58 protein-coding genes are annotated in these 54121 nt (G+C 66.2%); 26 read left to right on the top strand and 32 right to left on the bottom strand.

What is annotated here, in order from left to right; translation table 11 throughout:
• From WBB14_RS30905 to WBB14_RS30925, 5 genes are all read right to left on the bottom strand, one after another.
• Positions 1 to 277, bottom strand: a 277-nt coding sequence (locus tag WBB14_RS30905) for an acyl-CoA dehydrogenase family protein (protein ID WP_424243152.1), incomplete at its 3' end; no start/stop codon positions are given.
• Between the two features lie 13 nt (positions 278 to 290).
• Entirely contained in the window at positions 291 to 1475 is a 1185-nt protein-coding gene (locus tag WBB14_RS30910) for an acyl-CoA dehydrogenase family protein (protein WP_424243153.1), read from the bottom strand.
• Between the two features lie 26 nt (positions 1476 to 1501).
• Positions 1502 to 2365, bottom strand: a complete 864-nt coding sequence (locus WBB14_RS30915; RefSeq protein WP_424243154.1) for an IclR family transcriptional regulator — start codon at positions 2363 to 2365, stop codon at positions 1502 to 1504.
• 14 nt (positions 2366 to 2379) lie between these two features.
• Positions 2380 to 3369: a Bug family tripartite tricarboxylate transporter substrate binding protein gene (locus WBB14_RS30920; protein ID WP_424243155.1), complete on the bottom strand. Its 990-nt coding sequence runs from the start codon at positions 3367 to 3369 to the stop codon at positions 2380 to 2382.
• A 37-nt stretch (positions 3370 to 3406) separates the two neighbouring features.
• Positions 3407 to 4936 carry a class I adenylate-forming enzyme family protein gene (locus tag WBB14_RS30925; RefSeq protein WP_424243156.1) on the bottom strand — a complete coding sequence of 510 codons (1530 nt, stop codon included), beginning with the start codon at positions 4934 to 4936 and terminating at the stop codon, positions 3407 to 3409.
• Between the two features lie 204 nt (positions 4937 to 5140).
• Here WBB14_RS30925 and WBB14_RS30930 point away from each other — a divergent pair, with 204 nt between their 5' ends.
• Entirely contained in the window at positions 5141 to 5902 is a 762-nt protein-coding gene (locus tag WBB14_RS30930; RefSeq protein WP_424243157.1) for a class II aldolase/adducin family protein, read from the top strand.
• 39 nt (positions 5903 to 5941) lie between these two features.
• On the opposite strand, the gene WBB14_RS30935 is transcribed toward WBB14_RS30930, so the two are convergent.
• Complete coding sequence (locus WBB14_RS30935; RefSeq protein WP_424243158.1) at positions 5942 to 6451, bottom strand: DUF1993 domain-containing protein; 510 nt, start codon at positions 6449 to 6451, stop codon at positions 5942 to 5944.
• Positions 6452 to 6587: 136 nt separating this feature from the next.
• Here WBB14_RS30935 and WBB14_RS30940 point away from each other — a divergent pair, with 136 nt between their 5' ends.
• The 5 genes from WBB14_RS30940 (at position 6588) to WBB14_RS30960 (ending at position 10472) form a co-directional block, all read left to right on the top strand.
• Entirely contained in the window at positions 6588 to 7331 is a 744-nt protein-coding gene (locus tag WBB14_RS30940; RefSeq protein ID WP_424243159.1) for a GntR family transcriptional regulator, read from the top strand.
• A gap of 10 nt (positions 7332 to 7341) precedes the next feature.
• The gene (locus WBB14_RS30945; RefSeq protein ID WP_424243160.1) at positions 7342 to 8199 is read left to right on the top strand and encodes a sulfite exporter TauE/SafE family protein; all 858 of its coding nucleotides are present in this window, start codon (positions 7342 to 7344) and stop codon (positions 8197 to 8199) included.
• Entirely contained in the window at positions 8196 to 8504 is a 309-nt protein-coding gene (locus WBB14_RS30950) for a DUF1634 domain-containing protein (protein WP_424243161.1), read from the top strand. The genes WBB14_RS30945 and WBB14_RS30950 overlap by 4 nt, the downstream gene beginning before the upstream one ends.
• Before the next feature lie 71 nt (positions 8505 to 8575).
• On the top strand, positions 8576 to 9364 hold the full coding sequence (locus tag WBB14_RS30955; protein ID WP_424243162.1) for an alpha/beta fold hydrolase: 789 nt from the start codon (positions 8576 to 8578) through the stop codon (positions 9362 to 9364).
• A 91-nt stretch (positions 9365 to 9455) separates the two neighbouring features.
• Positions 9456 to 10472, top strand: a complete 1017-nt coding sequence (locus WBB14_RS30960; RefSeq protein ID WP_424243163.1) for a Dyp-type peroxidase — start codon at positions 9456 to 9458, stop codon at positions 10470 to 10472.
• A gap of 73 nt (positions 10473 to 10545) precedes the next feature.
• Here WBB14_RS30960 and WBB14_RS30965 read toward each other — a convergent pair whose 3' ends face one another.
• The gene (locus tag WBB14_RS30965; RefSeq protein WP_424243164.1) at positions 10546 to 11322 is read right to left on the bottom strand and encodes a hypothetical protein; all 777 of its coding nucleotides are present in this window, start codon (positions 11320 to 11322) and stop codon (positions 10546 to 10548) included.
• A gap of 159 nt (positions 11323 to 11481) precedes the next feature.
• On the opposite strand from WBB14_RS30965, the gene WBB14_RS30970 reads away from it, so the two are divergent.
• Both WBB14_RS30970 and WBB14_RS30975 read left to right on the top strand, forming a co-directional pair.
• Complete coding sequence (locus WBB14_RS30970) at positions 11482 to 12531, top strand: NADP(H)-dependent aldo-keto reductase (protein ID WP_424243165.1); 1050 nt, start codon at positions 11482 to 11484, stop codon at positions 12529 to 12531.
• A gap of 196 nt (positions 12532 to 12727) precedes the next feature.
• Positions 12728 to 13159 (top strand): YciI family protein, encoded by a 432-nt coding sequence (locus tag WBB14_RS30975; protein WP_332012771.1) that lies wholly within the window; start codon positions 12728 to 12730, stop codon positions 13157 to 13159.
• Positions 13160 to 13172: 13 nt separating this feature from the next.
• On the opposite strand, the gene WBB14_RS30980 is transcribed toward WBB14_RS30975, so the two are convergent.
• Positions 13173 to 13991: a metallophosphoesterase gene (locus WBB14_RS30980; protein ID WP_424243166.1), complete on the bottom strand. Its 819-nt coding sequence runs from the start codon at positions 13989 to 13991 to the stop codon at positions 13173 to 13175.
• Between the two features lie 100 nt (positions 13992 to 14091).
• Between WBB14_RS30980 and WBB14_RS30985 the strand changes: the two genes are divergently transcribed.
• The 3 genes from WBB14_RS30985 (at position 14092) to WBB14_RS30995 (ending at position 16248) form a co-directional block, all read left to right on the top strand.
• Positions 14092 to 14502 carry a lysozyme inhibitor LprI family protein gene (locus tag WBB14_RS30985; RefSeq protein ID WP_424243167.1) on the top strand — a complete coding sequence of 137 codons (411 nt, stop codon included), beginning with the start codon at positions 14092 to 14094 and terminating at the stop codon, positions 14500 to 14502.
• A gap of 6 nt (positions 14503 to 14508) precedes the next feature.
• Positions 14509 to 15153, top strand: coding sequence for a DNA-3-methyladenine glycosylase I (locus tag WBB14_RS30990; protein WP_424243168.1), 645 nt, complete (start codon positions 14509 to 14511; stop codon positions 15151 to 15153).
• A gap of 87 nt (positions 15154 to 15240) precedes the next feature.
• Complete coding sequence (locus WBB14_RS30995) at positions 15241 to 16248, top strand: bifunctional helix-turn-helix transcriptional regulator/GNAT family N-acetyltransferase (RefSeq protein ID WP_424243169.1); 1008 nt, start codon at positions 15241 to 15243, stop codon at positions 16246 to 16248.
• Here the strand turns inward: WBB14_RS30995 and WBB14_RS31000 are convergent.
• The 4 genes from WBB14_RS31000 to WBB14_RS31015 form a co-directional block, all read right to left on the bottom strand.
• Entirely contained in the window at positions 16216 to 16911 is a 696-nt protein-coding gene (locus tag WBB14_RS31000) for a pentapeptide repeat-containing protein (protein ID WP_424243170.1), read from the bottom strand. The two genes, WBB14_RS30995 and WBB14_RS31000, sit on opposite strands and share 33 nt — an antisense overlap.
• Positions 16912 to 16952: 41 nt before the next feature.
• Positions 16953 to 17603 (bottom strand): response regulator, encoded by a 651-nt coding sequence (locus tag WBB14_RS31005; protein WP_424243171.1) that lies wholly within the window; start codon positions 17601 to 17603, stop codon positions 16953 to 16955.
• A gap of 170 nt (positions 17604 to 17773) precedes the next feature.
• The gene (gene gvpU / locus WBB14_RS31010; protein ID WP_424243172.1) at positions 17774 to 18220 is read right to left on the bottom strand and encodes a gas vesicle accessory protein GvpU; all 447 of its coding nucleotides are present in this window, start codon (positions 18218 to 18220) and stop codon (positions 17774 to 17776) included.
• Between the two features lie 99 nt (positions 18221 to 18319).
• Positions 18320 to 19303, bottom strand: coding sequence for a helix-turn-helix transcriptional regulator (locus WBB14_RS31015; protein ID WP_424243173.1), 984 nt, complete (start codon positions 19301 to 19303; stop codon positions 18320 to 18322).
• Between the two features lie 118 nt (positions 19304 to 19421).
• Between WBB14_RS31015 and WBB14_RS31020 the strand changes: the two genes are divergently transcribed.
• Positions 19422 to 20027 carry a glutathione S-transferase family protein gene (locus WBB14_RS31020; RefSeq protein WP_424243174.1) on the top strand — a complete coding sequence of 202 codons (606 nt, stop codon included), beginning with the start codon at positions 19422 to 19424 and terminating at the stop codon, positions 20025 to 20027.
• A 22-nt stretch (positions 20028 to 20049) separates the two neighbouring features.
• Here WBB14_RS31020 and WBB14_RS31025 read toward each other — a convergent pair whose 3' ends face one another.
• The 8 genes from WBB14_RS31025 to cyoA all read right to left on the bottom strand — a co-directional run bounded on the left by WBB14_RS31025 (position 20050) and on the right by cyoA (position 28078).
• Positions 20050 to 21372, bottom strand: a complete 1323-nt coding sequence (locus WBB14_RS31025) for a ParB/Srx family N-terminal domain-containing protein (RefSeq protein WP_424243175.1) — start codon at positions 21370 to 21372, stop codon at positions 20050 to 20052.
• Positions 21373 to 21406: 34 nt separating this feature from the next.
• A complete protein-coding gene (locus WBB14_RS31030; protein ID WP_424243176.1) occupies positions 21407 to 21790 on the bottom strand; it encodes a hypothetical protein in 384 nt (127 codons plus the stop codon).
• A 134-nt stretch (positions 21791 to 21924) separates the two neighbouring features.
• Positions 21925 to 23031 (bottom strand): porin, encoded by a 1107-nt coding sequence (locus WBB14_RS31035; RefSeq protein ID WP_424243177.1) that lies wholly within the window; start codon positions 23029 to 23031, stop codon positions 21925 to 21927.
• 112 nt (positions 23032 to 23143) lie between these two features.
• The gene (locus tag WBB14_RS31040) at positions 23144 to 23923 is read right to left on the bottom strand and encodes an SURF1 family protein (RefSeq protein WP_424243178.1); all 780 of its coding nucleotides are present in this window, start codon (positions 23921 to 23923) and stop codon (positions 23144 to 23146) included.
• A complete protein-coding gene (cyoD, locus tag WBB14_RS31045; protein ID WP_424243179.1) occupies positions 23923 to 24327 on the bottom strand; it encodes a cytochrome o ubiquinol oxidase subunit IV in 405 nt (134 codons plus the stop codon). Before cyoD ends, WBB14_RS31040 begins: the two co-directional genes overlap by 1 nt.
• Complete coding sequence (cyoC, locus tag WBB14_RS31050) at positions 24324 to 24965, bottom strand: cytochrome o ubiquinol oxidase subunit III (RefSeq protein ID WP_424243180.1); 642 nt, start codon at positions 24963 to 24965, stop codon at positions 24324 to 24326. Before cyoC ends, cyoD begins: the two co-directional genes overlap by 4 nt.
• Positions 24958 to 26961 (bottom strand): cytochrome o ubiquinol oxidase subunit I, encoded by a 2004-nt coding sequence (gene cyoB / locus WBB14_RS31055; protein ID WP_424243181.1) that lies wholly within the window; start codon positions 26959 to 26961, stop codon positions 24958 to 24960. Before cyoB ends, cyoC begins: the two co-directional genes overlap by 8 nt.
• Before the next feature lie 73 nt (positions 26962 to 27034).
• Positions 27035 to 28078: a ubiquinol oxidase subunit II gene (gene cyoA, locus WBB14_RS31060; RefSeq protein ID WP_424243182.1), complete on the bottom strand. Its 1044-nt coding sequence runs from the start codon at positions 28076 to 28078 to the stop codon at positions 27035 to 27037.
• Between the two features lie 223 nt (positions 28079 to 28301).
• Between cyoA and WBB14_RS31065 the strand changes: the two genes are divergently transcribed.
• Positions 28302 to 29636: an MFS transporter gene (locus WBB14_RS31065; protein ID WP_424243183.1), complete on the top strand. Its 1335-nt coding sequence runs from the start codon at positions 28302 to 28304 to the stop codon at positions 29634 to 29636.
• Between the two features lie 104 nt (positions 29637 to 29740).
• Here the strand turns inward: WBB14_RS31065 and WBB14_RS31070 are convergent, their stop codons facing one another.
• Together WBB14_RS31070 and WBB14_RS31075 are read right to left on the bottom strand one after the other, a co-directional pair.
• Positions 29741 to 30784, bottom strand: coding sequence for a histone deacetylase family protein (locus WBB14_RS31070; protein WP_424243184.1), 1044 nt, complete (start codon positions 30782 to 30784; stop codon positions 29741 to 29743).
• A 46-nt stretch (positions 30785 to 30830) separates the two neighbouring features.
• A complete protein-coding gene (locus WBB14_RS31075; RefSeq protein ID WP_424243185.1) occupies positions 30831 to 31409 on the bottom strand; it encodes an XAC2610-related protein in 579 nt (192 codons plus the stop codon).
• Positions 31410 to 31554: 145 nt separating this feature from the next.
• Between WBB14_RS31075 and WBB14_RS31080 the strand changes: the two genes are divergently transcribed.
• On the top strand, positions 31555 to 31956 hold the full coding sequence (locus WBB14_RS31080; RefSeq protein ID WP_424243186.1) for a hypothetical protein: 402 nt from the start codon (positions 31555 to 31557) through the stop codon (positions 31954 to 31956).
• Between the two features lie 6 nt (positions 31957 to 31962).
• Here WBB14_RS31080 and WBB14_RS31085 read toward each other — a convergent pair whose 3' ends face one another.
• The 3 genes from WBB14_RS31085 to WBB14_RS31095 all read right to left on the bottom strand — a co-directional run bounded on the left by WBB14_RS31085 (position 31963) and on the right by WBB14_RS31095 (position 34018).
• Positions 31963 to 32589: a hypothetical protein gene (locus tag WBB14_RS31085; protein ID WP_424243187.1), complete on the bottom strand. Its 627-nt coding sequence runs from the start codon at positions 32587 to 32589 to the stop codon at positions 31963 to 31965.
• A 52-nt stretch (positions 32590 to 32641) separates the two neighbouring features.
• Positions 32642 to 33040: a hypothetical protein gene (locus WBB14_RS31090; protein WP_054451706.1), complete on the bottom strand. Its 399-nt coding sequence runs from the start codon at positions 33038 to 33040 to the stop codon at positions 32642 to 32644.
• A gap of 84 nt (positions 33041 to 33124) precedes the next feature.
• Positions 33125 to 34018, bottom strand: a complete 894-nt coding sequence (locus tag WBB14_RS31095) for a LysR family transcriptional regulator (protein ID WP_424243188.1) — start codon at positions 34016 to 34018, stop codon at positions 33125 to 33127.
• Between the two features lie 107 nt (positions 34019 to 34125).
• On the opposite strand from WBB14_RS31095, the gene WBB14_RS31100 reads away from it, so the two are divergent.
• The gene (locus WBB14_RS31100) at positions 34126 to 35124 is read left to right on the top strand and encodes a TerC family protein (protein WP_424243189.1); all 999 of its coding nucleotides are present in this window, start codon (positions 34126 to 34128) and stop codon (positions 35122 to 35124) included.
• Positions 35125 to 35250: 126 nt separating this feature from the next.
• A complete protein-coding gene (tam, locus tag WBB14_RS31105) occupies positions 35251 to 36024 on the top strand; it encodes a trans-aconitate 2-methyltransferase (protein WP_424243190.1) in 774 nt (257 codons plus the stop codon).
• Here the strand turns inward: tam and WBB14_RS31110 are convergent.
• The 3 genes from WBB14_RS31110 to WBB14_RS31120 all read right to left on the bottom strand — a co-directional run bounded on the left by WBB14_RS31110 (position 35996) and on the right by WBB14_RS31120 (position 40047).
• Complete coding sequence (locus WBB14_RS31110) at positions 35996 to 37465, bottom strand: efflux transporter outer membrane subunit (protein ID WP_424243191.1); 1470 nt, start codon at positions 37463 to 37465, stop codon at positions 35996 to 35998. The two genes, tam and WBB14_RS31110, sit on opposite strands and share 29 nt — an antisense overlap.
• Complete coding sequence (locus WBB14_RS31115; RefSeq protein WP_424243192.1) at positions 37462 to 38454, bottom strand: HlyD family secretion protein; 993 nt, start codon at positions 38452 to 38454, stop codon at positions 37462 to 37464. The genes WBB14_RS31110 and WBB14_RS31115 overlap by 4 nt, the downstream gene beginning before the upstream one ends.
• Positions 38455 to 38529: 75 nt before the next feature.
• Positions 38530 to 40047, bottom strand: coding sequence for an MFS transporter (locus WBB14_RS31120; RefSeq protein WP_424243193.1), 1518 nt, complete (start codon positions 40045 to 40047; stop codon positions 38530 to 38532).
• Positions 40048 to 40317: 270 nt separating this feature from the next.
• Between WBB14_RS31120 and WBB14_RS31125 the strand changes: the two genes are divergently transcribed.
• Positions 40318 to 40695 carry a DUF4148 domain-containing protein gene (locus WBB14_RS31125; protein WP_424243194.1) on the top strand — a complete coding sequence of 126 codons (378 nt, stop codon included), beginning with the start codon at positions 40318 to 40320 and terminating at the stop codon, positions 40693 to 40695.
• Here the strand turns inward: WBB14_RS31125 and WBB14_RS31130 are convergent.
• Positions 40688 to 41050: a helix-turn-helix domain-containing protein gene (locus tag WBB14_RS31130; protein WP_424243195.1), complete on the bottom strand. Its 363-nt coding sequence runs from the start codon at positions 41048 to 41050 to the stop codon at positions 40688 to 40690. The genes WBB14_RS31125 and WBB14_RS31130 overlap by 8 nt on opposite strands.
• Between WBB14_RS31130 and WBB14_RS31135 the strand changes: the two genes are divergently transcribed.
• Both WBB14_RS31135 and WBB14_RS31140 read left to right on the top strand, forming a co-directional pair.
• Entirely contained in the window at positions 41012 to 41503 is a 492-nt protein-coding gene (locus WBB14_RS31135; RefSeq protein WP_424243196.1) for a hypothetical protein, read from the top strand. The genes WBB14_RS31130 and WBB14_RS31135 overlap by 39 nt on opposite strands.
• A gap of 63 nt (positions 41504 to 41566) precedes the next feature.
• A complete protein-coding gene (locus WBB14_RS31140; protein ID WP_424243197.1) occupies positions 41567 to 42853 on the top strand; it encodes an MFS transporter in 1287 nt (428 codons plus the stop codon).
• Here the strand turns inward: WBB14_RS31140 and WBB14_RS31145 are convergent.
• Both WBB14_RS31145 and WBB14_RS31150 read right to left on the bottom strand, forming a co-directional pair.
• A complete protein-coding gene (locus WBB14_RS31145) occupies positions 42777 to 43106 on the bottom strand; it encodes a protealysin inhibitor emfourin (protein WP_424243198.1) in 330 nt (109 codons plus the stop codon). The two genes, WBB14_RS31140 and WBB14_RS31145, sit on opposite strands and share 77 nt — an antisense overlap.
• Positions 43103 to 44167 carry a M4 family metallopeptidase gene (locus tag WBB14_RS31150; RefSeq protein ID WP_424243199.1) on the bottom strand — a complete coding sequence of 355 codons (1065 nt, stop codon included), beginning with the start codon at positions 44165 to 44167 and terminating at the stop codon, positions 43103 to 43105. Before WBB14_RS31150 ends, WBB14_RS31145 begins: the two co-directional genes overlap by 4 nt.
• A gap of 403 nt (positions 44168 to 44570) precedes the next feature.
• Here WBB14_RS31150 and WBB14_RS31155 point away from each other — a divergent pair, with 403 nt between their 5' ends.
• Positions 44571 to 45452, top strand: coding sequence for a prohibitin family protein (locus tag WBB14_RS31155; protein WP_424243207.1), 882 nt, complete (start codon positions 44571 to 44573; stop codon positions 45450 to 45452).
• Here the strand turns inward: WBB14_RS31155 and WBB14_RS31160 are convergent.
• On the bottom strand, positions 45445 to 47550 hold the full coding sequence (locus WBB14_RS31160; protein WP_424243200.1) for a PTS sugar transporter subunit IIC/EAL domain-containing protein: 2106 nt from the start codon (positions 47548 to 47550) through the stop codon (positions 45445 to 45447). The genes WBB14_RS31155 and WBB14_RS31160 overlap by 8 nt on opposite strands.
• Before the next feature lie 245 nt (positions 47551 to 47795).
• Between WBB14_RS31160 and WBB14_RS31165 the strand changes: the two genes are divergently transcribed.
• The 6 genes from WBB14_RS31165 (at position 47796) to WBB14_RS31190 (ending at position 53884) form a co-directional block, all read left to right on the top strand.
• Positions 47796 to 48038: a hypothetical protein gene (locus WBB14_RS31165; RefSeq protein WP_424243201.1), complete on the top strand. Its 243-nt coding sequence runs from the start codon at positions 47796 to 47798 to the stop codon at positions 48036 to 48038.
• A gap of 105 nt (positions 48039 to 48143) precedes the next feature.
• On the top strand, positions 48144 to 48647 hold the full coding sequence (locus WBB14_RS31170; protein ID WP_424243202.1) for an RNA polymerase sigma factor: 504 nt from the start codon (positions 48144 to 48146) through the stop codon (positions 48645 to 48647).
• Positions 48644 to 49642: a FecR family protein gene (locus WBB14_RS31175; protein ID WP_424243203.1), complete on the top strand. Its 999-nt coding sequence runs from the start codon at positions 48644 to 48646 to the stop codon at positions 49640 to 49642. The genes WBB14_RS31170 and WBB14_RS31175 overlap by 4 nt, the downstream gene beginning before the upstream one ends.
• A 211-nt stretch (positions 49643 to 49853) precedes the next feature.
• Positions 49854 to 52205 carry a ferric-rhodotorulic acid/ferric-coprogen receptor FhuE gene (gene fhuE / locus WBB14_RS31180; RefSeq protein WP_424243204.1) on the top strand — a complete coding sequence of 784 codons (2352 nt, stop codon included), beginning with the start codon at positions 49854 to 49856 and terminating at the stop codon, positions 52203 to 52205.
• A 156-nt stretch (positions 52206 to 52361) separates the two neighbouring features.
• Positions 52362 to 52871 (top strand): sigma-70 family RNA polymerase sigma factor, encoded by a 510-nt coding sequence (locus WBB14_RS31185; protein WP_424243205.1) that lies wholly within the window; start codon positions 52362 to 52364, stop codon positions 52869 to 52871.
• An 11-nt stretch (positions 52872 to 52882) separates the two neighbouring features.
• The gene (locus tag WBB14_RS31190; RefSeq protein ID WP_424243206.1) at positions 52883 to 53884 is read left to right on the top strand and encodes a FecR domain-containing protein; all 1002 of its coding nucleotides are present in this window, start codon (positions 52883 to 52885) and stop codon (positions 53882 to 53884) included.
• Positions 53885 to 54121 lie beyond the last annotated feature (237 nt).

A 54121-nucleotide genomic window follows, 5' to 3' on the forward strand; every position in this document is an offset into this window, starting at 1 on the left:
GCACCGCGCTGGCCAGCAGTGGCTCGGTGCTGAGCGCGGCGCCGGCGCCTTCCATCAACAGCATGGTTTCCTGCGGTCCCAGGCCCAGGCCGCCGTCGTCCTGCGGCACGGTCAGCCCCAGCCAGCCCAGCTCGCCCATGGCCTGCCAGGCGGCGCGGTCGGCCCCGCCGGGGTTTGCCAGCCGTTCGAGATGGCGGTCGAAGCCGTAAGCGGTCGAGAAGTAATCGAACACGCTCGCGCGGATCATCTCTTGTTCTTCGGAGAGGTTCAGGTTCATGGCGTGTCCTTGCTTATTTCTGGAATCGGCTCTTGGCGATCACGGACTTCTGGATTTCCGAGCTGCCGCCGTAGATCGTGGCCACGCGGTTGAACAAGTGGTCCCCCAGCAGGCCGTGCGCCGTGGTGTCGCCGATGGGCGATTGGGTGTAGCGGCCGGTGTAGACCATGCCGTAGCGGCCGGCGAGGTCCAGCAGCAGCTCGGTCAAGACCTGGCAGATCTCGGAGCCTTCGATCTTCAGCATGGAGGAATCGGCGATGTCGAAGCCGGCTCCCGGACGGTAGGCCGACAGGGCGCGCAGCTCGGTCAATTCCAGCGCGCGCAGACGCGCCTCGATGTCGCACAGGCGCTGCCGGTAGATCGGGTTGTCGATGGGGCGGCTGCCGTCGGCGAGCGGATGCGAGGCCAGGCGCAGCGCGCGCGCCAGCTGCATGCGCGAGCGGCCGACGCGGGCGATCATGGCGCGCTCGTGGCCGAGCAGGAACTTGGCGTAGGTCCAGCCTTCGCCTTCCTTGCCGACCAGGCCCGACTTCGGCACGCGCACGTCGTTGAAGAACACCTCGCAGATGCTGGCGCCTTCGTCGATGGTGCGCACCGGCCGGACCTCGATGCCCGGGGTCTTCATGTCGAGCAACAGGAACGAGATCCCTTGCTGCGGCTTGCCCGTGTCGCTGGTGCGCGCCAGGCAGAACATCATGTCGGCGTGGCGCCCGTGGGTGGTCCAGGCCTTTTGGCCGTTGAGCAGATAGTGGTCGCCGCAGTCCACCGCGCGGGTACGTAGCGAAGCCAGGTCGGAGCCGGCGTTGGGTTCCGAGAAGCCCTGGCACCACCAGGTTTCCGAAGCCAGAATCGCGGGCAGGTACTGGGCTTTCTGTTCGTCCGAACCGAAGGTGTAGATCACCGGACCGACCATTGCGATGCCGAACGGAATGGTCTCGGGCGCGCATTGCAGCGCCAGCTCATGCAGGAAGATGCGCTGCTTGCCCAGGCTCCAGCCGGTGCCGCCGTACTGTACGGGCCATGCGGGCGCGATCCAGCCCTGGCGGTGCAGATGCCGCTGCCAATCGACGTACTCCTGCTTTTCCAGCTTTTCGCCGTACAGCACTTTGCGGCGGACGCTTGCGGGCAGGTGGGCCTGCGCGAAGCTGCGGACTTCCTGGCGGAATTGCCGCTCTTCGGGCGTGACTTCAATATCCATGTTGGTGATCGCTCCAGGGGATGCCTTCAGATTGGCGAAATGGGGGCGGCGGCTTCGATATGTATCGGCACGTCGGGCAGGAATTCGGCGACGACGTCATTGACCGTGCCGGGGATGTCGGGCAGGCGCGCTGCCATGTCCTGGCGCGTGCCGGCGATGGCCAGGGCCATCAGGCCGGTGCGGTCGCCGGCGCCGGGGTCGCTGACCAGCGCGAAGGAGAAGGAGGCGCGATTGGCGCTCTGCAGCCGATGCGAGTAGACGAAGCCAGCCTCGCGGGCCTTGTCGACGATGCCGAGAACCTGGCGCAGGGTGGTGACCGGCGATTCGTGTTCGGCGCGCGCCAGGCAGACGCTGGCGATGGCGCACACCTCGTCGTCCGGCAGTTGCGCGAGCAGCGCGTAGCCCATGCCGGTGTCGATCAGCGGACGCACGACGCCGATGGGAACCTGGGTCTTGCGGTCCTTGGCGCCGTAGAGCACGTGCGCGTACTGGACATAGCGGCCGCTGCGCTGGCCGAGGATGATGCTCAGGCCCAGCCGTTCGCCCAGCGCGCGCATGGCCAGGCGCAGGTTGCTGCGGGGCAGGGCCAGGTCATGGACCCAGCCGCCCAGCATGTTGAGCCGCAGGCTGGGCATGTAGGTGCCGTCGTCCGGGTTGTGGCATAGATAGCCCATGCGCATCAGCGTCTGCACCAGCATCCAGGTGCTGGATTGGGGATAGCCGCTGGCGCGCACGATCTCCGCCAGCGTGACCGGACGCCCGAGCTGTTCGAGCAACTCGATCAGTTCGAGCACGCGCTGGGCCGATTTGACCGAGCGCTGGCCCAGGTCGCGCGTGCTGTCCTTGATGGACGCGTCCGGGAGTTCGAGCCGGCGGGAGGATCGGGACATGGCGTGCCTCGGGATCAGTCGGTGCGGATGTTGGCCTTGTCCGCCAGTTCGGCCCAGCGCTTCAGATCGGTCTGGAAGAAGGTGGCGAAGGTCTTGGGATCGCTGCCGACGGGATCCAGGTTCATGCCGACGAGCTTGGACTGGACCTCGGGCGCCTTGACCGCGCCGGCAATTTGCGCCGACATGGCCTGGACGATGGCGTCGGGCGTGCCCTTGGCCGCGAACAGGCCGAACCAGGCGCCCAGGTTGAAGCCCTGGTAGCCGAGTTCCGTCATGGTGGGCGTTTGCGGCAGGGTCGCCATGCGCTTGTCGCCGGTCACGGCCAGCACGCGCAGGCGATCCGAGTTCAGGTGCGGCAAGGCCGAGCCGATGTCGGGAAAGGCGAAGGTGACCACGCCGCCGAGCAGGTCGGACATCATGGGCGCGGCGCCCTTGTACGGCACGTGCTGCGCGTTGGTCTTGGTTTCCTGCAGGAACTGCGCGCCCAGGAAATGGCCGGTCGAACCGTTGCCGTAGGACCCGTAGCTGTATTTCAGGGGAGAGGCGCGCAGCGCTTCCACCAGGGCCTTGACCGAATCCACGTCCGCGCCGCTGCGGTTGACGACGAGCACGTTGGATGAGCGGGCGACCAGGGATACCGGAATGAAATCGCGATCAACCTGGTACGGGATCTTGACCGTCGAGGTGGCCGGCAGCTGCGACATGGTGGTGAAGCCCAGCATGAACGTATAGCCGTCGGCCGGCGCGCCCAGCACGGCGTTGCCGGCGATGACGCCCGAACCCCCGGCGCGGTTCTCGACCACGATGGGTTGCTTGAGCACGCCGCCGATGTGCTGGGCCAGCAGGCGCGCGACCGTGTCGGCCCCGCCGCCCGCGGCGCTGGGCACGATGAAGCGGATCGGCTTCTCGGGCCAGGCGTTGTCGGCCGCCTGCGCCGGCAGGCTGCAAACCGCGGCCAGCGCGGCGGCGGCCGCCAGGAAATGCCTTCGTGCTGCGAATTTCATGGTTGTCTCCTGTGGATGGATATTTTGTTTTGGTAAGTCAGTTGCAGTGCGCGCGCGCCATGTCGACGACGGCCTTGCGGAGGATCTTTCCATTATCTGCCGCTGGCAGCCTGGAAAGCAGGATGATTTTCTGCGGGCGCTTGTAGGGCGCCAGGCGCTCGCGCGCAAAGGCCTGCAAGGCTTCCGCCTCGACGCTGCGGCCGTCTTCCGCTTCGACAAAGGCGATGATCTGCTCGTCGCCATCGCGCGGCACGCCGACCACGCAGGACTGGCGCACACCCGCATAGGCGTTCAGCGCGGCCTCGACTTCGCTGGGGTAGACGTTGAAGCCGGAGCGGATGATCAAGTCCTTGATCCGGCCCATCACGAACAGCGCGCCGTCCGGCTCTTCGCGCAGCAGGTCGCCGGTGCGCAGCCAGCCCTCGGTGTCCAGCGCCAGTGCGGTCTGCTCGGGCGCCTTGTAATACCCCTTCATGACATTGGGGCCGCGCACCTGGAGTTCGCCCACTTCGCCGCGCACCACCTCCTGGCCGTCTTCGCCGACGATGCGGGCCTGCATGCCAGGGATCAGGTAGCCCACGCTCAGGTCGGAGCGCCGTTGGCGGTAGGGCACCATGCTGATCGTCGGCGAGGCCTCGGTGAGGCCGTAGCCATTGTTTATCGGTTCGCCGAAGATCGCCTCGATGCGCGCCTTGAGCGACGGATCCAGCGGCGCGCCGCCGCAATGCAGCAGGCGCACCCGCGGCGCGGGCACCGGCGTGCCTTGTTCATGGGCTTGCAGCAGGCGCACGTACATGGCGGGCACGCCATGCAGCATGGTGATGCCGCCCGCCAGTGCGGCGACCGCATGCGCGACGTCGAAGCGGCTGGCCAGCTGCAGGGTTGCGCCCGCGCCCATCGCGGCCAGGGCCACGGTGCTCAGGCCGTACACATGCGAGATGGGCAGCGCCGAATAGATGCGGTCGTCCGGGCCGGTGCCGCGGGCATGGCGCGCGACGGCGGAAGAATGGCCCAGGTTGGCATGCGTAAGCATCACGCCCTTGGGCGTGCCGGTGGTGCCGCTGGTGTAGATCATCACCGCCACCTGTTCGCGCGAGTCTGCTTGCGCGGGTTCGGCTTGCGCCGCGGGATCCGCTTCGGTGCAGGCAAAGCGCAGGCCGGCAAGCTCGACTTCGCGCGCGCCATGGCGCAGTCCGTGGGCTTGGGCTTGCGCCGACAGGCCGCTGGTGGCAAGCAACAGCCGCGGCTCGCAGTGCGCCTTGATCGCGTCGACCTCGATGCCGGTCATGCGGGCGTTGACGACCACCGCCCAGGCGTCCAGGCGGCTGCAGGCCAGCACGGCGGCCAGCTGGGTGCCGCCGCTTTCTCCGGCGATCAGCAGGCGGTCGCCCGCCCGCAGGCCCTGGGCCCGCAGATAGGCGGCCAGCGCATCGACCACCGCGTCGAGTTCCGCATAGGTCCAGCTTCCTTCATCGGAAATCAGGGCGGTATGCGCGGCCAGGCCAGGCAGATGCCGGCTGACCAGCTGGTGGATACGGAAATCGGTATCGGGAAGATCAACGGACATGGCGGGGCTGGGCATCTGTGCTGGGCTGCTATTGAGCGGAATCATAGGAATGACGTTCCGCCATTTCCATCACATATGTGAATTCTCGGCAGGGGCGGTGGCCGCCCCTTGGCCGCGCAGCGTGCCGGCCGCAGGCAAAACGAATAAAGTGCCTGACAGCGCCTGCGCAATCGCCGCGGGCAATCATCAAGACACGGAGACAACATGGATACGGCAGGCAAGGGCGTCAGCGTGCGCGAACAGGTCAGCGCTACGGAATGGGAGGTCCGCAAGGATCTGGCGGCGCTATACCGCTTGGTGGCGCTGTTCGGCTGGGACGACCTGATCTTCACCCACATCACGGCCAAGGTGCCGGGGACCGAACATTTCCTGATCAACCCTTACGGCATGATGTTCGACGAAATCACCGCATCCAGCCTGGTCAAGATCGACCTGGACGGGCGCAAGGTCATGGAGTCGGAATACGACATCAATCCGGCCGGCTTCACCATCCATAGCTGTATTCACGCGGCCCGCAAGGACGCCATGTGCGTGCTGCACACGCATTCCATCAATGGGGTGGCGGTGTCGGCGCAGAAGGCCGGGCTGCTGCCGCTGTCGCAGTTCGCGTTCATCGTGCTGCGTTCGCTCAGCTACCACGACTACGAGGGCCTGGCGCTCAATCCCGAGGAACAGCCGCGTCTGGTGCGGGACCTGGGCAGCAACTCTTATCTGATCCTGCGCAACCACGGCCTGTTGACCGTCGGGCAGAGCATGGCCGAAGCCTTCCAGGCGATGCACCGGCTGGAAGCCGCATGCATGGTGCAGGTGCGGGCCCAGGCCGGCGGCGAGCTGACCTACATTCCGCCCGACATCCTGAAGAATGCGACGGTGGAATCGCAGGCCGACCGCGCGCACAAGGCCATGTTGGCCTGGCCGGGCTTGCTGCGCCGGCTGGACCGCCGCAATCCCGGCTACGCGGAGTAGCCGGGCGCGGGCCCCGCGGCAGGGGCCCGCAGTGGTGGATCAATACTTGCCCATGTAATCGCGCTTGCCGATTTCCACGCCGTTGTGGCGCAGGATGTCGTAGGCCGTGGTGACGTGGAAGAAGAACTGCGGCAGGCCATAGTGCAGCAGGTAGGCGCTGCCGCTCAGCTTCTTTTCCTTCGGGGTGCCCGGACGCAGCACGATTTCGCGGGCTTCGCTCTGTGCGAACTGTTCAGGGCCGAAGGAACCCAGGTGCTCCAGCGTCTTGGCGATCAGGGCTTGCAGGCCGGCGAAGCTGGCCTCGCTGTCCGGCCACGACGGCACTTCGGCGCCGGCCAGGCGCGAGGCGATGCCTTTGGCAAAATCCGACGCGATCTGTACCTGGCGCGACAGCGGGAACATGTCGGGGAACAGGCGGGCGCCGAGGTATGCGTCCGGATCGATGTTCTTTTCCGTGGCGTGGGCTTCCGCCTTCTTCAGCACATCGGACAGGGCCGACAGCATTTGCGTCAGGACGGGTACGGAGGCGCTGTGCATGAAACTGCTCATATCGTGTCTCGCTTGATAGTGACGCCGGCGCGGGAGGCGCCGGCCGGGCCTGCGAAGACTACCAGTTGCTGGCTGCGCCGTTGTAACGCGGGATGTTGTTTACATCATCATGACATCATGATGTTATGATGTCTCCATGCAAAACGACTCCGAATATGCTCCGCTCTACGCCCGGGTGGAAACGGCGCTGGTCGCGGAAATCGCGGCCGGCGGCCTGGCGCCCGGCAGCCAGTTGCCAACCGAAGACCAACTGATCGAGCGCTTCGCCGTCAGTCGCACCACGGTGCGCAAGGCGGTGGAGAACCTGGTTGCCCGCGGGCTGGTGGAAATCCGGCGCGGCAAGGGCACGTTCGTCACGGAGCCCAAGCTGACGCAGGCGCTGACGGCCCTGAGCGGATTCGTCGAAGACATGGACGCGCTCGGCCGCCAGGCGACGGCGCGCCTGCTGGACAAGCGGCCGGTGCCGGCCCCGGCAGACGTGGCGCGCCAACTGGGCGTGACGCGTGGCGCGCAGGTCTACCGCATCGAGCGCGTGCGGCTCGCGGACGGCGTGGCCATGTCGTTCGATGAAACCTATCTGCCGCTGGACGTAGGCGAAAAGGTCGCCAGCAACGACCTGGAAGCCGAACCCATCTTCGACCTCCTGGAATTGCGCTACGACCTGCCGCTGATCGAGGCCGAGTATCAGCTTGAAGCGGTGACGGCGGATGAGCGCGTCGCCCAGGCGCTGGGCGTTGCCGTGGGAAGTCCGATCTTCCTGATCGAGCGCACCTCCTACACCGAGGGACAGCGGCCGGTCGACTACGAAAAGCTGTATTACCGCGGCGACCTGATCCGGTTCGCCACCCGCCTGTCGCGGCAACCGCGCAAGCGGACCTGAGCCGGCGGCCATGGAGACGTCGACCCTCTTCTGGCTGTTCGCCGCCGCCTTCGGCGCCAGCGCCCTGGGCGGAGTGCTGGGGATGGCCAGCGGCATCTTCATCGTGCCCATCCTGACGCTGCTGTTCGGCGTGGACATCCATGTGGCCATCGGGGCCAGCATCATCTCGGTGATCGCCTGTTCCTGCGGCAGCGCGGCGCCGTTCCTGAAGGGGCGGCTGACCAACGTCCGGCTGGCGATCGTGCTGGAGACCGCCACCACGCTGGGCGCGCTGACAGGCGTATTCCTCATCGGCATCGTTTCGACCGAATTCCTATACGGCTTGTTCGCGATCATCCTGGCGCTGTCCGCCCAACAGATGCTGGCGCGCCGCCGCGAAGCCGTCGCCATCGCGCCCGGCGCTGCAAGCTGGGCCACGGCGCTGCGCCTGCATTCCAGTTTTCCCGACCGCGCGCTGGGTCGCGAGGTGCACTATCAGGTGGACCGCGTGCCGCTGGGCCTGTCGCTGATGTACGGCGCCGGCCTGATTTCGGCCTTGCTCGGCATAGGCTCGGGCGTGCTCAAGATCCCTGCCATGGACGCCGCGTTGAAGCTGCCCATCAAGGTCTCGTCCGCCACCTCCAACTTCATGATCGGCGTGACGGCCGCAGCCAGTGCAGGCGCCTACTTCGTGCGCGGCGACATCGACATCGGCATCGCCGGTCCCGTCGCGCTGGGTTCGGTCGCGGGCGCGCTGCTGGGCGCCCGCCTGTTGATGGGCCTGCCTGCGGCCAAACTGCGCCTCTTCTTCGTCATCGTGCTGTCCCTGCTGGCGATGCAGATGCTGCTGAGCGCGCTGGGCGTGCATACTCCGGGAGGCCCGGCATGACGCAGGCGGCAGACAGGCAGGCGCGGCGCGACCGGATCATCGCCGGCTTGCTGTGGTATGGAACATGGATTGCCTCGGCCCTCATCGCCGCGGGCATGGCCTTTGATTTTCTGCCGCAAGCGCAGGCCGGCCTGCGCGGACTCGAACTGGTCAAGGCCGGGGTGGCCCTCTTCATTCTGCTGCCAGTGGCGCGGGTGGCGCTAATGCTAGCCATCTTCCTGCGCGAGCGCGACTACGCCTACACGGCGATTTCCGCGCTGGTGCTGCTCATCATTGCGGCCGGCGTGGTGTCCGGCCTGCGGTGAGGCTGCGGGCTTTCCTATAATCGGGGCGCGGTGCGATGGCGCATCGCCACATCCTCTCCCCAGGACTTTTCATGCTTGCCATTACCAGCCAGGATGTCTACGTGCACACCAGCCAGGGCCGTTTATTCGCTCGGCGCTGGGACCCCGCAGGGGATGAGGTGGCCGCGGCGCCCATCGTGATGTTCCACGATTCGCTGGGTTGCGTGGAGCTGTGGCGGGATTTCCCCGAACAGCTGGCGCAAGCGACCGGACGCAGCGTCATCGCCTACGACCGCCTGGGCTTTGGCCGCTCCGATCCCAATACCGCCGTGTTTGAGCCCAGCTTCGTGGAAGAAGAGGCGCGGAACGGATTCCATTGCCTGCGCGAAGCCCTGGACATTGGCGCCTTCGTGGGGTTCGGCCACAGCGTGGGCGGCGGCATGGCCGTCTGCAGCGCCGGCGTCTACGCCGACGATTGCCGGGCGCTGATCACCGAGTCCGCGCAGATGTTCGCCGAAGACCGTACGCTGGAAGGCATACGCGCGGCCAGGCAGAGCTTCGCCGAACCCGGCCAGCTGGACCGCCTGAAGAAGTACCACGGCGAAAAGGCCGCATGGGTCCTGGGCGCCTGGATCGATACCTGGCTGTCGCCGGACTTCGCCGATTGGAATCTGGACGAGCCGTTGCGCCAGGTCCGTTGCCCGGTGCTGGCTTTGCACGGCGAAGTCGACGAATACGGCTCTCCCAAGCACCAGGACAGGCTCGTCGCCCTGGCGGGCGCGCGCGCCTTGCTGCTTGAGAACTGCGGCCATGTCCCCCACCGCGAGCAAAGCCGCATCGTGCTGGATGTGGTGAGCGAGTGGCTGAGGGCGGCGCCGTAACGAGCTGGGTTCACCCCGTCACAGTCCGCGCTTAGAATCGGACTAGCCTTTCCGCGCCGCCGCGCTCGTTTTTTTTGAGGTCCCCGATCCGATGTCCGACCGCCAACCCGCATCCCAAGCCGTACACAACACGACCACCCGCCACGCGATTTTCATGGTCGCCACGCTCAACGAAGGCGCCGCCGCAGCCGGCACGGTGCGCGACTGGTGCGCCGACGTCGCAGGCGTTGTCCGCACGGTGTCCACGCGCGCGCCCGAGCAGAATCTCTCCTGTGTCACCGCCTTCGGCTCCAAGGCCTGGGACACGCTTTTCGGCGCGCCGCGCCCGGCTGCGCTGCACCCTTTCCGCGAATTCGGTTCGGGCGAGCGCCTGGCCGTCGCCACGCCGGGAGATCTGCTCTTGCACATCCGCGCCGATTCGATGGATTTCTGTTTCGAACTGGCGACCTTGCTGCTCGACGGGCTGGGCGATGCCGTGACCGTGGTGGATGAAGTCCATGGCTTCCGTTACTTCGACCGGCGCGCCATCATCGGCTTCGTCGACGGGACCGAGAACCCCGAAGGGCGCGAGGCGCTCGACTTCACCGTCGTCGGCGAAGAGGATGCCGAGTTCGCCGGCGGCAGCTATGTGCTGGTGCAGAAGTACCTGCACGACATGGCGGCATGGAACGCGTTGACGGTCGAGAGCCAGGAAGGCGTCATTGGCCGCCACAAGTGGTCCAACGTGGAACTGGACGATGACATCAAGCCTACGTCTTCGCACAGCGCCCTGACGACCATCGAGGAAAATGGCCAGGAACTGAAGATCCTGCGCGACAACATGCCGTTCGGCCGGCCGGGGGCAGGGGAGTTCGGCACCTACTTCATCGGTTACGCGCGTTCGCCGCGTCCCATCGAACTGATGCTGGAAAACATGTTCGTCGGACGTCCGCCCGGCAACTACGACCGCCTGCTCGACTTCAGCCGCGCGGTTACGGGCGGCCTGTTCTTCGTGCCGTCGGCCGATCTGCTGGAAGCGCTGGCGGAGCGCAGCCCGGCCGCCTGTGCGGACGCGGGCGAGTCTGCGGCGCCGGTGTTGGCGCTGGTCTCGACGGGCAAGGCGAACTGAAGCGCCGCGAGGCGAGGTGAAGCTCGGCGCCCTTGCGCCGGATCTTCTGGCGCGGCTGTGATCGTGGCCGCGCCTACCGCTCCTGCTCCAGCGTCGTCTTCATCCGCACCATGCTTTCCTGGCTGACCGTGATGACGCCGGTGGCGGGCTGATCGATGTCCAGGATGAACGTCAGCACCAGGGAAATGAGCATGGCGAACAGGCCGGTCGAGATCAACCGCCTGCGCTTGTGCAGCCCGGTCCCGTAGGCGATGAAGCCCATGGCGCCCGCCGTGACGATGAAGAGCAGATAGAAGACGGGCTCGGGAACGTGGTTTTCCAGCGCGACGCGGCGCTTCTCGTTGACCTGCGCCATCTCGTTGATGGCCTGGATGAACATGATGGTGGAAATCGAGGGCGGACTTTCCAGGACGCTTGCCGCGGTGCTCCGTATCTGGCGCTCGATGCGCCGTGAAGCCGCGCTGGCCGCTGTCAGGCGTTCCTTGTCATTGTCGGCATCGCTGAACTCCAGCGCCGTCGTCGTGTAGTCGAGTAGCAGTTTCGCGATAGGTTCGCGGGCGGCGGGCGGCAGCAGCTGCGAACGCCAGTAGGCGTTGCCGATGGCGTTGGCCTCTTCCAGCACCAGGTTCTTGCGCGTCTCGAAACGCGTCACCGACATGGCGAAGGTAAAACCCAGCAGCAGCGCCAGCAGACCCAGCAGCGCGGTCTGGAGCGCGCCGATGTGGGTCTTGGCGGCGTCGTCGGAGGCCCGGCGGCGCTTGCGCCCCAACCAGAAACCCAGCTCGATGATGGCCAGGCAAACGATGACGCAGATGAAAAACACGTAGGTTTCATCAATTTCGCGCAGCACTTTGATTTCCGGTGGTTATTTGGGGATAAAGCGTATGCCGAGAGGAACGGGGCGGGCAAGGGGCGAATAACCCGCAGCCGGGGGCGTTGCCAGGTATTTGAAAACCGTCTTGGAGTAAGGTGTCGCTTCCCTTGTAAGCGACACCGCACGGAGCAGAAATTGAAATACCGCAAACTCGGCCGTACCGACCTGGATGTCAGCCTGATCGGACTGGGCACCATGACCTGGGGCGAGCAGAACACCGAAGCCGAGGCGCACCAGCAACTGGACTACGCCCTGGAACGTGGCATCAATCTGGTTGACGTCGCCGAGATGTATCCGGTGCCTCCCAAACCCGAAACGCAAGGCTTGACCGAAACCTATATCGGCACCTGGCTGGCGCGCAGCAAGCGGCGCCAGGATATCGTGCTGGCCAGCAAGGTTGCGGGCCCGGTGCGCGACGCCAAGCGCCCCGGCCACATCCGCGACGGCAAGACGCATCTCGACCGCAAGAATCTGACCGCGGCCCTGGACGCCAGCCTGAAGCGCCTGCAGACGGACTACCTGGATCTGTACCAGCTGCACTGGCCCGACCGTACCACCGCCACCTTCGGCAAGCTGTCCTATCCCTGGGTCCAGGATGAATACACCGTGCCGATCGAGGAAACGCTGGAGGTGTTGCAGGACTTCGTGCGCGCCGGCAAGGTGCGCCACATCGGCGTGTCCAACGAAACGCCCTGGGGCGTCGGGCAGTTCCTGCGGCATGCGGAGAACAAAGCGCTGCCGCGCATCGCGACCATCCAGAACGCCTACAGCCTGCTGAACCGCGTCTACGAGATCGGCTTGTCGGAATATTCGCACCACGAAGGCGTGGGCTTGCTGGCCTATTCGCCGCTGGCGATGGGCATGCTTTGCGGCAAGTATCTGGACGGCGCCCGTCCGGCCGGCGCCCGGTTGACGCTGTACACGCGCTTCACGCGCTACAGCAACGAGCAGGCCGAGGCCGCCACCCGCGCCTACGTCGAGCTGGCGCGCGCGCACGGCATTTCGCCTACCCACATGGCCCTGGCGTGGGTCAACCAGCGCCCCTTCGTCACCAGCAACCTGATCGGCGCCACGACGCTGGAACAGCTGAAGGAAAACATCGACAGCGTGGACGTGACCCTGTCGGCGGAGGTGCTGGAGGCGATCGACAAGATCCACGCCCGCCAGCCGAATCCGGCGCCGTGACGGGCTGACCGCCCCGTCCGCGAGGGTGGCCGGGACCCATGATGCTCTCAGGAGCGTCATGGGTTTTTTCTTGGGGGAAGTCGTGCCGATCCGGCCCTGGATACATTTTTTTTCGCGGCGAATGTCGATTTCGCCTGGCGCGGTTCGTCGTGTCGATGGAGCATGCAAGTTCCACCATCCACACAAGGAGACCGAGATGCGATTCATGGTTCAAGTCAGGGCCACCGCCGATAGCGAAGCAGCGGTGATGCCCACTCAGCAGTTGTTGGCAGACATGGGGCGGTTCAACGAGGAACTGGTCAAGGCGGGCGTGATGCTGGCCGGTGACGGCCTGAAACCGAGTTCCGAGGGTGCGCGGGTTCATTTTTCCGGCAGCAGTCGGCAAGTGATAGACGGCCCCTTCGCGGAAACCAAGGAATTGATCGCCGGCTATTGGCTCTGGGAGTGCGCCTCCCTGGAAGAGGCGATCGAATGGGTCAAGCGCTGTCCCAATCCGATGCCGGGCCCGTCCGATATCGAAATCCGCCCGCTGTACGAGGCCGATGACTTCGGCGAGGAATTCACGCCGGAGCTGCGCGCCCAGGAGGAACGGCTGCGCGACCAGCTTGAAAAGGGGGCGAAGCAGTGATCTGGCTGACGCCTCAAGTTCCAGGCGTCGTCACCTCCCACAAACGATCCGGCGCGAAGTCGTTCTGCTCCCCCTTTTTGGCGTAGCCCAGCGGATTGGCCACGATGCGGCAGCCGTCCTTCACGTAGTCCTGCGGACAGTGAAGATGGCCGTGCATCCAGACGTCGGCCAGGGGCAGCAGGGCGTCCAGCGCGCTGCAGAAGCCAGCCGTGCCCGGGGTGACGCCGTAGCGCGGATCCGCGCTTGCCAGCGTGGGAGCGAAGTGGGTGATCGCCACGGTTGGACCGTCGTGGGGTACGCGCAGGGCGGCTTGCAGCCACTGCTGGCAGAGCAACCCTTGCTCGCGCATCTGTTCTGCCATGAAGGGCGCGCCGTTGCGGCGCATCTCGGCCTTTTCCAGGTAGAAGTCCGCCGCGCGGAAAGCCTTCTCGCGCTTTTTCAGGGCTGCGCCCACCGTGTCTCCGGGGGCGGCCAGCGCGTCGAAATCCGTCCATAGCGTGGTGCCGATGAAGCGCACCCCGTCGATCACCAGTGTCTCGCGTTCCAGCCAGTGGATGCCGAGTTCCTCGCAAAGCACGCGCAGCCGCTCGTGGGTTTCGTCGAAATCCACGTTGTCGTATTCGTGGTTGCCGGGCACGTACACCACAGGCGTGGGCCAGCCCATGCGCGGCGCGTAGCTGCCCAGGCCGAAGTCCGTCCCGGTCATGAGCGAGCCGCGGCGGTAGGAGCCTATGTCTCCGGCCAGCACCAGCAGATCGGCGCCGGGCGCGGGCCGCGCCACGAAGTCCGGGTCGGTTTCAAGGTGCAAATCTGAGAGCAATTGGATCTTCATAGCCGCCATCTTAGGCCACTGGCGGCGGGGCCGCCGCTGCGGGGAGTCATTGTTCCATGCGACACTTTCCCGGTTCACCGAGCCAAACAGGAGGAATTCCATGCGTATCGCCATCATGACCGCCGCTGCCGCCCTTGCGCTGGCCGCAAGCGCGCAGGCGCAGGCGCTGGACTGCGGCAAAGCGGCCACGCAGACGGACATGAGCCTGTGCGCCGACCAGGCGTACCGCAAGTCCGACGCCGACTTGAACGCCGCCTACAAGGAAGTGAACGCGCGCCTGAAGAACGACCGGGACACGGCTACGCAGCTGCATGCCGCCCAGAAAGCCTGGCTGTTCTTCCGCGACGCGGAGTGCGCCTTCGCGTCCGGAGGCACGTCGGGCGGCAGCGCCTATCCCATGGTCCTGAGCCTGTGCCTGGACAAGCTGACGCAGGCGCGGACGAAGGAATTGCGGGCCTATCTGAAGTGCGAGGAAGGCGACATGAGCTGCCCGGTGCCTGGCAAACAGTAAGCCCGCATGACGACGAATGAGATGAGCCAGAGCAATCCGGGCCTGGTCAAGGACGAGCAGGGCGTGGCGCGCTGCTTCTGGCAGCCGTCCATGCCCGACTATCACGACCACGAATGGGGCATGCCGGTGGCGGACGACCGCCGCCTGTACGAGAAGATCTGCCTGGAGGGCTTTCAGGCCGGCATGGCCTGGATCACGATCCTGCGCAAGCGCGAAGCGTTCCGCGCGGCCTTCGACGACTTCGATTTCGAGCGGGTGGCGCGCTACACCGAGCGCGACGTCGAGCGCCTGATGGGCGACGCCGGCATCGTGCGCAACCGCAGCAAGATCCTGTCCGCCATCAACAACGCCAAGCGCGCGCGGGCCCTGGCCGATGAAACGGGTTCAATATCGGCCTGGCTCTGGAGCCATGAACCAGGAGAACACGACAGGCCCGCGATGGTGGACCTGGACTACTGGAATGGCAATCCGACTTCGCCGGCGTCGGCGGCGCTGTCGCGCGACCTGAAGAAGCGCGGCTGGACCTTCGTGGGCCCGACGACCATGTACGCCTTCATGCAGGCGGTCGGCATGGTCAATGACCATATGAGCGGCTGCGTCTGCCGCCAGGCGGTCGAGGCGGCGCGCGCCGGCTTCAAGCGGCCCCGGTAGGCCGCGGCAGGGACGCCGATAAAAGATATTGAGTTGGTTGCGCTTCGCAAGTATATTAGTTGCGAATCGCAACTTTAAAGGCGCGCCATGGATCTGATCGACACCCCCATGCAATCCCGCGACCAGACCATCCGGGACCTGCGGGAGTTTTCCCGCAAACTGGTGCGTGAACTGGGCTTCATGCGCAGTTCGCTGGCAGGCAGCGAACTGGCGCCATCCGCGGTCCATGCCATCATCGAGATCGGGCTGCAGCCGGGCATACCGGCGCGCGACCTGGCGGCCATACTCAGGCTGGACAAGTCCAATACCAGCCGCCAGGTCGCCAAATTGGAATCCGTCGGGCTGCTGACGCGCGAGACCGACAGCGCAGACGCCCGCTCCTCGCGGCTGTACTTGAGCGAGGCGGGGAACAGGCTGCGGGCGCAGATCGACCAGTTCGCCACGGACCAGGTCTCACGCGCCTTGCGGCAGCTGGCGCCGGCGGATCAGCAGTCGCTGATCCGCTTCCTCTCGCTCTATGCCGACGCCCTGTCGCACGAGAATCCCAACATCGCGCCTGCCGCCTCCAGCGGCATCGAAGACCAGATCCGCGTCGGCTACCTGCCCGGCTGCATCGGCGACGTGGCCAGCCTGCATGCGCGCTATTACGCGCAGGCCTCGGGTTTCGGGGTGTACTTCGAACGCAAGGTGGCGGTCGAGCTGGCCGAGTTCGCCGAAGGTCTCCCTGCCGCGGGCAAGAACATCTGGCTCTACGTGGACAACGGCAGGACGCTGGCTTCGATCGTCATCGATGGCGATCTGGCCACGCGCCAGGCGCACCTGCGCTGGTTCATCGTCGACGACTCGCTGCGCGGTATGGGCGTGGGCCGCGCGCTGCTGGAACGGGCCATGGCCTTTGTCGACACGAACTACGATGAAACGTACTTGTGGACCTTCAAGGGGCTGGATGCCGCCAGGCATCTCTACGAGGTCGCGGGCTTCACGCTGGCGGAGGAATCCGAGGGCAGGCAGTGGGGCAGCGTGGTGGTCGAGCAACGCTTCGTCCGCCGCAGCCGGCGCGCCTCAGATCACGCTGATGCGCAGCTCGGCCAGTAGCGCCGCCGCCTGAGTCTTGGAGATGGTGGCGCCGGCCAGACGCGCGGCCGAGTTCAGGTCCAGGCCGCCGAGATCGGCTTCGCGCAGGTCAGCGCCTTCGAAGCGAACGTTCTTCAGGATGGCGTTGCGCAGGCTGCCGCCATGGAACACGGTGTCGCGGAAATCGCTGCCGGTCAGGTCGGCATCGGAGAAGTCCAGCTGCAGCACGTCGCTCTTGCGAAATGACAGGCCGCGCAGCAGTGCGCCGACCAACAGGCATTCCTGCAAGGACCAGCCGAGGCAGGCGATGCCGTCGAAATCGCTGCCGGTGAGCTTGCAGCCCTGGAAGCGGGCCGCCGCCAACCGCGCGCGACGCCAGCTGGCATTGTTGAGGTCGCAGTTTTCGAAGACAGCGTCGCTGGCGTCGCACGAGGCGAAGTTGACCTGGCCGCCGCGGCAGCGCAGCCAGGCCGAGTCGGCCAGGTTGGCGCCCTGGAAGGAGGCTCCCGCGATCGCGCAGCCCGTCAGCCGCGCGCCGCGCAAATCCAGGCGCGAGAAATCCGCGTCCTGGAAGTCGCAGTCCTGGAACGACAGCGCACGCCCGGCGGACTGTTCCAGCAAGGCCTGCATCATTTTGCGGTCCACTTCCTGGCCCGCCACTATCCCGCTTGCTACTTGCGTCATGCCGCGCGTTCCTGCCTGGATTTCTGCGAAAGACGGAAATCCTACTGGAAAATCTCGCTTTCCACGCAGAAGGCGACCAGTTCCTGGTCAGTGCGGACGTTGAGCTTGCGCATGGCCGATATTTTTTGGCCGCTGACCGTCTTCACGCTGCGCTTGAGCGCGTCCGCCACCTGCATCATGGATTCGCCGCGGATGAAATGGCGCAGCACTTCGAATTCCTTGGGCGACAGGCTGTTGATGCGTTCGCCGATGAACTTGCTGCGTTCGTCCGCGGCGCCGTCGCGCTGGAAGCCGGGCGGATAGTATTTTCGTCCAGCATGCAGGGTTTCCAGCGCGGTCATGATTTCGCTGAGATTGTCGCGCTTGAGCACCACGGCGGCGACGCCGGCGTCGTAGAGCGCCGAGATGATCATGGAATTCGACACCATGGTCAGCACCACGATCTGGACCTGCGGGTAGTGCCGAGTCAGGTACTTGACCAGACGGATGCCGTCGCCGTAGGTATCGTCGCCCGGCATGGAATAGTCGGTAATGACCACATGCGGCGCGTCGCGTTGCAGGTGCTGGATCAGCGCGGTTGGCCCGGGCAGGGTAGCCGTGACCTCGAAATTGAGGTCCTTTTCCAGCAGGTCGCGCATCCCCATCAAGACCAGGGGATGGTCGTCGACCAGGACGATTCGGAGTCTTTCCATGCGAGGGAGTGCCGTCAGGCGAGCCCTGGTTTCAAGCGGAGATAGGACGATCGGGCTCAAGGTTGAGGTCGGAGGCAAACCGATAGCGTAGTGGTTTTTGCGAAGATACGCGCCCCGCGCCGGATAGGCCGGCGCGGGGGAGATCCGTAAGGGACGGGCGCCAGGCGGCGTCAGGCGGCCGCTTCGGCCTGCATGCGACCCAGAATGAAGCCGTCGACCGCGCTGGTGCGGCCGCGCCAGAGCGTGGGCTGTCCGGCGATTGGGGTGCCATCGGCCGTGAAGAACAGGGCATCGGCGAGGTGGATGTAGTTCGGCAGCGGATCCGCCGGTTGCGGCACCCGGAAGACGTCGCCCAATTCCGCCAGGGAGACATGCACTGCCTTGCGGGTGGCTTCGTCCACGGTGTTCAGGGATCCCGTGAAGCTGGCCGCGAAGCTGTCGAAGTAATCCGCGCCGGACACGATGGAACCCGATACCAGCATGCCACCCATTTGCAGGGTGACGCCAATGCTCTCGATCTGGCTGCCGTTGTTCACCAGGTTGACCAGGAATTGCAGAAAGGCGTCGGCGTCGGGCGTGGCGCTGGCGCCCAGGCTGGCGTTGTGAACGGTGCTCATGGCGTGATCTTCTGGAATATTTGGAAAGCAGCCAAGATACTCGAATCGCGGGCGAAATACACAGAATGGGATCGTCGGAAAAGCAGCCAAATCCGACCCCTATCCAGCGGCTTCGGGCGCGGGCATTTTTTCCAAGGCGCGCGCCAGCCTTTCGGCCGCCAGCCGCAGGCGATCCCGCAGCGCCGCAGGGGCCAGAACCTCGAACTCCACGTCCAGCGCCATCAGCCAATACACCAGCGCGTCCAGGGAAGGCACGGCGCATTGCAGCAGGCAGCGCGTTTCGTCCAGGGGCTCGACCTGGCCGGCGCCCGCCGGGATCCGCGCGGCCATGACGGCGCGCGGCGCGTGCAGGACCACGCGCGCGGATTCCGGATGCGGCGTCATGTTCACCGAACGCGACACATAGGCGCGCAGGTCGCCGCCTTCGGGCGGGGGCCGCGGCGCGAAATGTGCGCCGACCTGCGGGACGCCCGCGATGCGGTCGATGCGGAAGGTGCGCCAGTCGTCGCGCGCGGGGTCCCAGGCCACCAGATACCAGCGATACCCGGTGTGCGCCAGCCCTTGCGGTTCCACCAGCCGGGTGCTAGCCCGGCCTTTGCCGTCCGCGTAGTCGAAGCCGAGCCGCAGTTGGTCGCGGCAGGCGGCTGCCAGCGTGGCCAGCAACGTGGCGTCAACGGTGGCGCCATTGCGCGGTATGGGCACGATGGCTGAGCGCAAGGCATCCACCCGGCGGCGCAGGCGCTGCGGCATGGCCTGCTCCAGTTTCACCAGCGCCCGCAACGCGGTTTCCTCTATGCCGCCCACCGTGCCGGTGGCCGCTATGCGCAGGGTGAGCGCCACGGCCAGGGCTTCTTCGTCGTCCAGCAGCAGGGGCGGGAGGGCTTGCCCTGCGCGAAAGGCATAGCCGCCCGCCACGCCGCTGCTGGCATGGATGGGGTAGCCCAGTTCGCGCAGCTTGTCGATGTCGCGCCGCAGGGTGCGGGGATGGATGGCCAGCGTCGCCGCCAGCTCGGTTCCCGCCCAGTGGCGGCGGGTCTGCAGCAGCGACAACAGGCGCAGGAGGCGGTTGCTGGAAGTAAGCATGGCAGCACGATAACGCGTATCGAGGGCGGAATCTGTCCTCAATGGATCCTACAGTGGCTTCCGTAGTCCGCGGCAGGGGCCGCGACGCTCAACCCTTGATTGAATTGGAGATTTGCCCATGTCTATCGTCTTCTATTGGCACCCCATGTCCAGCGCGACCCCGGTGGCCTGCGCGCTTGCCGAACTGGCTGTGCCGCACGAGCGCGTCAAGGTGGACATCAGGACCGGCGAGCAGCACCGCCCCGAATTCCTGGCCCTGAACCCCAACGGCAAGGTCCCCACCCTGACGGTGGATGGCGCGCCCTTGTTCGAGACGCTGGCGATACAGCTGTGGCTGGGAGAGCGCTTTGGCGTGGAGCGTGGCCTGTGGCCCGCCGCCGGCACGCCCGAACGTCTGTTGGCGATGTCGTGGTGCGCCTGGTCCTATGTCAGCTACGGCGCGGCGGTGATGCGCCTGTATCTCGCCACGCAGGGCGAGGACGCGCCCGGCGGCGCCGAGGCTGAACGCGTCCTGCAAGACGTGGATGGATTGCTGGCTGTACTGGACGGCCACTTGTCGCGGCAGCCCTGGATGCTGGGCGCGGCCTATACGCTTGCCGACCTGGTGGTGGGGGCGGTGGTCGGCTATAGCGCCTATCTGGGCGCCAGGGTGGCCTCCCATCCGCATGTGCAGGCATGGATGGACCGAGTCCAGGCCCGGCCCGCCATGCAGATCGACGCCTAGCGCGGCTGACAGGCGCCGTGGCCTACCAGCCCCAGCAGGTGCCGGCCGCGGGCTTGCCGCAGTTGCGGTAATTCACAGCGAACCACAGCTTACCCGCGCCCCGGGGGCCGCCGTCGGCCTTGGCATCGTTGCGCGGCAGCTCTTCCAGGGTGTCGCGCGCCTTCTTGGTGGGCGAGCTGCTGGCGGCGTCGGGCGCCAGGACGATGCGCCCCAAACCGGCGGCATCGCGGTCGTCGAAGACGATGTCGCTGTCCTTCAATGCGGCCATCTTCAAGGAGGCGTCCCGCACCGCGGCGGCATAGCTGTCGTTCGCGCCGGCTGGCGCCAGGCTCTTGTCCAGGGTGCTGACGGCTAGGATCTGCGCGGGCATGGCGGGCGTCATCATCTTGTACTGGTCCAGGCCGGGCAGTTGGCCGCCCGCGGCCTGGCGGCGCAGCCAGTCGCCCCATAGGAACTCGGCGAACTCCGGCAGATTACCGTTGCTGTAAGCGATGTCGCGGGTGAAGTAGACCAGCGAGCGGTAGCGGTCTTCCTGCATGCCGCCGGCCTCCTGGATGCTGGCCAGTCCCAGGCGGGCGGGCAACTGGTCCACGGTGATGGGCTGGTTCTGGCCGTCGCGCAGCCAGGCGCGGCGTTCGTCGACCATGCGCTGCCAGAAAGCGGCGGCGTTGGCGAGGCTGCTGTAATTGGCGTCGACCTTGACCCAGACCGGCAGCTTGGGGCCGCCATCGGCGATTTCGCGCAGCGACGAGAAGGTATGGTGGCCGTCGGTCAGGTACAGATTGCCGTCCCAGCCGACCACCACGGTCTTTAGGTTGGCCGCATTGGCGCCGGGCGCCTCCTTGCAAGCGAAGGTGGCGGGCTGGTCCAGGCGCGCGGCGCGCGCCTCGGCGATGGTCTGGAATGCTTGCGCGCGCTCGGCGCCGCCCATGTCCTCGCAGTAGTCGTCGAACTTCTTGCCGACGGTGCGATTCAGATAATCCAGCTGCTGCGCGGGCTTGTCCGCCCAGGTGGGGCGTTCGAAGTCACCCTGCCAGCGGCCCAGCTTGTAGTAGATCTGGTCATAGCCGATGGCGGCTTGAGTGGGGTGCAGTTCCTCGATGCGGACTTGGATGACGTCGCCCGCCTTGGCTTGCAGGTAGGCGGTGTTGCGCGGCGGCTGGGTTTCGACGGGCGGCGGCGTTTCCTCGGCCGGAGGAGGCGTGACGGCGACAGGGGCGTCGTCATGGTCGTCGCCGCCATTGCAGGCCGCCAGGGCCAGCGGCAGCAAGGCCGCCGCCAGGGTGCGCAACAGGCGTTGCCGGTGGGTGAGGAAAGCGCGCGGGGAGCGGGAGGTCGACGTCATGGTCCGTTCAGGATCTGGTTTCAAAGATAGCCGATCATGAGGGACGCGTGTTTCCTGAAGATTGCACGGCAGCAGGTTGCCATGCATGAAGCCGGTCCATGAGGCCGCGCACGACGGTGGCCTGATCGTGGATCCGGGCGGCAGCGGCGGCGGACAGGCCTGCGGCAAGCTCCTCTTCCAGGGCTTCGAAGTGCGAGGCTGGCGCGCGCATCTGCAAGGCCAGCAGCGCGCCCTGTATGCGGTGCAGCATCTGGGCCGTCGCGACGGCGTCGGGTTTTTCGGCGGCCTGTTCCAGCGCGTCGAGATCCTGGGTCATGGTGTCCCGGATCAATTGGCGATGGTCGGGCGCAAGCGCGGCGTACACCGCGAGCGTGCCAGCGGCAGGGCCGGCGGGAGCATGGGGGAGCGGTTTGTGCATGAGAGCCTCCTAGACGTACATGCGGATGACGTCAGGCTCGCGGGCGATATTAAAAAAGCCCGGTACCAGGAGGCTGGGAATCGGACGGATTCGCCAGCGGCGGAGGCGGCCCCGCGGCCGCTCCGCCGTCTTGCTTAGAACGTGTGGCGCACGCCGATGCCGGCGGCCGTGCTCTTCAGGCCGTCGATGAAGGCGTAGTCCTTGCCGTACGAACCGTAGGCGTACAGGTTGGTGCGCTTGGACAGGTCGTAGGTGTAGCCCACGCTCCAGACGTTCATGTTGGCGTCGCCGCCAGTCAGCTTGTCGCTGTTCGGCGATACGTGCTGCCAGGACGCGAACAGGCTGGAGCCGGCGCCCATCGGCAGGGTCGCGCCCAGCATGTAGGAGTTGGCCTTGAAGCCGTCCACGAAACGGTTGGTGCCGAACTCGTCGCTGAAGGGCGTGCCGGCGGGCAGGTCCTGGCCGACAAACCAGCCGTCGGTGGTGCGGCCGTAGGCGGCGGCGAGCTTCACGACTTCCAGGTCGTAGGACACGCCCAGCGCGTACTGGCGGGGCGTGGCGTCGTGGTCGATGGCGCCGCGGTTGGAACCGTTGAGCTGGTCGTAGGTCAGCGCAACGTTGAGCGGGCCCTGCACGTAGCGCAGGCCGGCGGTGATGCCGCGGGTGTTGTCGGCGGTGCGGAAGCCGGTCTGGTCGGCGGTCGTGTCGTCCGCGTTGAACGAGTAGCCGATGCCGAGTTCAAAGCCGTTCACCGAAGGCGTCTTGTACATCACCATGTTGTCCCAGCGCATGGTGTTGGCTGCGCTGAAACCCAGGCCCATGTTGGACTGCGTATAGCTGGTGTAGAAGGGATCGATGTCGGCGAGGTAGTTCGAGCCTATCGTGGCCTGGCGGCCGAACTCCAGCGAGCCCCAGGCGTCGTTGGCCAGGCCGATGGTGGCCTGGCGGCCGAACAGGCGGCCGGACTGTCCGTGCTGGCCGTTGGCGGAGTCGAATCCGCTTTCCAGCGTGAACGTGGCGCGCAGGCCGTCGCCCAGGTCGTCCGAACCGCGCAGGCCCCAGCGCGAGCCCGCCTGGATGCCGTTGATCATGCCTATCTTGCTACCGTCGTATCCATCGCCCTTGATCTTGTTGTAGCCGATGCCGGTGTCGATGACACCATAGAGAGTTACCGACGATTCTGCCTGAGCGACGCCTGCAAAAGTAGTGAACATTGCGGCTGCGAGCAGCGTCTTTTTCATCCTTGGGGACTCCTGTAGAGGGGTGGAAAAACAAAAAGGGAACAGCACGCGAGCCATTAGCCCAGCGCTGTTCCCAGCCCTCATTGTAGGACACCGGCCGTGGCCGGCAGGTTCAGCCCTTGCGCCGCGCCCGCTTTTCCTCGCGCACGAAGATGAATACGCCGACCAGCACCATGGCCGCCAGGGCGTACCAGGTGATGGCGTAGCCCAGGTGGTTGTTGGGGAAGTTCAGCACCGTCAGGCCGCCGACCGGCGCGGTGCGCCCGCTGCCGTCCTTGCCCGTCGCATCGGCGTCGATGAAGTAGGGCGCCACGTCGGTCAGGCCACGCGCCGCGGCGATGGCGGGCAGGTCGCGCGAGTACCAGAGGTTGGTCGCCGGATCGTTGTTGCGCAGGAAACCATGGCCGGGCTCGCCCATGCGCAGCAGGCCCGTGACGCTGGCCTGTTCGGGCGCGGACTGTATGGCGGACTTGCTCTTGCGCCATTCGGGCAGCACGAAGCCACGGTTGACCAACACCGTGCCGCCTTCGGGCAGTTGCAGCGGAGTCATGACCCAGTAGCCGCTGCCCAGTTCGGTTGCGGCCTGCACCAGGGTCTGGCGGTCGTACAGGTAGGTGCCGGTGGCCGTGACCCGGCGGTATTCGGCGTTGTCGGAAGTCAGCGCGGGCCATTCGGCCTTGGCCGGAGCCGGCGCGGGCGCCGCATGGGCGCGCTGCTCGACCTGCGCGATCAGGGTGCGTTTCCAGGCCAGCCGCTGCACCTGCCAGGTGCCCAGGGCGCAGAGCCCCGCGAAAATGGCGACAGCAAGCACCCCCAGGATGACCAGGGTGATCTTGCTGCGCGGATTGCGGGAGGAGGTGTCGCGGGAAGTAGAGTCGTTTACTGCAACCATCAGGGCATTTTCCGCATGTCGTGGGTGGACATGGGCATCATATTGGAGTCGAGGTGATACATGATCCAGATGGATCCGCTGAGCGTGATTACGACCAGCACCAGCGTGAATATTAACGCCAACATGTTCCAGCCGCTTTCGGACTTGGTGTCCATGTGCAGGAAGTAGATGATGTGGACCACGATCTGCACCGCGGCGAAGGCCAGGATCACCAGCGCGGTGGTGCGGGATTCGGGGAACACGCGGTTCATCACCAGCCAGAACGGGATGGCGGTCAGGATGGCCGCCAGCACGAAGCCCGTCATGTAGCTCTTGAAGGTGCCGTGGGCGGCGCCGTCATCGTCGTCGTGGTGGTCGTGGCCGCCGTGGCCGTGATCGGCCGGATGATCCAGGTGCGCGCTCATGGCAGCACTCCCATCAGGTAGACGAAGGTGAACACGCCCACCCAGATCAGGTCCAGGAAGTGCCAGAACATGGACAGGCACATCAGGCGGCGGCGGTTTTCCGGGATCAGTCCATGCATCTGGACCTGGATCATCATCGTCACCAGCCAAACGATGCCGAAGGTGACGTGCAGCCCGTGGGTGCCGACCAGCGTGAAGAAGGACGACAGGAAAGCGCTGCGCTGCGGCCCGGCGCCCTGGTGGATCAGGTGCGCGAATTCGTACAGTTCCAGCGACAGGAAGCCCAGCCCCAGGATGCCGGTCACGGCCAGCCAAAGCTGGGTTGCGCCGACGCGGTTGCGCCGCATCTCCAGCATGGCGAAGCCGTAGGTGATCGACGACAGCAGCAACAGCGCGGTGTTGACCGCCACCAGCGGTAGGTCGAACAGGTCGGCGCCGGATGGACCCGCCGCGTAATTGCGGCCGAGCACGCCGTAGGTGGCGAACAGGCAGGCGAAGATGAGGCAGTCGCTCATCAGGTAGACCCAGAACCCCAGCAGGGTGCCGTTCTTGGGATGGTGTTCGCCCGCGACGTGGAACACGGGCTCCGCCGGCGGCGCGGCGCCGCCGGGCAGGTTGGGGGCGAGGGTATCAGACATTTTTCGCTAGCAACCTTGTGCGGGCGTCTTCAGCGCGCACGACCTCGTCGGCCGGCACGTAGTAGTCGCGCTTGTAGTTGAAGGTATGAATGATGGCCACCAGGATCAGCGCCGCGAACGACAGCACGGTCAGCGGCCACATATGCCAGATCAGCGCGAAGCCCATCACCACGCTGATGCCCGCCAGCACGATGCCCGCCCAGGTGTTCTTGGGCATGTGGATGGGGATGAAGCCCTGCTGCGGCCGCAGGTAGCCGTGCTGCTTCATCTGCCACCACGCGTCCTGGTCATGCACGCGTGGCGTGAAGGCGAAGTTGTAGTTGGGCGGGGGCGACGAGGTCGACCATTCCAGCGTGCGCCCGTCCCAGGGATCGCCGCTGGTGTCGCGCAGCGATTCGCGGCGGCGGTAGCTCACCACCAGTTGGATCAGGAAGCTGGCGATGCCGCAGGCGATCAGCAGCGCGCCGAAGGCCGCCACCTGGAACCAGATCTGCAGCGACATGTCCTCGAAATGGTTTACGCGGCGCGTCACGCCCATCAGCCCCAGCACATACAGCGGCATGAAGGCGACGTAGAAGCCGACCAGCCAGAACCAGAACGAGCACTTGCCCCAGAACGGATCGAGCTTGTAGCCGAAGGCCTTCGGGAACCAGTACGTGATGCCGGCCATCAGCCCGAACAGCACGCCGCCGATGATCACGTTGTGGAAGTGCGCGATCAGGAACAGGCTGTTGTGCAGCACGAAGTCGGCGGGCGGCACGGCCAGCAGCACGCCCGTCATGCCGCCGATCACGAAGGTCACCATGAAGCCCATCGTCCATAGCATGGGGACTTCGAAGCGGATGCGGCCGTGGTACATGGTGAACAGCCAGTTGAAGATCTTGGCCCCGGTCGGGATCGAGATGATCATGGTGGTGATCCCGAAGAACGAGTTCACGCTGGCCCCCGACCCCATGGTGAAGAAGTGGTGCAGCCACACCAGGTACGACAGCACCGTGATCACGACCGTGGCGTAGACCATGGACGCGTAGCCGAAGAGGCGCTTGCTGCAGAAGGTGGAGACCACTTCGGAGAAGATGCCAAAGGCCGGCAGGATCAGGATGTAGACCTCGGGGTGGCCCCAGATCCAGATCAGGTTCACGTACATCATGGCGTTGCCGCCGAAGTCCGCGGTGAAGAAGTTGGTGCCCACGTAGCGGTCCATGGACAGCAACGCCAGCACCGCGGTCAGCACCGGAAAGGCCGCCACGATCAGCACGTTGGTGCACAGCGCGGTCCAGGTGAAGATGGGCATGCGCATCATGGTCATGCCGGGCGCGCGCATCTTGACGATGGTGACCAGCAGGTTCACGCCCGACAGCAATGTGCCTACCCCCGCTATCTGCAAGGCCCATATGTAGTAGTCGACGCCCACGTCGGGACTTTGCATGATGCCCGATAAAGGCGGATACGCCAGCCAGCCGGTGCGCGCGAACTCGCCCACGAAGAGCGACATCATGACCAGGATCACGCCGCCCGTGGTCATCCAGAAGCTGAAGTTGTTCAGGAAGGGAAAGGCCACGTCGCGCGCGCCGATCTGCAAGGGCACGATGTAGTTCATCAGCCCCGTGACCAGCGGCATGGCCACGAAGAAGATCATGATCACGCCGTGCGCGGTGAAGATCTGGTCGTAGTGGTGCGGCGGCAGGTAGCCCGTCGAATCGCCGAAGGCCACCGCCTGCTGCAGGCGCATCATGATGGCGTCGGCGAAGCCGCGCAGCAGCATCACGACGCCCAGGATGACGTACATGATGCCGATCTTCTTGTGGTCGATGCTGGTGAACCACTCGCGCCACAGGTAGCCCCATTTGCCATAGTAGGTGATGGCGCCCAGCACCGCGATGCCGCCTATGGCCACGGCGATGAAGGTGGCGAGCAGGATCGGTTCATGGTAGGGAATGGCTTCCCAGGTCAACTTACCGAAGATCAGCTTGGTGAGGTCTGGTTGGTCAGGCATCTCGATTCCAGCAAAAAGACCGCAATTTCACGAAGCCCTTGCATCATCCGGATCGCCGTGCGCCAGCGATCCGCTACAGGACCAATCCTTCGGTGGCCGTGCACATTGCGCCCACGTACTTGCGCGGCGGCGTGCCGGTCAGTCCCAGGCGCTCCCGCGTTTCCGCGTCCAGGGTCGTGACGTTGAGCGCTCCGGGTATGCCCATGCCGCCCTGCGCGTCGATGGCCATCGCGTCGCGCATGCACATGCGGTTGGGTTCCACGCAGCGATTGACGATCGCTTCGAACAGGCCGGGCGCGCTGGATGCATAGAGCTGCACCGGATTGCGTTCGCTCGGCTGCTCAAGCTTCAGGTAGGCGTGGCGGCTGAGCGCGGCGTCGGACGCGCGCGCGCTCGCCACCCACTTTTCGAAGCCTTGCTGGTCTACCCCATGGAACTTGAAGCGCATGCCGGAGAAGCCCGAGCCGCTGTAGTTGGCGGAAATGCCTTCATATTCGCCGGGGTGGTTGATCACGGCGTGCAAGGTGGTCTGCATGCCGGGCATGGCGTAGATCTGGCCCGCCAGCGCGGGCACGAAGAAGGAGTTCATCACCGTGGACGAGGTGATGCGGAACTGGATGGGGCGGTCCACCGGGGCCGCCATTTCGTTCACCGCCGCGATGCCTTGCTCGGGATAGATGAACAGCCATTTCCAGTCCAGCGCCACGACTTCGACCACCAGCGGCTTGGTGCCGGCCGGCACTTCGCGGCCTTCGGACAGGCGCGCGAGCGGGCGGTAGGGATCCAGCTGGTGCGTGCTGACCCAGGTAAGCGCGCCCAGCGCAATGATGATAAGCAGCGGCGCCGCCCAGATCAGAAGCTCCAGCATGGTGGAGTGGTTCCAGTCGGGCTCGTAGTGCGCTTCCTTGTTGCTTGCGCGATAGCGCCAGGCGAACAGGAACGTCAGGAAGATCACCGGCACGATGATCAGCAGCATCAAGCCGGTCGAAATGATGATCAGGTTGCGCTGCTGCAATGCTATGTCGCCCGACGGCGAGAGCAGGACCGCATTGCATCCGGCGAGCAATGGCAGAGCGGCAATCAGGACCAATCCGCGGAACCTTGGGAAGGACGGCATGACCATACCCCGAAACGTAACCGTGGGAAGTAAACGCAACACTACGCTGGAAGCCGCGAAAAATCTAGGGTAAAAAGAACAAAAATGTGCAAGGCGACGCGCGCGGATCAGGGCTGCATTCCAGCAACGGGGCGGCTCTGCGCGATATGGGTTCCGGGCGCGCTGAGGTGTTGCAGGATCGTAGATCAGGCGTATTCCGAACCTCCTTTCAGCGAGCATTCACATGGCGACCAGCACGCAATATCCCGGTCATGCTCCTACGTTTCCCGCGCCCGGCGCGGCCGGTGGCGCAGGCAGCCACGCCAAGGTGGCGCCGGGTGAAATCGCCGTCGGCGTGGTGGTGGGACGCGCCTCCGAATACTTCGATTTCTTCGTCTTCGGCATCGCCTGCGTGCTGGTATTCCCGCAGGTCTTCTTTCCTTTCGAACCGCGGCTGGAAGGCACCCTCTGGTCCTTCGTCATCTTCTCGTTCGCGTTCATCATGCGGCCTATCGGCACTGCGCTATCAATGGCGGCGCAGCGGCGCTGGGGACGCGCAACCAAACTGACCATTGCCTTGTTTCTATTGGGCACCGCCACGGTGGGCATGGCCTTCCTGCCGGGCTACAACGTCATCGGCGCGCACGCGATCACATTGCTGGCGGTGTTCCGTTGCCTGCAAGGCCTGGCGCTGGGCGGTTCATGGGATGGGCTGCCGTCGCTGCTGGCCTTGAATGCGCCGCCCAATCGCCGCGGTTGGTATTCGATGCTGGGCCAGCTGGGTGCGCCCGTGGGCTTCATGGTGGCCAGCGCGTTGTTCCTGTTCCTGCACGTGACGCTGACCGAAGCCGATTTCCTGGAATGGGGCTGGCGCTATCCCTTCTTCGTGGCGTTCGCGATCAACGTGGTGGCGCTGTTCGCGCGGTTGCGGCTGGTCGTGACCGAGGAATACACGCAACTGCTGGAAGAGGGCGAGCTCGAACCCATCAGCATCACGCAGATGGTGCGCGAGCAAGGCTACAACCTGTTCATCGGCGCGTTCGCGGCGCTGGCCAGCTATGCCTTGTTCCATTTGGTCACGGTGTTTCCGCTGTCGTGGATCGCGGTCAGCGCCACCCAGCAGATCCAGGACGTGCTGATCGTGCAGATCATAGGCGCGGTACTGGGCATTCTGGGTACCGTCGCGTCGGGCTGGCTGGCCGACCGCATCGGACGGCGCACCACGCTGGGCCTGTTGGCCGTGCTGATCGCCGTGTTTGCGCTGTTCACGCCCTGGCTGCTGGGTGGCGGCCCGAAGGCGCAGGACGCGTTCATCCTGGTGGGCTTCGCGTTGCTGGGGCTGTCCTACGGCCAGGCCTCGGGCACCGTTACCGCAAACTTCACGCGCCGCTTCCGCTACACGGGCGCGGCGCTGACTTCCGACATGGCCTGGCTGATCGGCGCGGCATTCGCGCCGCTGGTCGCGCTGGGCCTGTCGGCGCGCTTCGGACTGGTGGCGGTCAGCATCTACCTGCTGTCCGGTGCGGCCTGCACGCTGTTGGCGCTGCGCATCAACAAGGTGCTGGAAACGCGGGATTGATGCGACAGGAACGTTGAAGGCAACGCCTGGAGCGCATCACGCATCGCGCGAGGATGCGGCGATCCGGGCGTCGATCGAACGGCAAGTTTCCGGCGCGCGGCCGCTCAGCCGGCGTAGCCTTCCAGGACGTTGGCGACGTTGATGCCCACGTCCGCCACGGCATAGCCGCCTTCCATCGTGAACACTGCCGGCAGGCCCAGGCCGGCCAGCAGGCGGCCCACATGCAGGTAGTCGGCGCTCTTGAGCTGGAACTTGGAGATGGGATCGCCTTCATAAGTGTCCACGCCCAGCGCGATCACGACTGCGTCCGCATTGAAGGCGCGCACCGCGGCCAGCCCTTGTTCCAGCGCCTGGGTCCAGGCGGCGAAGCCGGTGCCTGCGGGCAGCGGCAGGTTCAGGTTGGCGCCCAATCCCGCGCCAGCGCCGCGCTCGTCGGCGTAGCCCAGGTAGAAGGGGTACTCGGTGGTCGGATCGCCATGCACCGACACGGTCAGCACGTCGGCGCGCTCGTAGAAGATGCTCTGCGTGCCATTGCCGTGGTGGTAGTCCACGTCCAGGATGGCGACGCGCTCGGCGCCAGCTTCGCGCAGGGCTTGCGCCGCCAGCGCCGCGTTGTTGATGAAGCAATAGCCGCCGAAGAAATCCGGCCCTGCATGGTGGCCTGGGGGGCGTGTGAGCGCCATGGCGGCGCGCGGACCGCTCGCCGCGGATACGGCGCGAGCGGCGTCGATGGCGCAGGCGGCGCCGGCGGTGGCGGCTTCCCAGGTGCCGGCGGTCAGCGGGCAGCCGCTGTCAAACGAGAACAGGCCGACCCGTGCGGCGAAGTTGGTGGGTTCGATGTCGTGGCGGAAGCCGCGCACGGGCCAGATCGAGGGCAGGATGTCCAACCCCGCATTGTCTGGATCCAGCGCGACCCAATCGCGCCACGCGCTGGCCAGGAAATCCACGTAGCGCGGAGTGTGCACGCGCTTGACCAGATCCAGGTCTGCGGCCGACGGCGCGCGCAATTCTCCGATGCTGCGGTGACGCAGCGCTTCCAGCACGAACTCCAGGCGCGCCGGGGTTTCGTGACAGGGCACCAGCTTGCCGCGGAACATTTCCTGTCGGCCAGCATGTTTTTCATGGACAGGGTTGTGGAAAATCAGCACGGCGGGGGTGTCCTCGGACGTAGGAGCCAGGAAGGCGGAAGCGCAACTATAGCGGCCGCGGCACGCATTTTCCGGCCCGGGATCCGGGGTGCGGGACACGCCGCTCCGTTTCGCCTTCGCGCCGCGTCCAGGAAATGGCCTGCGCCGAGCCGTCCGGGCACACCCGGTATTCCTCGAAGCCATAGGTGTCGGCGCTGTAGCGGCACGCCACGGAGAAGACGGGCTTGCCTGCGTCGAATACGGGGTTGACGAAGCCGCGGCAGGGACTGGCCGCGGCATCGGGATGCGGCACTTCGAGAAAGCGTCCATCCTGCGGGCGGTACAGGAATATGCGCGAAATGGCTTGTGTGCCGCCGCCGGTCTGGCCGATGACGAAGTCGCGGTAGCCGTCATGGTCCACGTCCACGTCCTGGAACTGGTCGACTTCCTCGTCGCCGCCGATGATCGCGATTTCCTGAGCGGTCCCATCGCCCACACGCGCGCTCAAGCGCTGCTCCGACAGTTCGCCAATTGTCACCACGGCGGACAGGCCGGGGCGGATCGAATAGGGGTAATCGCGCGCGGCGGCGTTCTGGCTCAGCGCGGACAGCGCGGCCAGCGCCGCCACGGACAGGAATGCTCTCATGGGGCGCCCTCCGCGCCGTCGACTCGGTGAGGCATTATGCCGCAGCGGCTTGCGGGGAAACGAGGGTTTGCCGCCCGGCGTTGGGCGCGGGATCCTGGGTAGAATTCCAAGATACGCAAGATTGCCGCGACGCGCTCCGCCTGCCATGAATTTTCCGTTTCCCATCCGTCAAGAATGTCCGCCGGGCGCATGCGTGTGCGACCGCGACCGGCTGCTGGCCGATCCCGCCGCGGACATCCGCGTGCTGCGGCTGACCAAGGAAGAAGAGAAACGCCTGGTGGCGCGGCTGGAGAACATCTCCAGCCTGGAGGACCTGCGCGCCATGCAGGGGCGCATCCAGGCGCAATTGGGCATCGTGATCCTCATCACGCCCAGCGAAAACGAGGTGCGCACTTCGCGCGGGATTGCGATCCAGCTGGAGGACCAGCTCGGCTTGTGCCGCAAGACGCGCACGGCGATCCCCGCCGCCATCCGCCGCGGCTTCGACAACCGGCCCGAGATCGTCTATGCGCTGCTGAACGAGCGCGACCTGCTCAGCGGCACCTGAGCGTGTTCAGGACTTCTTCGCCCCTTCGGCGGCGCACGGCGCAAGCGGCACCACGTCGGCAGGCGCGCGTCCGGCGTCCGGCCGCGTCGCATCCCGCTTCTTGCCCAGGGTGACCGGGTAGATCAGCAGCACCGCGCTGCCGGCTTCCAGCTTGGGATCCTGCTTGGTGCCGTAGGCCACCGTCCAGCCGCGCACAGCCAGGGGGGCCAGCGTGTACTGCAAGGCCGAGCCGGGCGAGACGTGCGCCACCTTGCCGGCAAACAGGTCCTGCTGATGCGTTTCGGCGCCGTTGGCGCTGACATAGGTGGCGATGCTGACCAGAGCCGCGCCATTGCCCGGACGGCCCAGCACCGCGGTCTTGTACTTGCCGGGAGGGATGTCGGTCAGGTTGACGGTGAGCGGTCCGGCCGCATTCCCGCTGGCATCCAGGCTGACGCCGTTGACCTCGGCGCGGGCCAGGGGCGCGGTGCCGGTGTTGCGCACGCGCACGCTGTATTCCCCGGAAGTCCCCGTGACCGTGCAGACCTCGACGCCGTAGGCGGCGCGCGCAGGATGCGCCTGCGCTGTCGTGGCGGCCGTGGCCAGCAGGGCCGCCAGGAACAGCTTGGGAACAGGGGAATGGACGATGGGCACGGCACGCTCCTATGAGGAGGCAGCGCGCCGGGTTGCCGCGTTGCCTGCCTTATTACACCACTTGACGGCCGGGCGCCGCGGCTTGCTCGCGCTTGCCGGCCAGCCAGTGGAGGATCAGTGCCAGTACCAGCAAGCCCACGATGATGAAGCCCCAGAAGATCCAGGCCAGCACCGAGATCAGCGTGCCGAGGCTGCCGGCGAAGGGCAGCATCTGGTTCAGGCCCTGCGCGGCCCAGACCAGGCCGCCCTGCAGCGTCTGCAGCCAGGCGGGGTCGACCCAGGCGGCGGCCCAGGCGGGCGGGACCCATTGCGACGTGTCCAGCGCCGTGCCGGGCACCTGGGTCGTGGCGATGGTCGACAGGACCCAGTTGGTCAGCTGCAGCGTCAGCGCAACCAGCCCGGTCCAGAGTGCGGCAAGCACGGCGAAGGCGAGCCAGATGATCTTTTTCATTGAGGTGGTACTCCGATATTTCAAAAGAGGGTCCACGATAAGGCGGATTCTATTTCTGAAAAACCAGCGTGGTTGTGACAAACATTAAGAAAAAACCGAAGTCTTTGCCTTGGCGAGGACGATCTGGACCAGCGGATGGTGCTGTCCGCGGCGGTTGCGGATGGCGTGGATTTCCTCGTGCACGTCGTCGCAGCGGGCCAGGGGACGCAAGCCCCGCAGCACGCCGATGTCGCCGCCGCCCAGGCGGCTGAGCGGAAATACCCCCAGGCCGCGGGCCGCGAAAACCGACATCAGGGCGCTGTCCTCGAATTCTCCCACCACATTGGGATAAATGCCTTGTTCGGCGAACCAGCGGTCCAGCGTCTGGCGCAGCACGGAATGGCCGGTGGGCAGCAGCACCGGCAGGCGCTCCAGGCAGCGCGGGAAGTCCTGCGTGTCGGCCTTGCGCACCAGCTTGGCGGGGCCGTACCAGTCCACCGGCGACGACACCAGGCGGTCGCTGGTGAGGCGCAGGTTGGGGTTGGCGGGCGCTCCTTGGCCGGCCAGCACCAGGTCCAAGTGGTGCTGGGCCAGTTCGCCCAGCAGTTCCTCGACCTCGCCCTCGTGGCAGGTCAGGCGCAGGTCCGGGGTGTGCAGCACCGGACCCAGCAAAGCCTGCGCGGCCAGCTTGGAAATGCCGTCGGACAGACCCACGGAAAGCCGCATGACGGGCTTGGTGGCCGCCGCGCGGACTTCCTGGGGCAGCACTTGGCCGATCTGGAAGATCTCTTCGGCGCGGGCGAAGGCGGCTTCGCCCGCGTCGGTCAACGCCACGCCGCGCCCGGCCGGCTTGAGCAGTTGATGGCCCAGGTTTTTTTCAAGTTCGCGCACTTGCGCGCTGATGGTCTGGATGGCCATGTCCAGCCTTTCGGCGGCGCGGGAAAACCCGCCTTCCTTGGCGACCATCCAGAAGTAGTACAGGTGTCGGTAATTGAGCATGGCAGGAATCACTTCGGTTTTTTCGAACCTTAACTCACTTTCAGGCTGATTTCTCCATTCGCCCGGGATCCGGATCATGAGCCCCTTCGAACACAAGCGGGAACATCATGGACACCTTGCTCACCTTACTCTCCGCCGATTTCTTCGGCACACCGGCCTGGAGCTGGCTGCTATTCATCGGCATCGTGGTCGCCTTGCTGGCCTTTGACCTGGGCGTGCTGCACAAGGAAGACCGCGAGATCGGCGTGCGCGAGAGCCTGCTGCTGTCCGCCGGCTACATCAGCGCGGCGCTGCTGTTCGGCGCCTGGGTCTGGTGGCAGATGGGTTCCACTAGCGGCATGGCCTACTACACGGGCTTCATGATCGAGAAGTCGCTGTCGATGGACAACGTCTTCGTGATCGCGCTGATCTTCAGTTTCTTCGCGATTCCGCGTCAGTACCAGCACCGTGTGTTGTTCTGGGGCATCCTGGGCGTGATCGTGCTGCGCGCCATCATGATAGGCCTGGGCGCGGCTTTGGTCAGCAACTTCGGCTGGCTGCTGTACGTCTTCGGCGCCTTCCTGGTGTTCACCGGGATCAAGATGTGGATGATTGCGGACCAGACGCCCGATATCGCGTCCAACCCCATCCTGAAATTCCTGAAGCGCCGCATGCGCGTCACGGAAGGGCTGCGCGGCAACGCGTTCTGGGTGATGGAGACGGATCCCGCCACCTCGAAGAAGGTGCGCTGGGCCACGCCGCTGCTGCTGGCGCTGGTGCTGATCGAGTTCGTGGACCTGTTGTTCGCGGTGGACTCGGTGCCGGCGATCTTCGCCATCACCACCGATCCGTTCATCGTCTACACCAGCAACATTTTCGCCATCCTGGGCCTGCGTGCGCTGTACTTTGCGCTGGCCGCGATGATCCACCGCTTCCATTACCTGAAGTACGCGCTGGCCCTGGTCCTGGTCTTCATTGGCACCAAGATCTTCCTGGTCGGCTTCATCGGCAAGGTGCCGGCGGTTGTGTCGCTGTCGGTGACCTTTGGCCTGATCGCAGGCGGCGTGTTGTTCTCGCTGTGGAAAACCCGCTCGGACGCTGCCAAGCAGGAACTCGCGGCGGAGTAAGCCCCGCGGTCTGACGCAAGCCGCCCGCCATATCCGATGGATATGGCGGGCGCATTTTTTGGGATTTGTCGCGCCTTTGCGGTGGGCGTAGAGTGCTGGACAGTCCAAATGCCGCAAGGAACCGTCATGACCAGCTGGTCCGCCAAACAGTATTCCGCCTTTGAAAACGAGCGCACCCGTCCGGTGCGGGACCTGGTTGCCGCCTTGCCCAACCAGGACGTGAAGCGCGCGGTGGACCTGGGCTGCGGCCCGGGCAACTCTACCGAGGTGCTGGCCAGCCGCTATCCCGGCGCCGAGGTCAGCGGCATGGACAGCTCGGAGGACATGCTCCAGTCGGCGAGAAAGCGCCTGCCAGGGATGCAGTTCGAACTGGCCGATATCGCCACGTGGGATCCGCCCGGGACCTACGACGTGATCCTGGCGAACGCCGCGCTGCAATGGGTGCCCGACCACGCGACGCTCTATCCCCGCCTGGTCGGCAAGCTGGCCCCAGGCGGCAGCCTGGCGGTGCAGACGCCGGACAACCTGGAGGAGCAGGCCCACCGGCTGGCGCGCCAGGTGGCCGGCGAGGCGCCCTGGGCCGCCGCCATCGGCGGCTTCAAGCATCCGCCGCGCCACAGCGCGTCCTGGTACTACGAACTGCTCAAGCCGCATTGCGGCCTGCTGGACGTGTGGCGCACGACTTACCACCATCCGCTGGCGGGCGCGGCAGCTGTCGTGGAGTGGTTCAAGGGCACGGCCTTGCGGCCCTACCTGGACCGGTTGGACGCGGCCGGGCAGGCCAGTTTCCTGGCCCGCTACCAAGCCCTGATCGAAGAGGCCTATCCTGCGATGGCCGACGGCACCGTGTTGCTGCCGTTCCCGAGGCTCTTCATTGTGGCGGGGCCGAAGCAGGGCTAACCGCCGCGACTGGCGGCTCCCAGCCGCCGCCCAGCGAACGGTACAGCTCCACCAGCACCAGCGATACCGAGGCCTGGGTCGATACGCGGGCCTGGTCGCTGGCCAGCACTGCGTTCTGTGCGCTGAGCACATTCACGAAGTCCGACGCGCCCGCGGCATATTGGCGCTGCGCCTTGAGCAGCGCCTGGCGGGCGCTCCCGGAGGCGCGCTCCAGGCTGACGCGGGTGCGCTGCTGCGCCTGATAGGCGATCATGGCGTTGTCGACCTCGTGCCAGGCATTCAGCACGGTCTTTTGATACAGCAGCGCCGCCTCCTGAGCCTGCGACTCGCGCAGCCGCAGGCGGCCTCGCAGCCGGCCGCCCTGGAAGATGGGGATCTGCAGCGCGGGCCCCACACCGAAGATGCCGGCATGATCCGTGTCGAGATCCCGCAGCTGCAACGCCTGCAGGCCGAGATTGCCGGACAGCGTGATGCGCGGATAGAAATCGCCTTCGGCCACGCCGATGGCGGCGACGGCCGCATGCAGATTGGCTTGCGCGCGGCGGATGTCTGGCCTGCGCTCGGCCAGTTCGCTGGGTAGTCCGACGGGAACCTGCAGCGGGCCGCCCGGTATCGGCCCGATGGCGGCCAGGCGTTCCTGCAACGCGCCGGGCGGCTGCTCCAGCAGCAGCGCCAGGGCATTCATCAATTGGTCGATGCGCAGCGCCAGCGGCGGCACCGCGGCTTCGATGGCGGCGGCCTGCGCATCGGCTTGCGACACGTCCAGTTCGGTGGCCACGCCTTCGCGCTGGCGCAAGCGGGTCAACGCCAGGTTGCGCTCGGCATTGGCGAGCGTCTTGCGCAGCACGTCCAACTGGTTCTGCGCGCCGCGCAACAGGATGTAGTTGCGTGCCGTTTCCGCGCGGATGGCCAGCACCACGCCGCGCTGCGCCTCCAGCGCCGCCTGCGACTGCGCGCCGGCCTGCTCGACTTCGCGCCGCACGCGGCCCCACAGGTCCAGTTCCCAGCTGGCGTCCACGCCCGCCTGCCACAGGTTGAATGAGGATTCGCCGCCGCGCCCAGACGGGTCGGACAGGCCAACCTCGCTGTTCTGGCCGCGCTTGTAGCTTGCGCCTGCGCCGATTCCGGGCAGGCCGTCGGCCTCGGCCACGCGCAAGGCCGCGCGGCTTTGCAGCAGGCGCTCGTGGGCGATGCGTATGTCCAGGTTGGTCTCGGCCGCTTCGGCGACCAGGGCGCTCAGGGTGGCATCGCCGAAGCTGTCCCACCAGAATGTGTTCACGTCTTGCGGGACCGGGACGCTGTTCCCGGCGGAAGCCTCGGGCATGCGCCATTGCGCGGGCAATTGCGGCTGGGGAGCCTGAAAGTCGGGCCCCACGGCGCAGCCTCCCAATGCGGAAAGAAGGCAGGCCAGCGCGGCATGGGCAAAGAGGCGCGGGGTCATTGCTTGGACTCCTCTGCCGCCCCGGTATCGACCACGGCTTCGACGGACATGCCGGCGCGCAGCGGCGGCGCGTCGTCGGCCGGCGCGTCCAGCACGATCTTGACGGGCAGGCGCTGCGCCACCTTGGTGAAGTTGCCCGTGGCATTGCTCGGCGCCACCGGCGCAAAGCTCAGGCCTGTCGCCGGCGCGATGCTCTGGACGCGGCCGCGCAGCGGCGTATCCGGATAGGCATCGACCGTGATGATGGCAGGCTGGCCGGGCCGCATGCGGGTCAACTGCTTTTCGCGGAAGTTCGCCACCACATAGGCCTGCTGCAGCGGCACCACCGCGAGAATGGGCGTGCCGGGGCTGACGTAGGCGCCGACGCGCAGCGAGCGCCTGCCGACGATGCCCTCGATCGGGGAGACGACCTGGGTATGCGACAGATTGAGGTCCGCGCGGTCTTTCAGCGCCTGCGCGCGGAGCAGCCCAGCCTGCGCGGCCTCGCGGTTGGCTTCCAGCACTTCGCGCTGCTTGCGCGCGGCCTGCAAGGTGGCCGTGTGCTCGGCCTGGCGCGCCTGCGCCATGTCCAGCCGGCTGCGGGCCTGTTCATAGGCCTGCTGCGTGCCGGCGCCCTCGCTGGCCAGCCTGCGGTGGCGCTGAGCTTCGCTTTCGGCATAGCGAATGTCCGCCAGGTCGGCGCGCGTGACGGCGACGGCCTGGTCGATTATGGCCTGCTGGCGATCCAGGGTTGCCGACGCATCCGACAAGCGCGCGCTGGCGACCGTCAGATCGGCGCTTGCGGCCGCCAGCGCAGCCTGATGGTCGCGATCGTCGATGCGGGCGAGCAGTTGGCCTTGCTTGACGGCCTGGTTGTCTTCGACCAACACGGCGTCGATGAAGCCGGATACCTGCGGCGCGACGATGGTGTGATCGGCGACGATGGTGGCGTCATCGGTGGATTCGGTCGCGCCGGTGGCAGACCATGACCAGCCTGCGTAGGCCAGCAAGACCAGGGCGCCGAGGGCGCCAGCGCGGGGAAGAGGGGAACGTAAAAGGGAGAAAGGCATGATATGGACTCGATTTCAGGCCGCGGCGCGCGGAGGGTAGATCCGGGTCGCGACGAAGGGGATCAACAGGATGAGCAGCACGGCCACCGCGGCCATGCACAGATAGAGATCGGCGGAGGTCAGCACGGCGGCTTGCTGCTGGATGTGGCGGGAAAGCGCAGCGGCGCTTTCGCCGGCCGTGCTCAGCGGGAAGTTGCCCAACTGGTCGGCTAGCATGCTGGAGTGGTAATTGCGGCGCGACGTGGTCAGGGCGTCCAGCAGGCCAGTGGCGGCCACCGCGGCGAATCCCTTGATGGTGTTGAACCAGGCCGAAGCCCAGGGACCGTCTTGCGGCGTCAGGCCTCCCGTGGCCAGCATCAGCAGCGGGATCACGGCCATGGGCTGGGCGAAGATCTGCACGGCTTCCAGCAGGTAGAACTGCTCGCGCGACCAGACCGGCGTCAGTTGCGATCCCAGCAGGCAGGACAGCGCCAACAGTCCGAGTCCGCCAGCCAGCACCCAGCGGCAATCCACCTGGCGCAAATTGCACAGTGCGGCGACCAGCGGCAGCGCGATCAGTTGCGGCAGGCCCATGGTCAGCAGCACCGGCGCCGTTTCCAGCGGGCGGTAGCCGCGCAATTGAGCCAGGAACGTCGACGGAATCAGGATCACGCCCAACAGCACGATCAACACGCCGCCCAGCGTCAGCAAGGCATGGCTCAGGTTGCGGTGGCGCAGGAGCTGGATCTTGAAGAACGGCAAGGGGTGGGACCATTCGTTGATCATGAACAGCACCATCAATACGCCGCCGCCGCCCAGCAGCGCCGAGATCAGCGGCGAGTTCAGCCAATCCAGCCGGTCGCCCTGCAACAGGCCGATGACCAGCATCGACAGCGCCGGCGCGCCCAGCAGCAGGCCGCGCCAGTCGAACAGGCGCAGCCGTTCGAGCTTGAGCGGATCCTGGGGCAGGCCGCGCCAGACGGCCCAGGCGGCGAGCGCCGCGGGGCCGACGATCAGCCAGAAGGCCCAGCGCCAGCCCAGCGCCTCGGTGCAGAAGGCGGCCAGCGGTATGCCCAGGCTGGGCGCGAAGGTGGCGGTGAGGGCGTAGCCGCCCAGTCCGTAGAGCTTGATGCCCGGCGGCAGGAAACGCAGCGCCACCGTCATGAGCATGGGCGGCAGCGCGCCGCCCGCGAGGCCTTGCAGGGTGCGCAGGAACAGCAGCACGGGCAGGTTGGGCGCGAACGGGCAGAGCGCGCCGAATAGCGCGAAAGCGGCCAGCGCCGCGACCGTGAAGCGGCGCAATGAAAACGTGACCGAGCACCATGGCGCGAACGCCATGGCGCATACCGAGGCCGCGGCGTAGACGGCCACGAACCAGGTGCCCTGGTCGTAGCCGATGCCCAGAGCGCCACGGATATCCGGCAGCGCCATCTTGGTCACGTTTTCGTTGAGCCCGGCGAGGATCACCGCCAGCAGCACGCCTAGCAATCCGGTCAGGATGCGCCAGCCGAAGGCCGCCGCGGCGGGCGGAGCGGGGGGAGTGGCGGCCGTCATGATCGTGGGCCGCTCCTGCCCGGGGATGAGGAAGACAACATGGAATAGCGTCCTTGGATAACAGGAGCCATTCAGTCTAGGTAGATGCAGGAGGCGGAAAAACCATTCCTGGATCAACCCACCCTTGCATGGGATGCAAGGGTGCGCGTGCCGCGGCGCCGGCGTGCCGAAAGGTTTGCGTGGGGCACAACCTTGGATTGCACCGCGCGGGATTTATCCCGGCGGGCCGGCGAACGAATAATGCAGCACTCGTTAACCGCAGAGGATTTCATGCATACATTCCGACTCTCAGCACTGGCGCTGATCATGGCCTTCGTTGGCGCCGCCGCGCATGCCGAAGGCAAGACCCGTGAACAGGTGCGCGCCGAATTGATGGAAGCGAAGGCCGCCGGCCTGGTGACTTACGGCGAACAGCAATATCCGGTGGATCTGCCTCATGTCAGCACCAAGACCCGCCAGCAGGTGCGCGAGGAACTCGACGCCGCGCGCGCGGCGGGACTGGTGACGTACGGCGAACAGGACTATCCGCCCGCGCTGCCAACCCAATCGGACAAGACCCGCGACCAGACGGTCGCGGAGCTGCGCGAGGCGCGCATGCGCGGCCTGATGAAATCGGGCGAACTGGACTACCCGCCCGCGGTCAATTGATGCCGTCCGCCTTGTCCGCGAAATAGCGGGCAGGCGTCTTGCCCAAGGTCTTGCGGAACATGGTGATGAAGGCGCTGACGGACTCGTAGCCCAGGTCTTCCGCCGTGCGCTGCACCGAGACGCCAGCGGACAGGCGCTGCAAGGCCTGGATGATGTGCATCTGCTGGCGCCAGCGGCCAAAGCTCATGCCGAGCTCTTGCCGGATCAACCGCGCCAGCGTGCGCTCGCTCATGGCGACGCGGCTGCCCCATTGCGCCACCGTGCTGCGGTCGGCGGGATCGGCGTGCAGGGCGTCGGCGATTTCGCGCAGGCGCGGATGTTCGGATATCGGCAGGTGCAATTGCTCGGCCGGCATGCGCGCCAGTTGATCGACCAGCACCTCGGCCAGCTTGCGGTTGGCGGCTGTTGCCGTTTCCTCCGGGGGCAGGTCGGCCAGATAGGCCACCAGCTCGCGCACCAGCGGCGAGATGGCCAGCGTGCGGCACTGTCCTGGCAGGCCCGGCGCGTCCGGCGGCACGAACAGGAAGCACACGCGGCCGTTCTGCGTGACGCGGTTGCTGTGCGGCACGCCGCCAGGAATCCAGACGCCGCATTGCGGCGGCACCATCCACAGGCCCTGCGGCACCGAGCAGGTCACGCCGCCTTGCAGGGACAGCACCAGCTGGCCCATGGCATGCCGGTGCGGCGGCGATTCCTGGTCGTTCTCGTCCGCGTGCACACGCATGGCATAGGTCCATTGCGCGTCCATGTCGGGATTGAAGAACGGGGCGGGGTCGTCCAGGCGGTGCATTGGATGTGCTTTGGCTGAATTTAGGGATAATTTGTCATTATCTCGAAATTCGGCGATAACGGCGATGCTTAAGCTGTAGGCATGAATTCGCATCCCCTTACTTCCAAACACCCCGCTGGCAATCCCCTGCTGCTGATCGCGGGCATACTTTGCATGTCCATGGCGCTGCGCGCGCCCATTACCGGCGTGCCGCCGCTGACAGGCATGCTGCGCGAGCAGTTGGGGCTGAGCTCCACGGCCGCGGGCATGCTGATTACCTTGCCCTTGCTGGCTTTTGCGGTGGTGTCGCTGCTTGCCGCGGGCATGGCGCGCCGCCACGGCCTGGAGCGCAGCTTGTTTGCCGCCATGCTGCTTATCGCGGGCGGCATCGTCGTACGCACGCTGGGGCCGGCCTGGAGCCTGTTCCTGGGCACCGCTGTCATCGGGTCCGGCATCGCCATCGGCAATGTGCTGCTGCCCAGCCTGCTGAAGCGCGATTTTCCGCAGCAGCTCGCAAGCCTGACCTCGGCTTACGTGCTGACCATGAGCCTGGCCGCGGGTCTGGCGTCCGCCGTCGCCATACCGCTGGCCAACTTGTCCGGCGCGACTTGGCGTTTTTCCACCGGCTGCCTGCTGCTGTTGCCGCTGGCCGGCGCCCTGTTGTGGCTGCCGCAATTGGCCAATCACACCGCGCCCGCCGCATCCACGGCGCATGCGCCGCATGGCGCCCGCTTGTGGCGTTCTGCGCTGGCGTGGCAGGTGACGCTGTTCCTGGGTATCAATTCCTTCGTGTTCTACGTGGGCGTGAGCTGGCTGCCGGCCATCCTGCGCGACGCCGGCTATACGCCTGAGCGCGCCGGCGCGTTGCATGGCCTGCTGCAACTCATGTCGGCGGTGCCTGCGCTGTTCCTGGCCCCCGTGGTGCGGCGCCTGAAGGACCAGCGCGGCGCCGCGTTCTTCTCGGCCGCGGCCTCGTTCGTCGCGTTTGCCGGCCTGATCGCCGCGCCTGGCTGGGCGACGCTGTGGATCGTCTTGATGGGGCTGGGCACGGGCGGCGGCATCATCCTGGGCCTGGCATTCGTGGGCTTGCGCGCCAGCCATGCGCAGCAGGCGGCGGCGCTGTCGGGCATGGCGCAATGCGTCGGATACCTGTTCGCCGCTACTGGGCCAGCCTTGGTGGGCACGCTGCACGACGTGCAAGGCGACTGGGCCGTGGCGCTGGGCCTGTGCGCCGCCTTGTGCCTGGCGATGGCGGCCACCGGCCTCTATGCGGGGCGCGCCATCCAGATCGGGCAATACCGAGACGCTGCGCTCAAGCCTGTCCGGCCCGGCTTTTCCACAAGCGCACCAGCGTCTCGGGCGCGTCGGTCTCCGGCACGTCGAAGCTGATGTCCGCCACGTCGCCGCCTTCGTATATGACCTCCACGTGGAAATAGCGCTGGTCGCCGCCGGCTTCGGCGCCGCGCGGGACGGCGACCGGAGCGGAGCGTTGCAGGGCGTCGCAGACTTCCTGCCGCAGGTCCGGCGGGCAGGTGACCAGGTCGATGCTGCGCGGTTGCGCCAGCGCGGGCACATAGGCCAGTCCGCCTTCGCGGGTCAGACGTACCAGCATGGCGAGGTCCAGGGGAGGTAGTTCGATCATGTCTGGACTCCCACGCCGGCCCAGGCCCGGGCGACGGCATCGCGCACTGTCGCGTCGTGGCGTTCCGCCGCCACCGCCAGCGTCAGTTTCGCGAACTGCGCGAAGTCGGCATCATGCCGCAGGCGCTTGTCGCACAGCGTGTCGTACCAGACGCGGCCCGCGCCGGCCCAGGCGGGGCCTTGCAGCGCGGTGGCCGCCAGATAGAAGGCGCGGTTGGGAATGCCGGAGTTGATGTGCACGCCGCCGTTGTCGTTGGGCGTGTCCACGTAATCGCGCATGTGGGCGGGCTGCGGGTCCTTGCCCAGCAGGGGATCGTCATAGGCGCTGCCAGGCTCGGCCATGGAGCGCAGCGCGCGGGCGCGGATCTTGGGCATGAACAGCCCGGCGCCCACCAGCCAATCGGCCTGGCGCGCGTCCTGTCCCAGGGTGTACTGCTTGACCAGCGCGCCGAACACGTCGCACAGGGATTCGTTCAGCGCGCCGGACTGGCTCTGGTACAGCAGGGCGGCCTCGGCATCGATCACGCCATGCGTGAGTTCGTGGCCGATGATGTCCACCGCGATCGTGAAGCGGTTGAATACCTCGCCGTCGCCATCGCCGAACACCATTTGCGCGCCATTCCAGAAGGCGTTGTCGTAGTCTTCGCCGTAATGCACGGTGCCGACCAGGGGCAGTCCCTGGCCGTCTATGGAGTGGCGCTCGTAGATGTTCCAGAACAGCTTGTAGGTCGAACCGAGGTGTTCATAGGCCTCATCCACGGCCACGTCGCCGCTGGCGCGGGCGCCCTCGGCGCGTACCAGCTTGCCGGGCAGGGTAGTGGTGTTGGCGGCATCGTGCACAGCGCGTTGGGGCGTGCCGGCGGGCGCTGCCTTCTTGGGACGGGCGGGCTTGGCGCGTGGCGGCTGCACCGCCATTTCGCGCAGGCTGCGCTGCTGCTGGTCAATGATCAGCGTCTTGACCGCGGGCATGCTGACCCGCGTGTCGGCGTGCTGCGCCAGCCGATCCAGCATGTAGGGGGGGATCACACCGATCAACGGCGCGGACTCGGAAGGACGTGGCATGCGCGGTCTCCGTCATGGGCGCCGGGCCAGGGCCGCGGCGCGAGGCGATTCAACGGTAGCAGATAGGCCTGGCGCAGGGACGTAACAGTGTGCGGCCTGATGCTAGAAACGTTACGCGCCAGCCCGGCGTCTGCGCCGGTTGTCCGCGGTGAGCGTGCCACAGGCGCGCTCGCGGCCGTCGGCCCCTGGTGTCGCAACAATCGCCACAATTCATTTGGCCCGCCACTCGCGATAGAATCCCCTGCTTATTTTCCGGGGGGAAACGCACGATGAGGTATTTCCTGATCTTGGTTGGGGCGGCGGTGGTCGCCTATTTGCTGGCGCGCGGCATCGCCGCCGTGCTCTCGGACCGTAAACGTTCAAAATCAGAAAGGGATTCGAAGTGAAGCCGACAGACATTCAGATGGTCAAGACGATAGGCGCTGTAAAACCGCGCGGTATCAAGATCGCGCTAATCACCGCGGTGTTGTTCCTGTTGATCCTGTTCCTGGCTTTCGACTCCTGGTTCCAGGTCGATCAGGGCGAGCGCGGCGTGGTGCTGCGCAACGGCAAGCTGGTGCGCGTGTCGGAACCAGGCCTGGATTTCAAGACGCCGTTCATCGACAACGTCATGACGGTGTCGGTGCGCGACCACACGTTCGTGTTTGAAAAGCTGGAAGCCTACAGCTATGACCAGCAGCCGGCGACGCTGCGAGTGTCGGTGACCTACCGCGTGCCGCCCGAGCACGTGGCCGAGCTGTATTCGGAGTACGGCACCATCAGCAATCTGCAGATGCGCGTGCTCGAGCGCAAGACGCCGGATTCGGTGAAGAACGTGTTCGGTCAGTACACCGCGGTGCGCGCCATCCAGGAACGCCAGAAGCTGGGCCAGGACGTGAACACGGCCGTACTCAAGACGATGGAAGGCGCGCCGGTGCAGGTGGTGGGCGTGCAGATCGAGGAAGTCGGCTTCTCGCAGGCCTATGAACACTCGATCGAACAGCGCATGCTGGCGCAGGTGCAGATCGAGACTACTCGCCAGCAAAAGGAAACGGCGATGATCACGGCCGAGATCCAGGTGGTCAAGGCCAAGGCGGAAGCCGACGCGCGCCGCCAGCAGTTCACGGCCGAGGCCGACGGCATCCGCATGCGCGGCGACGCCGAAGCGGCGGCGATCCGCGCCAAGGCCGAGGCCCTGGCCGCCAATACCAATCTGGTGAGCCTGAACGCGGTGGAAAAGTGGGACGGCGTGCTGCCGGCGACGCAGGTTCCGGGCTCGGCGCTGCCGTTCATCGGCATCAAGTAGGCGCGGCGGGCGAGGGTTGCGCAGGCGCCGGCGGCGCAGCCTGGCGCCGGCGCGCGTAGTCCATGAGGCTGTCGCCCGGCAATGCCTTGCTGTAGTACCACCCCTGCACGATGATTTCGGCGGGGGATGCCAGCGCTTTCAGCTGCTGGTCCGTTTCCACGCCTTCCACCACGATCTGCAGGTTCAGCGCTTCGCAAAAGCGCAGCAGGCCGTTCAGGACCAGCGCGCCCTTGTCGCTGTCTTGCGCCACGACGAAGCTGCGGTCGATCTTGACCGCGTCGATCTTGAACTGGTGCAGATAGCTCAAAGCCGAATAACCGGTGCCGAAGTCGTCGATGTAGACCCGCGCGCCTATCTCGTGCAGGCGGTCGAAGGCGGTGTGCAACGCCTGCGTATCTTCAACCAGCGCGTCTTCGGTCAGCTCCACCGAGATCTGCCCGCCGGCCTGGGCGAGCACCTTGATCAATCTCTCCAAGTGGTCGCCAGACGTCAGCGTGCCGGCCGTGACGTTGATGGTCATCGGCAAGGCGAAGTCGCGCTTGCGCCATTGCAGGCATTGCTGCACGGCCTGTCTGGCCACCCAAAGATCCACCTCCCGCATTAGATCCGCCTGCGCGAGCCAGCGCAGGAACTCCACTGGCGTCTGCCGCGTGCCGTCGGGGCCAGTGGCGCGCAACAGGGCTTCGCAGCCGGTGCACAGGCCGCTGCGCAATGACACCTGCGGCTGGAATTCCAGGTGGAAATCGTATTGGCTGATGGCGCGGATGCGGGTGTTTTCGGCGTTGCGGCGCGCGCGGTCGGCGTAGGTCTGCACCACGGGATCGTGCGCATACAGCAGCGATTCTTCCTGCAGCCGGGTGAAGGTGGTGTCCAGCGATTTGAAGTAGACGGTGGCGCTTTCCTGGCGCTGCCGTTCCAGTGCGACCACATAGGGCGCGTACAGGCACACGCCGATCGCCACCAGCGCGAGCTGCAGCGCCACCCCGCCCAGATGGCCGCCAGCGGCGATATAGGCGTTGAACAGCACTGGCGAAGTCAGGGGCAGGGTCGTCGTCGCGGAGGGCAGCCAGCCCAGTTGCACCACGGCCAGCGCGAGGACGACGTTGGTCACCGGCGCCAGGATGAATGGCACCAGCAGGCGCGGATTCAGGATCAGGGGCAGCCCGAACAGCAGGATTTCGTTCACGTTCAGGAGCGCCACCGGCAGGCTGGCCAGCGCCAGCACGCGCAACGATTCGCTGCGCGCGAACAGCAGCATGGCCACCACCAGCGACAGCGTCGCGCCCGCGCCGCCGATGAAGACGAAGGCGCCCAGCAGCGTGCTGTTCAAGGCATACATGCCTTCGTAGCCGGCGGACTGGCTGGCGGAGTTCAGCATGGCCGCCTGGTCCATCACGCTCATCAGGGGAGTAAGGGCATGGTAGCCGTGTATGCCGAAGAACCACAGCAGGGAATTCAGTCCCGCCATCAGCGCGCCCGAGGTGAACGGGCTGTCCAGCGAGGCCAGGCCCAGGGGGATGTTGAATTGCGCCACGGCGGGGATCTGCAGCGCGGCGGACAGCGCCAGCACGACCAGGCCGGCCGTCAGCAGGCCGGGCACGACCATGTTCAGCGTGTCGCGGACGTTTTCAGCGATCACCCCGTCCGGCGCCAACTGCGTCCAGCGGCGGCGGTGCAGCCACGCCATCAATGGCACGGTCAGCAAGGGCGAAACAATGGCGATGAAAAGCACCAAGGTAGCGGCCGCCTGGGGATAGGGCGCCATCAGGCCTTCGGCGATCATTACGTAGGACAGGCACAGGAACGCGGTGGGCAGATGCGGCACGCGGTGGCGGAACGACAGCATGTAGCCGATGGAGGTGCCGGCCAGGATCGGCATGATGTCCGACAGCTTGCCGTGGACGCCGGTGAGCAGGTCCACCACGGACGCGGGCAGGTCGAGTTGGCGGGCGACGACGGACAGCACCAGGAACAGCGCCGTGATCAGCAGGCAGGGCAGGGTCCAGAGCAGGCCTTCGCGTATGGCGCGCAAGGCGCTTGCGCCCGCCAGCGCGGCCAGCCGATCTTTTGGATAACGTATCAGGGCCGGTTTTGGCATGGCGGTTCGCCCTAGAGTCCGTGCAAGCGAAGATCCCCGCTCCCGTGTTTGTAAGAATACTTTGCTACATCCTAGCCTCGGTTTTCCCTGTTTAGCAATTAGCACCTATCAGAATGTCAGGGATTCCCCTCTATCAAGAATTGCAAAGCGGGCGCAAGGTGGCAGCACGGGCGTGAAGGGCCGCTATACGATCAAGGGGCTCGCCCGGTGCGCGGGACAACAAGCTTCAGATTGAGGAGACGTGGATGTCTCAGTTGGATTGGACGTCCGGCGATACCAAGCCGGAACGGCAGGGCTACTACGAAACGCGGTTCGACACAGGATGCACCGCCATCACGCTGTACAGCGTCTTGGGCTGGATGCCGGTAAAGACGCCGGGCAACATGGTGAGCTGGCGGCCCTTGCCGCCCGCCGTCGAGAAGCAAGAGGCCGAACGCCACATACAGGAATTGCGAGAGGCGCAGAGCCACATTCCGATGGATTACTAGCAGGGCGGGCACGGAGACGCTCGCGATAGTCCTGGCACGCAGTTGCGATAATGAGAATTATTTGTAAAATTCGCGGCGTCGCCTTCTTCGTTGTCCGATCGGTTCATGTCCCGCTCTCCTCCGCCCCGCACCGGCTGGCTCGCCTACTATGACGAGCTGGTCGGGGTATGGAGCCGGCGGATCGGCAACCGGCATGACGCGGAGGATGCGGCGCACGATGCCATCGAACGCCTGCTGAAGGCGGATGCCAGCGTTGCCTTGAAGGCGCGCAGCTACTTGTTCCAGGCCGCCGGGCATCGCTTGATCGATCGCTGGCGCCGGCAGGAACGAACCGAACACGTGCCGCTGGATCTGCTGGACGAAGCCGAGCAGCCCGCCTGGACCGACCCGGAATCCCCGGTGCGCGCGTCGCGCCTGGCCGACGACCTGGCCCAAGTCCTGGCAGAATTGCCGCCCAAGTGCCGTGAAGCCTTCGTCCTGAATCGCATCGAAGGCTGGACGCAGGCCGAGGTGGCTCAGCATATGGGCTTGTCCAAGAACATGATCGAACGCTACGTCATGCGGGCGATCGAATTCGTGCGCGACCGCATGCGTGAACACAATCCATGACGATGCCTTCCACCCATGATCCCGGGGAGCCGCTTGCGGCCGATACGGCGGCGCAATGGTTTGCGCGCTGGCATTCGGGCGAACTGACGCGCCGCCAGCGCCGCGACTTTGCCCGGTGGCGGCGCGACCACCCCGAGGGTGCGCGCGAGTTCGACCGCATGCAGCAGTTGGGGCGGGCGGCTGCCGGATTGTCCCGCGATCAAGTCCGGACGCTGCTCGGCGGAGAGGTCCCGCCACGGCCTCGGCTGCAGCGCCAGGGCCGCCTTGCGCTGCGCCTTGCCGCCGGCTGTGCGGCCTTGGGCGCAGCCGCGCTGGTGGCGTGGTGGAGCCTGCCGACGGAGGTTCCGGCGTACACCGCAACGCTCAGCGCGGAGCGCGGTGAACGCCGGCAGGTGACGCTGCCCGACGGCTCCATGCTGGAGATCAACGGCGCCACGCGCGCCGACGTAAGGCTTTACGCCGAACGCCGGGAAGTGGCGCTGGACCGTGGCGAGATCCTGTTTACCGTCAGCGCCGATGCCGCCCGTCCATTCATCGTGCGCGCCGGTAGCGGCGTGGTCCGCGTGACCGGCACGGTCTTCGACGTGCGGCGCGATGAGGAACAGGTGGCGGTGCTGGTGGCGTCCGGCACGGTGGAGGTGTCGGGCGGCCGCTGGTGGAACATGGGCCATGCCGTGCTGCGCGCGGGCGACGCGATCCGCGTGCCTGGCAGCGGCGCGATCGGCGTGCCGGCGCCCGCCGATGTCCAGAGCGCGATCGCCTGGCGGGAAGGGCGGGTGGTGTTCAAGAACGCGCCGCTGGCCGAGGTGGTGCGGGATATGAACCGCTACCTGTCCACGCCATTGCGGCTGACGGACGACAAGGTCGGGCGCCTGCGGGTGTCGGCGTCATTCAGCCTGGATCGCCCTGAAGCCCTGGTCGACGCCTTGCCGGCCGTGGCGCCAGTAAAGCTGACGCCGAGCGCGGATGGCGCCCTCGACATCAGCGCCAGGTAGGCCCGGCGCGGCGCGGTTACAAAATAAATGAGAATGGGATTCAGGTTTATCTTGGGCTGATTCGTTCTACGAAGGAAGGCGGCAGCCGCCGCGTTTCCATTTCGGGAAACGTTCCCCGTATCGTCGAACAGAACAGCAGGTACTTGTGACTATTCCAGCAGCCCGGCAATTCCCCGCGGCCACGCGTTTTGCGTGCGCGTCTCCGCGTTTCATGCTTTCTTCCTTGGTGTTGGCCTTGAGCCTGGCGACGGCGGGCGCGCCCGCGAGCGCATGGGCCCAAGCGCCCGCCGTATCGATCGACATCGCGGCGCAGCCCTTGGGCGATGCCCTGATGCAATGGGCGGCGCAAACCAAGGTGCGTGTCTTCTATGCGCCCGAGGTGGTGGCTGGAATCGGCAGCAAGGGCTTGCGCGGCAGGCTGGAGCCGGAGGAGGCCTTGCGCAGCCTGCTGCAGGGCTCGGGCGTGACCTACCGCTGGCAGGGCGACAGCATCATCCTGTCGCGCGATGGCGGCGTGGCCAGCCTGGCGCCTGTCACGGTGCTGGGCAACATGGATCCGGCGGTGACCGAGGGCACCGGGTCCTATACGACGCCGGCTTCGGCCGCAGCCACCGGGCTGACCCTGTCGCTGCGTGAAACCCCGCAGTCGGTCAGCGTCGTGACGCGTCAGCGCATCGATGACCAGAACCTGCGCTCGCTGGACGAGGTGATGGGCAATGTGGTCGGCGTGCAGGTGGTCAGCGAAGATACCGATCGCACCGATTTCTGGTCGCGCGGCTTCTACATCGACAGCCTGCAGTATGACGGCGTACCCACCACCATCGGCCTGTCGATGTATGGCGAATCCGACAATGATTCGTTCATCTACGACCGCATCGAAGTGGTGCGCGGCGCCACCGGGCTGATGACCGGAGCGGGCAACCCTGGCGCTTCCATCAATCTGGTGCGCAAGCATGCCAACAGCCGCGAGTTCACCGGGATGGTCAGCGCCGGCGCGGGTTCGTGGAATCAATACCGCGGCGCCGTGGACATGTCCACGCCCTTGAACCAGGAAGGCACCGTGCGCGCGCGCATGGTGGCGTTGTATCAGGGGCGCGATTCCTACATCGACCTCTACCATGCGAACAAGAAGGTGTTCTACGGCGTCATCGATGCCGATCTGACGCCGTCGACCCGGCTGAGCGTGGGGGCGGATTATCAGGATAAGCGTCCGCGCGGATCCACCTGGGGCAGCCTGCCGGTGGTGTTCAGCGATGGCACGCCGACCGACTGGCGGCGTTCCAAGACCACGGCGGCGGACTGGACGTACTGGCACACCACCAACCAGACGGTGTTCGCCACGCTGGAGCATCGCTTTGCCAACGATTGGGAAGTCAAGGCCGACTGGTCGCAGCGCAAGAGCAAGTACGACGCCAAGCTCCTGTACCTGTACGGCGACCTGGATCGCGCCACGGGAACAGGCCTGGCGGCACTGCCGGGGTACTGGAATTCCTACGCGCAGCAAACCTCGCTGGACCTGCAGGCCACGGGGCCGTTCAGCCTGTTTGGCCGCAAGCATGAACTGGTGGTGGGCGCCATGCGCAGCCGCTACGGCGAGGACTTCTACCGCTATGGTTTCGACCGCGCCACGCTGGCGGATACCGGCAACTTCTACGAGTGGGACGGATCGTACGCGCAGCCGGCCTGGACGGAGGCCAGCTTGCGCGATACGGTCACGCACCAGCGCGGCGTCTATGCCGCCGCCCGGTGGTCGCTGACGGACGGGTTGACCGCCATCACGGGCGGCCGCTACGCGACCTGGGAATCGAAGGCGCCCACGCGCGACCAGAAGGATTCCCAGTTCATTCCGTATGCCGGCTTGGTGGTGGACCTGAACGACACGTACTCTGCCTACGCCAGCTACACCGACATCTTCCAGCCCCAGGACAATCGCGACAGCAGCGGCAACTATCTGGACCCGGTGCAGGGACAGAACTACGAGGTGGGCCTGAAGGGCGAATACCTGGATGGCAGGTTGAATGCGTCCGTCGCGCTGTTCAAGGTCAAGCAAAGCAAGGTGGCGGTGCTGGACGGCGATAAGCTGGTGCCGGGCACGCCCGATCAGGCCTACAAGACCGCCGACGGCGTCACCACCAAGGGCATTGAACTGGAAGTGAGCGGACAACTGGCGCAGGGCTGGAACGCCTATGCCGGCGGCACCTACTACGCCAGCCGCGACGCGCAAGGCGTGTCGGTCAATCCCGAGCGTCCGCGCGCGGTGGCCAGGCTGTTCACCACTTACCGACTGCCGGGGGAGTGGAGCCGTCTGACGGTGGGGGGCGGCGTCAACTGGCAGCTGTCGAGCTATTCCGAAGTCAGCGCCGGCGACAACACGGTCACGGTCAAGCAGAAGGCCTACGCGATCTACAACCTGATGGCGCGTTATGACTTCAATTCGCGCCTGTCCGCGCAGATGAACCTGAACAACCTGTTCGACAAGAAGTACTACCTGGGCGGCGTGGGCAACCAGGTCTATTACGGCGAGCCCAGAAGCGTGTTCGTCAACCTGACGGCCAAGTTCTGACTTCGCGGCACGCGCCGGGGCGGACCTGGCGCGGCTTGCGGCATGCCGCCGCAGGCTTCCGTCCGCGGTTCTTGTAAAGAGGCCGAAGATAATTATAATTGCGAATCATTTTCATTAAAGTGGGAACGTCTGGCCTAGACGCCCGGGCGCACCGTCATGCCATCCTCTACCTTCGCTCCTCGCGCCGAGGTGCAATCGGTCTATCAGGCGCACCACCAATGGTTGCGCAGCGTGCTGCAACGCAAGCTGGGCAATGTGTCCGACGCGGCCGATGTGGCGCACGACACGTTTGAACGGCTGATCCGCGCCGACATCCGCGAACCGCTGAATGAGCCGCGCGCCTATCTGCGCACCATCGCCACGCGCCTGCTGATCGGCCGGGCAAGACGGGCCGCGCTGGAAGCGGCCTATGCCGAGTCGATTGCGTTGCAGCCGGTGGCGGTGGAGCCTTCGGTCGAAGCTCGCGCCCTGATCCTGGAAGCCTTGGAACAGGTTTGCGAACTGCTCGACAGCCTTCCCATGAACAGCCGCCGGATCTTCCTGATGGCGCAGGTGGACGGCATGTCCTATGCCGAAATCGGCGAGCGGCTGGACCTGACGCCCAACGCCGTGCAGAAGTCCCTGGCCCGCGCGCTGGTGCATTGCTACACGGCCGTCTACGGTTGAGGCCGGGCCGGATGGAAACCGCAAAGCTGCTGCGGCCACATGCGCCGGAAGCGGGGCCCGTGGATCCCAAGATCGTCCGCCAGGCCGCCGACTGGTGGTCGCGGCTGCGCGAGGATGTGACAGACGAGGAACGTACGCGCTTCGAATGCTGGCGCCAGGCGCAGCCTGCGCATGAACTGGCCTGGCAGCGGCTGAACGCATTGACGCGCGATGTGGCGGCGGGCGTGGCCGAAGCCGGCAGCGGGGTGGCCGCGCGCACGCTGCGGCAAGCGCCGTTGATCCAGTCGCGCCGCAATGCCATCCGCTGGATGGTGTCGGCGGCCGGACTGGGCCTGGGCGGCTGGGCCGTGAGCCAAAGCGGCGCCGTCCGTGCGCTGTCGGCGGACTTGCGCAGCGGCACGGGTGAACGACGCGCAGTGACGCTGCCGGACGGCACGCTACTGGAGCTGAACACCGCCAGCGCGGTGGACCTGCGCTTTACGGCCAGCCAGCGCGAACTGGTGCTGCTGGAGGGCGAGATCCTGGTGACCACTGGCCAGGATCCGCTGGGCCGGCCTTTCACCGTGCGCACGCGCGCCGGCGTGCTGACGCCGGTGGGCACGCGCTTCCTGGTGCGCGGCCTGGAAGATGGCCGCATCCGGGTGGCGGTGCTGGAAGGCGCGGTGGACGTGCGCGGCCTGGATCCGAACGATGCGCCGCGTCGGGTGCCGGCCGGCGGGCAAGCGGAGTTCTCGGCCGCAGGCGGCTTTGCCGCCGGGCCGCTGGAAGCGGGCGCCTCGGCGTGGCTGGATGGAATGCTGATCGCCGATGAAATGCCGCTGTCGGCCTTTCTGCGTGAGCTGGGCCGTTATCGTCCGGGCCGCTTGAGTTGCTCGGGCGAGGCGGCTGGCCTGCGCGTGGTGGGGGCGTTTCCGCTGGCGGACAGCGACCAGGTGCTGGCCATGCTGCAGGAAGTCCTGCCGGTGCGCGTGCGCCGCTACACCCGCTACTGGGTCACCGTGGGATTGGCATGAACCTGGCGCCGTCAGACTATTTTGTAACAGCGGCGGCGGATATCCCGATCTCGCGCTTCATGTAAAGAATGCAGCCGGTCTTCAGGCTGCGCCGATTCTTCATGAGCCAGGGAACCCATTCATGTCTTCTCGTCTAGTCCGCGCCGCGGCCCTCGTCCGCCTTCCCCTGCCGCGCACGGCCTTGAGCGCCGCGCTGCGCTGCGTCCTGCCTGGCGTCATGGCCGCGGCGCTCTGGCC

Origin of the sequence: Achromobacter sp., from assembly GCF_049647645.1 — a bacterium.
Taxonomy (GTDB): Bacteria; Pseudomonadota; Gammaproteobacteria; order Burkholderiales; family Burkholderiaceae_B; genus Achromobacter.

What these genes read in the sequence shown, in the direction of transcription:
- WBB14_RS30910 (WP_424243153.1), bottom strand. Translation starts at nt 1,475, where the DNA reads ATGGATATTGAAGTCACGCCCGAAGAGCGGCAATTCCGCCAGGAAGTC.
- WBB14_RS30915 (WP_424243154.1), bottom strand. Translation starts at nt 2,365, where the DNA reads ATGTCCCGATCCTCCCGCCGGCTCGAACTCCCGGACGCGTCCATCAAG.
- WBB14_RS30920 (WP_424243155.1), bottom strand. Translation starts at nt 3,369, where the DNA reads ATGAAATTCGCAGCACGAAGGCATTTCCTGGCGGCCGCCGCCGCGCTG.
- WBB14_RS30925 (WP_424243156.1), bottom strand. Translation starts at nt 4,936, where the DNA reads ATGTCCGTTGATCTTCCCGATACCGATTTCCGTATCCACCAGCTGGTC.
- WBB14_RS30930 (WP_424243157.1), top strand. Translation starts at nt 5,141, where the DNA reads ATGGATACGGCAGGCAAGGGCGTCAGCGTGCGCGAACAGGTCAGCGCT.
- WBB14_RS30935 (WP_424243158.1), bottom strand. Translation starts at nt 6,451, where the DNA reads ATGAGCAGTTTCATGCACAGCGCCTCCGTACCCGTCCTGACGCAAATG.
- WBB14_RS30940 (WP_424243159.1), top strand. Translation starts at nt 6,588, where the DNA reads ATGCAAAACGACTCCGAATATGCTCCGCTCTACGCCCGGGTGGAAACG.
- WBB14_RS30945 (WP_424243160.1), top strand. Translation starts at nt 7,342, where the DNA reads ATGGAGACGTCGACCCTCTTCTGGCTGTTCGCCGCCGCCTTCGGCGCC.
- WBB14_RS30950 (WP_424243161.1), top strand. Translation starts at nt 8,196, where the DNA reads ATGACGCAGGCGGCAGACAGGCAGGCGCGGCGCGACCGGATCATCGCC.
- WBB14_RS30955 (WP_424243162.1), top strand. Translation starts at nt 8,576, where the DNA reads ATGCTTGCCATTACCAGCCAGGATGTCTACGTGCACACCAGCCAGGGC.
- WBB14_RS30960 (WP_424243163.1), top strand. Translation starts at nt 9,456, where the DNA reads ATGTCCGACCGCCAACCCGCATCCCAAGCCGTACACAACACGACCACC.
- WBB14_RS30975 (WP_332012771.1), top strand. Translation starts at nt 12,728, where the DNA reads ATGCGATTCATGGTTCAAGTCAGGGCCACCGCCGATAGCGAAGCAGCG.
- WBB14_RS30980 (WP_424243166.1), bottom strand. Translation starts at nt 13,991, where the DNA reads ATGAAGATCCAATTGCTCTCAGATTTGCACCTTGAAACCGACCCGGAC.
- WBB14_RS30985 (WP_424243167.1), top strand. Translation starts at nt 14,092, where the DNA reads ATGCGTATCGCCATCATGACCGCCGCTGCCGCCCTTGCGCTGGCCGCA.
- WBB14_RS30990 (WP_424243168.1), top strand. Translation starts at nt 14,509, where the DNA reads ATGACGACGAATGAGATGAGCCAGAGCAATCCGGGCCTGGTCAAGGAC.
- WBB14_RS30995 (WP_424243169.1), top strand. Translation starts at nt 15,241, where the DNA reads ATGGATCTGATCGACACCCCCATGCAATCCCGCGACCAGACCATCCGG.
- WBB14_RS31000 (WP_424243170.1), bottom strand. Translation starts at nt 16,911, where the DNA reads ATGACGCAAGTAGCAAGCGGGATAGTGGCGGGCCAGGAAGTGGACCGC.
- WBB14_RS31005 (WP_424243171.1), bottom strand. Translation starts at nt 17,603, where the DNA reads ATGGAAAGACTCCGAATCGTCCTGGTCGACGACCATCCCCTGGTCTTG.
- gvpU (WP_424243172.1), bottom strand. Translation starts at nt 18,220, where the DNA reads ATGAGCACCGTTCACAACGCCAGCCTGGGCGCCAGCGCCACGCCCGAC.
- WBB14_RS31015 (WP_424243173.1), bottom strand. Translation starts at nt 19,303, where the DNA reads ATGCTTACTTCCAGCAACCGCCTCCTGCGCCTGTTGTCGCTGCTGCAG.
- WBB14_RS31020 (WP_424243174.1), top strand. Translation starts at nt 19,422, where the DNA reads ATGTCTATCGTCTTCTATTGGCACCCCATGTCCAGCGCGACCCCGGTG.
- WBB14_RS31025 (WP_424243175.1), bottom strand. Translation starts at nt 21,372, where the DNA reads ATGACGTCGACCTCCCGCTCCCCGCGCGCTTTCCTCACCCACCGGCAA.
- WBB14_RS31030 (WP_424243176.1), bottom strand. Translation starts at nt 21,790, where the DNA reads ATGCACAAACCGCTCCCCCATGCTCCCGCCGGCCCTGCCGCTGGCACG.
- WBB14_RS31035 (WP_424243177.1), bottom strand. Translation starts at nt 23,031, where the DNA reads ATGAAAAAGACGCTGCTCGCAGCCGCAATGTTCACTACTTTTGCAGGC.
- WBB14_RS31040 (WP_424243178.1), bottom strand. Translation starts at nt 23,923, where the DNA reads ATGGTTGCAGTAAACGACTCTACTTCCCGCGACACCTCCTCCCGCAAT.
- cyoD (WP_424243179.1), bottom strand. Translation starts at nt 24,327, where the DNA reads ATGAGCGCGCACCTGGATCATCCGGCCGATCACGGCCACGGCGGCCAC.
- cyoC (WP_424243180.1), bottom strand. Translation starts at nt 24,965, where the DNA reads ATGTCTGATACCCTCGCCCCCAACCTGCCCGGCGGCGCCGCGCCGCCG.
- cyoB (WP_424243181.1), bottom strand. Translation starts at nt 26,961, where the DNA reads ATGCCTGACCAACCAGACCTCACCAAGCTGATCTTCGGTAAGTTGACC.
- cyoA (WP_424243182.1), bottom strand. Translation starts at nt 28,078, where the DNA reads ATGCCGTCCTTCCCAAGGTTCCGCGGATTGGTCCTGATTGCCGCTCTG.
- WBB14_RS31065 (WP_424243183.1), top strand. Translation starts at nt 28,302, where the DNA reads ATGGCGACCAGCACGCAATATCCCGGTCATGCTCCTACGTTTCCCGCG.
- WBB14_RS31075 (WP_424243185.1), bottom strand. Translation starts at nt 31,409, where the DNA reads ATGAGAGCATTCCTGTCCGTGGCGGCGCTGGCCGCGCTGTCCGCGCTG.
- WBB14_RS31080 (WP_424243186.1), top strand. Translation starts at nt 31,555, where the DNA reads ATGAATTTTCCGTTTCCCATCCGTCAAGAATGTCCGCCGGGCGCATGC.
- WBB14_RS31090 (WP_054451706.1), bottom strand. Translation starts at nt 33,040, where the DNA reads ATGAAAAAGATCATCTGGCTCGCCTTCGCCGTGCTTGCCGCACTCTGG.
- WBB14_RS31095 (WP_424243188.1), bottom strand. Translation starts at nt 34,018, where the DNA reads ATGCTCAATTACCGACACCTGTACTACTTCTGGATGGTCGCCAAGGAA.
- WBB14_RS31100 (WP_424243189.1), top strand. Translation starts at nt 34,126, where the DNA reads ATGGACACCTTGCTCACCTTACTCTCCGCCGATTTCTTCGGCACACCG.
- tam (WP_424243190.1), top strand. Translation starts at nt 35,251, where the DNA reads ATGACCAGCTGGTCCGCCAAACAGTATTCCGCCTTTGAAAACGAGCGC.
- WBB14_RS31110 (WP_424243191.1), bottom strand. Translation starts at nt 37,465, where the DNA reads ATGACCCCGCGCCTCTTTGCCCATGCCGCGCTGGCCTGCCTTCTTTCC.
- WBB14_RS31120 (WP_424243193.1), bottom strand. Translation starts at nt 40,047, where the DNA reads ATGACGGCCGCCACTCCCCCCGCTCCGCCCGCCGCGGCGGCCTTCGGC.
- WBB14_RS31125 (WP_424243194.1), top strand. Translation starts at nt 40,318, where the DNA reads ATGCATACATTCCGACTCTCAGCACTGGCGCTGATCATGGCCTTCGTT.
- WBB14_RS31135 (WP_424243196.1), top strand. Translation starts at nt 41,012, where the DNA reads ATGTTCGGATATCGGCAGGTGCAATTGCTCGGCCGGCATGCGCGCCAG.
- WBB14_RS31130 (WP_424243195.1), bottom strand. Translation starts at nt 41,050, where the DNA reads ATGCCGGCCGAGCAATTGCACCTGCCGATATCCGAACATCCGCGCCTG.
- WBB14_RS31140 (WP_424243197.1), top strand. Translation starts at nt 41,567, where the DNA reads ATGAATTCGCATCCCCTTACTTCCAAACACCCCGCTGGCAATCCCCTG.
- WBB14_RS31145 (WP_424243198.1), bottom strand. Translation starts at nt 43,106, where the DNA reads ATGATCGAACTACCTCCCCTGGACCTCGCCATGCTGGTACGTCTGACC.
- WBB14_RS31150 (WP_424243199.1), bottom strand. Translation starts at nt 44,167, where the DNA reads ATGCCACGTCCTTCCGAGTCCGCGCCGTTGATCGGTGTGATCCCCCCC.
- WBB14_RS31155 (WP_424243207.1), top strand. Translation starts at nt 44,571, where the DNA reads ATGGTCAAGACGATAGGCGCTGTAAAACCGCGCGGTATCAAGATCGCG.
- WBB14_RS31160 (WP_424243200.1), bottom strand. Translation starts at nt 47,550, where the DNA reads ATGCCAAAACCGGCCCTGATACGTTATCCAAAAGATCGGCTGGCCGCG.
- WBB14_RS31165 (WP_424243201.1), top strand. Translation starts at nt 47,796, where the DNA reads ATGTCTCAGTTGGATTGGACGTCCGGCGATACCAAGCCGGAACGGCAG.
- WBB14_RS31170 (WP_424243202.1), top strand. Translation starts at nt 48,144, where the DNA reads ATGTCCCGCTCTCCTCCGCCCCGCACCGGCTGGCTCGCCTACTATGAC.
- WBB14_RS31175 (WP_424243203.1), top strand. Translation starts at nt 48,644, where the DNA reads ATGACGATGCCTTCCACCCATGATCCCGGGGAGCCGCTTGCGGCCGAT.
- fhuE (WP_424243204.1), top strand. Translation starts at nt 49,854, where the DNA reads ATGCTTTCTTCCTTGGTGTTGGCCTTGAGCCTGGCGACGGCGGGCGCG.
- WBB14_RS31185 (WP_424243205.1), top strand. Translation starts at nt 52,362, where the DNA reads ATGCCATCCTCTACCTTCGCTCCTCGCGCCGAGGTGCAATCGGTCTAT.
- WBB14_RS31190 (WP_424243206.1), top strand. Translation starts at nt 52,883, where the DNA reads ATGGAAACCGCAAAGCTGCTGCGGCCACATGCGCCGGAAGCGGGGCCC.